Below are 56686 nucleotides of genomic sequence, written 5' to 3'. Positions count from 1 at the left end.
CCGGCGTCCCCCGGCAGGAAGACATCCGGATCGCCCAGCGCCCGCATCCGCAGATAGCCGGCGGTCCACGGGCCGATCCCGGGCAGCGCGAGCAACGCGGCCTCCGTCGCGTCACGGTCGGCGCCGGGGTCGAGGGTCACGGTGCCGTCGGCGAGCGCGGCGCACAGCGTGCGCAGGGTGCGGCGCCTGGCCCCGGGCATGCCCAGCTCGCCGAGCGGGGCACCGGCGAGGGCGTCGGCGGTGGGGAAGACATGGGTGAGAGCACCGTCGGGCGCCGGCAGCGGCTTGCCGTACGCCGCGACCAGGGTGCCGCCCAGGGTCCGGGCACCGGCCACCGTGATCTGCTGGCCGAGGACGGCGCGCACCGCCAGTTCGTGCGGCTGGGCGGCGCCGGGGGACCGCAGCCCGGGGCGGGCGGCGGCGAGCGGCCCCAGATGCGGATCGGCGGCGAAGCGCTCGGCGACCGCGTACGGATCGGCGTCCAGGTCGAACAGCCGGCGCAGCCGCTGCACGGCCGTGGTGAGATCCCGCAGGTCCGTCAGCATGAGCCGGGCGGGCAGCCAGCCCTTCCCGTCGTGCTCGCCCACCTCGGCGATGCCGCTGCCGTGCGGCAGGTCGAGGGAACGGCGGTAGAGACGGGCACCCGGCTCCCCCGTCATCTCCTCGATGCCCGTGATGGCACGGCGGCCGAGGAAGTCGAAGATCTCCCGGGCTGCGTACGGACCCCGGTGGGCCAGCCGCAGCGGGACGCCGGCCCGGTCCTGGGGCGGGGTGGTCCGGCCGCCACGGACCTCGGTGGGGGTGCGGGCGTAGACCTGCCGGATCGTGTCGTTGAACTGCCGGACGCTGGAGAACCCGGCCGCGAAGGCGATCTCGGTGATCGGCAGCGCGGTGCTCTGGAGCAGGATGCGGGCGCTGTGCGCGCGCTGGGCGCGGGCCAGCGCGACGGGTCCCGCGCCGAGTTCGGTGGTGAGCTGGCGCTGCACCTGGCGGGGGCTGTAGCCGAGCCGGGAGGCGAGCCCGGTGACGCCGTCGCGGTCCACGACACCGTCGGCGATCATGCGCATGGCGCGCCCGACCGCGTCGGCGCGGACGTTCCACTCCGCCGATCCGGGGACGGCGTCGGGGCGGCAGCGGCGGCAGGCCCGGTAGCCGGCGGCCTGGGCGGCGGCGGCCGAGGGGTGGAAGGTGACGTGAGCCCGCTTGGGGGTGACGGCCGGGCAGCTGGGCCGGCAGTAGATGCCGGTGGTGCGCACGGCCGTGTAGAAGACCCCGTCGAACCGCTCGTCGCGGCTGCGGACCGCCTCGTACCTGCTGTCGTCGTCCATCACACTGCCCAGTGTGCGCCCGGCGCGAGCTCTCCACTGGCGGAAAACGGACACGGCCGTCGGAGCGTCGCCAGGGCCGCGCGGGCGGCCCGTCGACGGCCCGACGGCAGCCGGGTCAGGCCAGCCGGGCCGGGAAGCCGCCGGTGGCGATCGGGCCCCAGTGGGTGGGGGTGATCCGGATCAGGGACTTGCCCTGCTTGGTCATCGCCGCGCGGTACTCGTCCCAGTCCGGGTGCTCGCCGGCGATGTTGCGGTAGTAGGTGACCAGCGGCTCCAGTGCCTCGGGCAGGTCCAGCACCTCGGCGGTGCCGTCGACCTGGACCCAGGGGCCGTTCCACTCGTCCGACAGGACGATCAGGGAGACCCGCTCGTCACGGCGGGCGTTCCTCGTCTTGGCGCGCTCGGGATACGTGGAGACCACGATCCGTCCGTCGTCGTCCACCCCGCAGGTCAGCGGGGAGCCCTGCGGGGCGCCGTCCGCGCGCCGGGTGAGCAGGATGGCGCGGTGCCGGGGGCGGACGAACTCCAGCAGTCCGGGCAGTTCGACACGGGTGTTGGTGGCGATGGAGGGACTCATGGCGCCCGACCCTAGTCCACCGGTGGCCCCTCCCCCGGCGCGTGGCCGGGGGAGGGCGTGGCATCAGGCGGCCATCGCCACCTCGGTGCCGGCCGGGGTCAGCGCCAGCTCCAGCACCTGGCGGACATCGGTGACCGGGTGCACCTCCAGGTCCGCCAGCACCTCACGGGGCACGTCGTCCAGATCGGGCTCGTTGCGCTGCGGGATGATCACCGTGGTGATGCCGGCCCGGTGCGCGGCGAGCAGCTTCTGCTTGACGCCGCCGATCGGCAGCACCCGGCCGGTCAGCGAGACCTCACCGGTCATCGCCACGTCCGGCCGCACCTGGCGCCCGGACAGCAGCGAGGCCAGCGCGGTGGTCATGGTGATGCCGGCGCTGGGGCCGTCCTTGGGCACCGCCCCGGCGGGGATGTGCAGATGGACGCCGCGTTCCTTGAGGTCGCCGACCGGCAGTTCCAGTTCGGCGCCGCGCGAGCGCAGGTAGGACAGGGCGATCTGGCCGGACTCCTTCATGACGTCGCCCAGCTGGCCCGTGAGGCTCAGCCCGGCGCCGCCGGTCTCCGCGTCCGCCAGCGACGCCTCGATGTAGAGCACGTCGCCCCCGGCGCCGGTGACCGCGAGCCCGGTGGCCACGCCGGGGACCGCCGTGCGCCGCTGCTCGGGCGACTGGGCCGCCTCCGGCGTGTGGTGCGGACGGCCGATGAGGCCGCGCAGATCGTCCTCGGTGACGGTGTGCGGCAGGGTCAGTTCGCCCAGCTCGTTGCGGGCGGCGACCTTGCGCAGCAGCCGGGCCAGGGAGCGTTCCAGGGAACGCACGCCCGCCTCGCGGGTGTACTCGCCGGCCAGCTTGCGCAGCACGCCGTCGGTCACCCCCACCTCGGCGGGGTCCAGGCCCGCCCGCTCCAGCTGGCGGCGCAGCAGGTGCTCCCGGGCGATGGTGACCTTCTCGTCCTCGGTGTAGCCGTCGAGCTGCACCAGTTCCATCCGGTCGAGCAGCGGCTGCGGGATGCCCTCCAGCATGTTGGCGGTGGCCAGGAAGACCACGTCGCTCAGATCGAGTTCGACCTCCAGGTAGTGGTCGCGGAAGGTGTGGTTCTGGGCCGGGTCCAGGACTTCGAGCAGCGCGGCGGAGGGGTCGCCCCGGTAGTCGCTGCCGACCTTGTCGATCTCGTCCAGCAGGATGACGGGGTTCATCGACCCGGCCTCCTTGATGGCGCGCACGACGCGTCCGGGCATGGCGCCCACGTACGTACGGCGGTGGCCGCGGATCTCGGCCTCGTCGCGGACACCGCCCAGCGCGACCCGGACGAAGCTGCGGCCCATGGCGCGGGCCACGGACTCGCCCAGCGAGGTCTTGCCGACGCCGGGCGGACCGACCAGGGCGAGGACGGCGCCGCCGCGCCGTCCGCCGATGACGCCCAGGCCCTTGTCGGAGCGGCGCTTGCGCACGGCCAGGTACTCGGTGATGCGTTCCTTGACGTCGGTGAGCCCGGCGTGGTCGGCGTCCAGGACCGCCTTGGCACCGGTGATGTCGTAGGCGTCCTCGGTGCGGTGGTTCCAGGGCAGTTCGAGAACGGTGTCCAGCCAGGTACGGATCCAGCTGCCCTCGGGGGAGGCGTCGGAGGAGCGCTCCAGCTTGTCGACCTCCTTCAGGGCCGCCTCGCGGACCTTCTCGGGGAGGTCGGCGGACTCCACGCGGGCGCGGTAGTCCTCGCCCTCGTCCGCGGCGTCGCCGTTCAGCTCGGCCAGTTCCTTGCGGACGGCCTCCAGCTGGCGGCGCAGCAGGAATTCGCGCTGCTGCTTGTCGACGCCCTCCTGGACGTCCTTGGCGATGGACTCGGCGACATCCTGTTCGGCCAGGTGGTCGCTGAGCAGGCGCACGGCCAGCCGCAGCCGTTCGACCGGCTCGGTGGTCTCCAGCAGTGTCAGGCGCTGCTCGGTGGTGAGGAACGGGGAGTAGCCGGCGTTGTCGGCCAGGGCTCCGGGGTCCTCGATCTGCTGGAGCCGGTCGACGACCTCCCAGGCGCCGCGCTGGCGCAGCCAGGCGGTGGCCAGGGCCTTGTACTCCTTCATCAGCTCGGTGACGGCGCCGGGCAGCGGGGTGGGCTGCTCCTCGGCGACGGGGGTGCCCTCGACCCACAGGGCGGCGCCGGGTCCTGTGGTGCCGGAGCCGATCCGCACCCGGCGCAGGCCGCGGATGAGGGCGCCGGGGCCGCCCTCGGAGAGCCGGCCGACCTGTTCGACGCGGCCGGCGACGCCGGTCGCGGCGTAGGAGCCCTCGATCCGCGGCACCAGCAGGACGCGGGGCTTCTCACCGGCGGGGGCCGCCGCCTGGGCGGCCTCGACCGCGGCGCGGACCTCGGGGTCGGACAGTTCCAGCGGGACGACCATGCCGGGCAGCACGACCTCGTCGTCCAGGGGCAGCACGGGCAGGGTGAGTGTGTCGGATGACGATGTCGGTGCCATGACCTCTCCCTCAGCAGACAAGTTGAGTTCACTGCACTCAATGCCGGAGGGCGGCGGGATGTTCCCCGGAGGCCGGGCGTTCGCTGTGAGCGATCAGTGCGGGACCGTACGCGTCCCCGCACGGGCGCGCGCCGGGGAACCGCGCGGGTGACCGCGCCCGGACGCGCGGGCCCGTCAGCTCTCCCGCAGCAGCCGCTCCAGGAAGGCGGCGGTGGCGGTCGGCGGCTCGGCCTGGAGCACGACCTGGTTCATCACGTGCCGGTACTGCTCTATCTCGGCGGGCTTGTCCGGGTAGACGCCGCCGTTCAGCTGCTCCAGGTACACCACGTCGGGCAGCTCGGCGCCCGGCGGGCGCAGCACCGTCACCGGGCCGCCCACCGCCGCGTGCCCGCCGGCCGAGAACGGCAGCACCTGGATACTGACGTGCGCCAGCCGGGAGATCTCCAGCAGATGCCCCAGCTGCTCGCGCATCATCGCCGCGCTGCCCATGGAGCGGCGCAGCGCAGCCTCGTCGATCACCGCCCACAGATGGGGCGGGCCCGGCCGGTGCAGAATGCGCTGTCTGGCCATCCGCAGCTCGACCCGGCGTTCCAGCAGCCCGTCCTGCGGCTCGGGGGTGAGCCGGTGCACGGCGCGGCTGTACCCCTCGGTCTGGAGCAGTCCCGGGATGAACTGCTGCTCATACGTACGGATGACCACAGCCGCCTGCTCCAGGCCGAGGAAGACGTTCAGCCAGCTGGGCACCACATCGTGGTACGCGTGCCACCAGCCGGGGGTGTTGGACTGCCGGGCCAGTGCCAGCAGGGTGGCGCGCTCGGCGGAGTCGGTCACCCCGTACAGCGTCAGCAGGTCATCCACGTCGCGCAGCTTGAACCCGGTGCGGCCCATCTCCAGCCGGCTGATCTTGGAGTGCGAGGCACGGATCACCTCGCCCGCTTCCGCGCCGGTGATCCGGCGGGCCTCGCGCAGCTTGCGCAGCCTGGAGCCCAGGATCATGCGGGGGACGGTGGGCCCGGATCTGCGGTCGTCCAGGGGTCCCCCGACGCGCTCACTCACGGCTCTTGTCACGCCCATGTCCGCTCCCATGCCGTAGCCGCGAACGCCTCACTGTACTAGAACCCTTACCCCGCGATCCGGCGCGCACCGTGACGGACTTGGCGCCCCGGCGGTCGGTGCCCCGGATGCGCCGGCGACGGTCGTCGCCCGCCCGGCGCATGCGCTCCAGCTCCTCCCGCAGCTCCCCGCGCTGCCACGCCTTCGCCCAGCGGCGCGCGGTCACCATGGGATCGTCCGGCTCCGGGATGCCCTGCGCCTCGGCCCGCGAACGGCGGGACTTGACGGCCGCCGCCATCGCCGCCGCGGCGGCGGCGCGGGCGCGCTCGCTCTCGGCACGGGCCGCGGCGATGGTGGCGGTGGGCCAGATCCGGTCCACGGCGGCGTTCAGCGCGGCGCCGACCAGCACGGCGAAGGCGGACAGGGCCAGCCACAGCAGGATCGCGACCGGCACCGCCAGCGACCCGTACATGCTGGGCCCCTCGACGGTCGCGCGCAGATACGCCTTGAGGGCGTACGCGCACGCCGCCCAGATGGTCAGCGCCACCAGCGCGCCGGGGATGTCCTCGCGCCAGGGCGACCGCACCGGCACCGACACGTGGTACAGCGTGGTGAGGAAGGAGACGCACAGCAGCAGCAGGAGCGGCCAGTACGTGTAGCGCAGCGCCCCGGACAGCTGCGGCACCCACTCGGCGACCATGCCGGGGCCGATCACCATGGCGGGCACGGCGATCGCGCCGACCACCATGCTGACCACGTACATGGAGAACGCCAGCAGCCGGGTGGTGGCCGGGTTGCGGTGGCCGTCGAGCCCGTACATCACGGTGATGGTGCCGACGAAGACGTTCATCGCCCGCGAGCCCGACCACAGGGCGACGATGAAGCCGAAGGACATCACGTCGGGGCGCGGCCCGGAGACCAGATCGTTGATCAGCGGCGTGATGACCTCGTCCACGCCGCGGTCGGAGAGCATCGCCCCGGACAGCTCCAGGATGTGGCCGCGCACGGTGGGCAGCGCCGTGGTGCCGGCCACCGCGTCCAGGCTGGAGAGCAGCCCGATCAGGCCCAGCAGCAGCGGGGGCAGGGAGAGCAGGGTGAAGAACGCCGCCTCGGCGGCCATGCCCATCACCCGGTGCTCGGAGCAGGAGGTGACGGTGTCCTTCAGCAGCAGCCAGGAGAGCCTGCCCTTGGGGATGTTGCGGTAGACGGCACTGCGCGAGGGGCGGCCGAGGCGTCTGCGCTCCTGTTTCTCCCGCTTCTTCTCCTGCTTTCTGTCGTGTCTGTCGTGCCTCGTGCCGGGCCCGGGGTCCGGCGTCCGGCCCCGCGCCCCGTCCCCGGTCGTCCCCCGTGGTGCTTCCCCCCGCTCCGCCGCGCGCTGTCTGCGCTGTCCTTCCGGTATGGGTGCTGACTGTTCGGCGTTCACGCGCATAACGTAACCGCATGACCTCCACCTCCAGCACGCACCGGGTGACCAACCAAGTTCCGCCCCTGGTGGGCCACGACGTCTTCGGCGCGGACGCCGCGCTGCGGGAGGCGGTGGAGCGCCACAGCGGTGACCCGGGGCAGGCGGCGCGCAGCGCGGCGGAGTTGAGCGAGCTGGGCCGGGCGGCCGGCTCGCGGGAGGCGCAGGAGTGGGGGCGGCTGGCCAACGAGAACCCCCCGGTGCTGCGCACCCACGACCGCTACGGCGAGCGGATCGACGAGGTGGAGTTCCACCCGTCCTGGCACCGGCTGCTGGAGCGCGGGGTGGCCGCCGGCCTGACGGCGGCGTGGCCGCGTACGGACGGCCATCTGCGGCGCGCCGCCGCGTTCGTGGTGTGGTCGCAGGTGGAGGCGGGGCACGGCTGTCCGTTGTCGATGACGCACGCCGCGGTGCCCGCGCTGCGCGCCGAGCCCGCTCTGGCCGCCGCGTGGGAGCCGCTGCTGACCTCCACGGTGTACGAGCCGGGGCTGCGCCCGGCGGCCGGCAAGGCGGGGGTGCTGGCCGGGATGGGGATGACGGAGAAGCAGGGCGGCTCGGACGTCCGGGCCAACACGACCGAGGCCGTACCGCTCCAGGAGGACGGGGCCTACGCGCTGCGCGGTCACAAGTGGTTCTGCTCGGCGCCGATGTCGGACGTGTTCCTGGTGCTGGCGCAGGCGCCCGGCGGGCTCACCTGTTTCCTGCTGCCCCGGGTGCTGCCGGACGGGAGCCGCAACACCTTCCTCGTCCAGCGGCTGAAGGACAAGCTGGGCAACCGCTCCAACGCCTCCGCCGAGGTGGAGTTCGACGGTTCCACGCTGGCGTGGCGGGTCGGCGAGGAGGGTCGCGGGGTGGCCACCATCATCGGGATGGTGGCGGCGACCCGGCTGGACTGTGTGGCCGGGTCCGCGGCGATCATGCGGCAGGCGGTGACCCAGGCGGTGCATCACGCGGAGCACCGTTCGGCGTTCGGCGGCGCGCTGATCGACAAGCCGCTCATGCGCAACGTCCTGGCGGATCTGGCGCTGGAGTCGGAGGCGGCGACCGCGCTGACGATGCGGCTGGCTGCGGCGTACGACCGGGCGGCGGCGGGCAGCGCCTCGGAGCGGCATCTGCTGCGGCTCGCGGTGCCGGCGGCCAAGTACTGGGTGACCAAGCGCTGTACCCCGCTGACGGTGGAGGCGCTGGAGTGCCTGGGCGGCAACGGCTACGTGGAGGAGTCCGGGATGCCGCGGCTGCTGCGCGAGTCGCCGCTGAACTCGATCTGGGAGGGCGCGGGCAATGTGCAGTCCCTCGACGTACTGCGGGCGTTGCAGCGTGAACCGATGGCGCTGAACGCGTTCCTGACCGAGGTGGGGCACTCCTCGGGCGCCGACCACCGGCTGGACGCGGCGATCAAGGACGTGCTGACGGAGCTGTCGGACCTGGAGGGCATCGAGGGGCGGGCGCGGCGGCTGGTGGAGCGGCTGGCGCTGGTGCTGCAGGGGTCGCTGCTGGTCCGGTACGCCCCGGCGGCGGTGGCCGACGCGTTCTGCGCCTCGCGGCTGGGCGGGGAGGGCGGGCTCGCCTTCGGGACGCTGCCGAAGGGGCTGGACCTGGAGGCGGTGGTGGAGCGGGCGCTGCCCCGGTAGGGGTGGGGTGCCTGTGATGGAATGACGGGAATGAGCACCTCGCCGCCCCCGGACCCCGCCCGCGACGCCGACGCCCCCGCCGTCCGTGTCACCGTCACCACCTGGTACCTGGAGCAGACGGAGCCGCGGGAGCCCGGCCCGGCCCGCCGTCCGGCGCCCGGCGCGGAGGTCCGGATCGAGCGGGCTGCGGTGCCCAGCCCCGAGTTCAGCCGCTTTCTGTACACGGCGGTGGGCCAGGATGTCGCCTGGACCGACCGGCTGCCGTGGGACCTGGCCCGCTGGCGGGCGCATCTGGAGCGGCCGGGGGTGGAGACCTGGGTGGTGTACGAGCGCGGCACTCCCGGCGGCTTCGTCGAACTGACCGCCCAGGACGCCGGGGTGGTGGAGATCAGCTACTTCGGGCTGCTGCCCGCCTTCCGGGGCCGTGGCCTGGGCGGACTGCTGCTCGCCGAGGGCACCGCCCGCGCCTGGGATCTGGCCGGGCGGTGGCCGGACCGCGAGCCGACCCGGCGGGTGTGGGTGCACACCTGCTCGCAGGACGGGGAGCACGCCCTGGAGAACTACCGGCGGCGCGGTTTCCGGCTGTACGACACCCGGGTCGGCCAGGAGCCGTACGCGGCGCAGCCCGGCCCCTGGCCGGGCGCATAACGGGGCTCTCACCAGCACGTCTCTGCATATGAGACTCATCCGTCCACATCACGGACGACTCTGGACTGCCCGACAGCGCCCGTGCGACGCTGACCGGCATGTCGCGAGCTGGAACCGCCCTGGTGAGCAGGCGCCACATCGACCTCGGTCGTATGTGCAGCGCCATGTGTCCGCACTGCTGAGCGCCACCGCGCGCCGGCCGCCCTTCCCCGGTGTGTCTGCCTGACAACCGGCTGCCCGACGCCGACTCTGCCCCGTTCCGCCGCTTTTGCGCGGCTCATTGTGGGTCAGAGTCTCTTTGCCGCCTGCCGAAGGACGAAAGAAGCATGTCCGAGCCCGCGAAAAAGCCCGCTGCCCCCAACCGCCGCAAAGCCGGACGCCACCGCGGCGAAGGCCAGTGGGCCGCAGGACATTTCACCCCGCTCAACCCGAACGAGCAGACCAAGAAGGACGACGACGGTCTCAACGTACGGACGCGCATCGAAACCATTTACGCGCAGCGCGGGTTCGACTCCATCGACGGCGCCGACCTGCGCGGCCGGATGCGCTGGTGGGGGCTGTACACGCAGCGCCGCCCCGGCATCGACGGCGGCAAGACCGCCGTCCTGGAGCCGGAGGAACTGGACGACGAGTACTTCATGCTGCGGGTGCGCATCGACGGCGGCCGGCTGACCACCGCCCAGCTGCGCGTGATCGCCGAGGTCTCGCAGGAGTTCGCCCGCGGCACGGCCGACATCACCGACCGGCAGAACATCCAGTACCACTGGATCCGCATCGAGGACATGCCGGAGATCTGGCGCCGCCTGGAGGGCGTGGGCCTGTCCACCACCGAGGCGTGCGGCGACACCCCGCGCGTCATCGTCGGCTCCCCGGTGGCCGGCATCGCCGCCGACGAGATCATCGACGGCACCCCCGCCATCGAGGAGATCCAGCGCCGCGTCATCGGCAACAAGGCGTTCTCCAACCTCCCGCGCAAGTTCAAGGCCGCCATCTCCGGCTCCCCGCAGCAGGACGTGGCCCACGAGGTCAACGACATCGCGTTCGTCGGCGTCCGGCACCCCGAACGCGGCCCAGGCTTCGACCTGTGGGTGGGCGGCGGCCTGTCCACCAACCCCAAGATCGGGGTACGGCTGGGCGCCTGGGTGCCGCTGGAGGAAGTCGCCGACGTGTACGAGGGTGTCGTGGGCCTCTTCCGCGACTACGGCTACCGGCGGCTGCGTACCCGGGCCCGGATCAAGTTCCTGATCGCCGACTGGGGTCCGGAGAAGTTCCGGCAGGTGCTGGAGGACGAGTACCTGCTGCGCCGGATGGCCGACGGCCCCGCCCCGGCTGCCCCGGTGGACCAGTGGCGCGACCACATCGGGGTGCACCCGCAGCGCGACGGCCGGTACTACGTCGGCTTCGCCCCCCGGGTGGGCCGGGTGGACGGGACGACCCTGGCGAAGATCGCCGACCTCGCCGAGTCGCACGGCTCCGGCCGCGTGCGGACCACCGTGCAGCAGAAGATGCTGATCCTCGACGTCCCCGAGGACCGCGTCACCTCGCTGACCGAGGGCCTGGCGACGCTGGACCTGACCGCGCGGCCCTCGCCGTTCCGGCGCGGCACCATGGCCTGCACCGGCATCGAGTTCTGCAAGCTGGCGATCGTGGAGACCAAGGGCCGCGGCGCCTCGCTGATCGACGAACTGGAGCGCCGGCTGCCCGGCTTCACCGAGCCGCTCACCATCAACATCAACGGCTGCCCCAACTCCTGCGCCCGCATCCAGATCGCCGACATCGGCCTCAAGGGCCAGCTGGTGACGGACGCCGAGGGCCGGCAGGTCGAGGGATTCCAGGTGCACCTGGGCGGATCGCTGGGTCTGGAGCCCGGCTTCGGCCGCAAGGTGCGCGGCCTGAAGGTCACCTCCGCCGAACTCCCGGACTACATCGAGCGGGTGCTGCGCGCCTTCGAGGAACAGCGCACCGAGGGCGAGTCCTTCGCTAAGTGGGCGGCGCGGGCCGATGCGGAGGCGCTGTCATGAGCGAGCGGGCCGCCCCGTACTACTGCCCCTACTGCGGCGACGAGGACCTGCGCCCCTCCGAGGAAGGGCACGGCGCCTGGGAGTGCGCGGCCTGCAACCGCGCCTTCCGGCTGTCGTTCCTGGGACTGCTGGCGAGCGGACTGCGGCAGCGACCGCCGGGAGAGGAACCGATATGAGCGCCCCCCGTGCCGCCACCGAACTGCGCGCGCTCGCCGAACGGGCGGGCCGGGAACTGGAGGAGGCCCCGGCACTGGAGATCCTGCGCTGGGCCACCGGCACCTTCGGCCCGCGGTTCTGCGTGGCCTCCTCCATGGAGGACGCCGTCGTCGCCCATCTCGCCTCCCGGGCGCACCCCGGCGTGGACGTGGTCTTCCTCGACACCGGCTACCACTTCCCGGAGACCATCGGCACCCGCGACGCGGTCGAAGCGGTGATGGACGTCCGCCTCATCACCCTCACCCCGCGCCGCACCGTCGCCGAACAGGACGCCGAGTTCGGCCCCGCGCTGCACGACCGCGACCCCGACCGCTGCTGCGCGCTGCGCAAGGTGGCCCCGCTGGAGCGAGGGCTGGCCGGGTACGACGCGTGGGCCACCGGGCTGCGCCGCGACGAGTCCCCCACCCGGGCCGGCACCCCGGTGGTCGGCTGGGACGAACGCCGCGGCAAGGTCAAGGTCTCCCCCATCGCCCGCTGGACCCAGGACGACGTGGACCGTTACGTCGCCGAACACGGGGTGCTCACCAACCCGCTGCTCCAGGACGGCTACGCCTCCATCGGCTGCGCGCCGTGCACCCGCCGGGTGCGGGCCGGCGAGGACGCCCGTGCCGGGCGCTGGGCCGGGCGCGGCAAGACCGAATGCGGACTGCACGGCTGATGGCGCAGTTGAACACAGATGACAGCGGACGTCCGGGAGTGGGAGAAAAGGACTCGATGAGCGAGCAGGGTCAGGGCAGTGGCGGCGCCACCGTGTGGCTGACCGGGTTGCCCAGCGCCGGCAAGACCACCATCGCCCGGGCGCTGGGCGCCCGGCTGGAGCACGAGGGCCATCGGGTGGAGGTGCTGGACGGTGACGAGATCCGCGAATTCCTGTCCGCCGGGCTCGGCTTCGGCCGCACGGACCGGGACACCAATGTGCGGCGCATCGGCTTCGTCGCCGAACTCCTGGCCTCGCACGGGGTGCTGGCCTTGGTCCCGGTGATCGCCCCGTACGCGGACACCCGGGCAGAGGTGCGCCGGCGGCACGAGGAAGGCGGCACGGCGTACCTGGAGGTGCATGTGGCCACGCCGGTCGAGGTCTGCTCGCGGCGTGATGTGAAGGGCCTGTACGCGCGGCAGGCCGCGGGTGAACTCTCCGGGCTGACCGGGGTCGACGACCCCTACGAGGAACCCGCCGCCCCCGATCTGCGGCTGGCCACCCAGGACCGCGCAGTGAGCGAGTCGGCGGACGCCGTGTACGAGCTGCTGACGGAACGGGGGCTGCTGGCATGAGCGTCGGCGAATCGTACGCGCTGACCCACCTGGACGTACTGGAGTCGGAGTCGGTCCACATCTTCCGGGAGGTGGCCGGGGAGTTCGAACGCCCGGTGATCCTGTTCTCGGGCGGCAAGGACTCCATCGTCATGCTGCATCTGGCGCTGAAGGCGTTCGCCCCGGCGCCGGTGCCGTTCACCCTGCTGCACGTGGACACCGGGCACAACTTTCCCGAGGTTCTCGACTACCGCGACCGGATCGTCGCCCAGCACGGACTGCGGCTGCACATCGCCTCCGTACAGGAGTTCATCGACCGCGGCGAACTGCGCGAGCGCGCCGACGGCACCCGCAACCCGCTGCAGACGGTGCCGCTGCTGCACGCCATCCGCGCGCACCGCTTCGACGCCGTGTTCGGCGGTGGCCGGCGCGACGAGGAGAAGGCCCGCGCCAAGGAACGGGTGTTCTCGCTGCGCGACGAGTTCGGCGGCTGGGACCCGCGCCGCCAGCGCCCCGAGCTGTGGCAGCTGTACAACGGACGGCACGCGCCCGGCGAGCACGTGCGGGTCTTCCCGCTGTCCAACTGGACCGAGCTGGACGTGTGGCAGTACATCGGCCGGGAGAAGATCGAGATCCCCGCCATCTACTACGCCCACGAGCGCGAGGTGTTCGCCCGCTCCGGCATGTGGCTGGCGCCGGGCCACTGGGGCGGACCGCGCGACGGCGAGCGCACCGAGCGCCGCCGGGTCCGCTACCGCACCGTCGGCGACATGTCGTGCACCGGCGCCGTCGAGTCGGACGCCGAGACCATCGAGCAGGTCATCGCCGAGATCGCCGCCTCCCGCCTCACCGAGCGCGGCGCCACCCGCGCCGACGACAAGCTGTCCGAGGCCGCCATGGAGGACCGCAAACGCGAGGGGTACTTCTGATGACCGACACCGCCTCCCTGCTGCGCTTCGCCACCGCCGGATCCGTCGACGACGGCAAGTCCACCCTGGTGGGCAGGCTGCTGCACGACTCCAAGTCGGTGCTCTCCGACCAGCTCGCCGCCGTCGAGGCCGCCTCCCGCAACCGGGGGCAGCAGACCCCCGACCTGGCGCTGCTCACCGACGGGCTGCGCGCCGAGCGCGAACAGGGCATCACCATCGATGTCGCCTACCGCTACTTCGCCACACCCCGGCGCCGGTTCATCCTGGCCGACACCCCCGGGCACGTGCAGTACACCCGCAACATGGTGACCGGCGCCTCCACCGCCGATCTCGCCGTCGTCCTGGTCGACGCCCGCAACGGCGTCGTCGAGCAGACCCGAAGGCACGCCGCCGTGGCCGCCCTGCTGCGGGTTCCCCACGTCGTGCTGGCCGTCAACAAGATGGACCTCGTCGGGTACGCCGAGCGGGTCTTCGCGGACATCACCGGTGAGTTCGGCGCGTACGCCGCCTCGCTGCGCATCCCCCACGTGACCGCGATCCCCATCTCGGCGCTCGCCGGGGACAACGTGGTCACCCCCTCGGCGCACATGGACTGGTACGGCGGCCCCACCGTGCTGGAGCACCTGGAGACCGTGCCGGTGGACCACGGGCCGGCCACCGGGCCGGCCCGCTTCCCGGTCCAGTACGTGATCCGGCCGCAGACCGCCGAGCACCCCGACTACCGCGGGTACGCGGGGCGGCTGGCCGCCGGAGTGCTGCGGGTCGGCGAGCCGGTCACCGTCCTGCCCGCCGGTCGCACCAGCACGGTCGCGGGCATCGACGCGCTGGGCACCACGGTGGACGAGGCCAGGGCGCCGCAATCGGTCACCGTCACGCTCGCCGACGACCTGGACATCTCGCGCGGCGACGTCCTGGTGCCGGCCGGCGAAGGGCCGCTGCCCACCCAGGACATCACCGCCACCGTGTGCCATCTGCACGACCGGCCGCTGACCCCGGGGGCGCGGGTGCTGCTCAAGCACACCACCCGCACCGTGAAGGCGATCGTCAAGGAGATCCCCTCGCGGCTCACCCTGAACGACCTCTCCCCGCACCCGGCACCGGGCGAGCTGGCCGCCAACGACATCGGCCGGGTGGTGCTGCGCACCTCGGAGCCGCTGCCGCTGGACCCGTACGCCGTCTCCAGGACCACCGGATCGTTTCTGCTGATCGACCCCGCGGACGGCTCCACCCTCACCGCCGGCATGGCGGGCGACGCCTTCGCGGCCCCGGCGGCGGACGGTGCCGGCGCCCCCGGCACGCCCGCCGACCACGAGGGGTGGGACTTCTGATCATGCTCAAGGATGTCTTCTCGACCTTCGCGAAGGAGGGCGGCCGGGTCGGCAGCGGCGCGCTGGGCGCCGGCCACGGCGGGATCGCGCGATGTGCGGACCACTGAGCTCCCACGCCGCCCGTCCCGTACGACCCTCCCGCTGCCTCCGGCCGGGAGGCGACCCCAACCGGCCGGTGCCGCCCCGGCACGCCGTCCGGTCTCGCGAGAGGACTCCCCCTTGACCACCGCGCGCCGCTCCCTGCTGACCGCCGCCGTCCTCGCCCCGCTGCTCATCGGCGCGACCGCCTGCGGCTACGGCTCCAACTCCTCCGACGAGGGCAGGAAGACCTCGCAGGAGAGAACCGGTGAGAAGCTGTCCACCGACAACGTCAACATCGGCTACTTCGCCAACATCACCCACGCCACCGCCGTCATCGGCCTCCAGGACGGCGGGCTGATCGCCCAGGAGCTGGGCGGTACCGGCTTCACCCCGTCCGTCTTCAACGCCGGCCCCTCCGCCATCGAGGCGCTCAACGGCGACTCCATCGACGTGACCTTCATCGGCCCCAACCCGGCCATCAACGGCTGGGCCCAGTCCGGCGGCCGCAACCTGCGGATCGTCTCCGGGGCGGCCTCCGGCGGCGCCTCCCTGGTCGTCAACCCCGACCGGGTCTCCGGGCTGGATGACCTGGCCGGCAAGACCCTGGCCACCCCGCAGCTGGGCAACACCCAGGATGTCGCGCTGCTGAGCTACCTGGCGGACCAGGGCTTCGAGGTCGACGCGGGCACCGGCGCCGGCGACGTGGACGTCGTCCGCGTCCCCAACGCCGAGATCCCGGCCGCCTTCGAGGGCGGTGACATCGACGGCGCGTGGGTGCCCGAGCCGACCGCCGCCCGGCTGGTCGCCCAGGGCGCGGTGGAGATCCTGGACGAGGGCGAGCTGTGGGAGAACGGCCAGTACGTCGTCACCCATGTCATCGCCTCGCAGAGCTTCCTGGAGGAGCACCCGGACGTCGTGGAGGCCATCATCCGCGGGGTGGTGCGGACCAACGCCTGGATCAACGAGCACCCCGAGGAGGCCAGGGAGCAGTTCAACACCGCCATCGCCGCCCTGCCCGGCGGCAGTGAGCTGCCCCCGGAGGTCCTCGACCCGGCCTTCGACCACGTGGAGTTCCTGAACGACCCGCTGGCCGACTCGCTGCGCGTCAGCGCCGAGAGCACGGTCAACGCCGGGCTGCTGGACGAGGTCGACCTGAACGGGATCTACGACCTCTCGCTGCTGAACAAGGTGCTGGCCGAAGAGGGCCAGGACCCGGTCAGCGACGGCGGCCTCGGTGTCGAGTGATGACCCCTCCCACAGATTCGACGACCACGAGGTGACAGCGATGGCCACCGCACTCAACACATCGGACGCACCGGCCCCCACGGGCCGGGAGGGGGCCGCGGACACCCCGGCCGTACGGCTGGACCAGGTGTCGAAGTCGTTCGGCCGGGCGGGACGGGCGCAGCTCGTCCTGGACACCATCTCGCTCGATGTCGCACCCGGCGAGTTCGTGACCCTGCTCGGGGCGTCCGGCTGCGGCAAGTCGACGCTGCTGAACCTGGTCGCCGGGCTCGACGCGCCGACTTCCGGGACCATCTCGGTCCCGGGGGGCCGGCCGGCCCTCATGTTCCAGGAACACGCGCTGTTCCCGTGGCTGACGGCCGGCAAGAACATCGAGCTGGCGCTGCGGCTGCGCGGTCTGCCCAAGGCGGAGCGGCGTCCGGAGGCCGAACGGCTGCTGGAACTGGTGCGGCTGACCGGCTCCTACGGCAAGCGGGTGCACGAACTGTCCGGCGGCATGCGGCAGCGGGTGGCGCTGGCGCGGGCACTGGCCCAGGACAGCAGCCTGCTGCTGATGGACGAGCCGTTCGCGGCGCTGGACGCCATCACCCGCGACGTGCTGCACGAGGAGCTGACCCGGATCTGGTCCGAGACCGGCGTCTCGGTGCTGTTCGTGACGCACAACGTACGGGAGGCGGTGCGGCTGGCGCAGCGCGTCGTGCTGCTGTCCTCCCGGCCCGGGCGGATCGCCCGTACCTGGCGGGTGGACATCCCGCAGCCGCGGCGGATCGAGGACGCCGCGGTGTCGGCGCTGTCCGTGGACATCACCGACCAGCTCAGGGGGGAGATCCGGCGCCATGGTCAGCACTGAGAAGACGGACGGGGCCGGGAAGGCCGCGAAGACCTCCGACCCGGCGGAGCCGGCCGGGGGCCACCACGGGGACCTGGCGGGCCTCGAAGCGGGCCTGGACGCCCTGGACACCAGGGCGGCGGACGAACGGCCCCCGCTGGGGCGGCTGCTGCTGAGCAAGCTGGTGCCCCCGCTGGTGGCGGTGGCGCTCGTACTGGCGGTGTGGCAGCTGGTGTACGTGGCGGAGATCAAGCCGGACTACATCCTGCCGGGCCCGCTGGACGTGTGGGCCGCCATCGAGAAGATGTGGCTGGACGGGGTCCTGCTGGGATACATCTGGACCAGCGTCTCGCGCGGGGTGCTGGGCTTCGCCATCGCCATCGCGGTCGGCACCCCGCTGGGGCTGCTGGTGGCGCGGGTGAAGGTGGTGCGGGCGGCGATCGGGCCGATCCTCACCGGGCTCCAGTCGCTGCCGTCCATCGCCTGGGTGCCGGCCGCGCTGATCTGGTTCGGGTTCACCGACGCCACGATCTACACGGTGGTGCTGCTGGGCGCGGTGCCCTCGATCGCGAACGGCATCGTGGCGGGCGTGGACCAGATCCCGCCGCTGTATCTGCGGGCCGGGCGGATGCTGGGCGCGCGCGGGCTGACCAGTGTGCGGCACATCCTGCTGCCGGCCGCGCTGCCCGGCTATCTGGCCGGCCTCAAGCAGGGCTGGGCGTTCTCCTGGCGCTCGCTGATGGCGGCGGAGCTGATCGTGAACTCGGCGAAGCTGGGCACCGGGCTCGGTCAGCTGATGGACGGCTTCCGGCAGATGCAGAACATGTCCGGGGTGCTGGCCACCATCATCCTGATCCTGCTGGTGGGGATCGCGATCGATCTGCTGTTCTTCTCCCCGCTGGAGCGGCGCGTGCTGCGCAGCCGCGGTCTGCTGGGGAGGAACAACTGACCGGCGCGGCCCCGCTGCTGCTGATCGCCCACGGCAGCCGGGACCCGGGGCACGCGGCGACCGTGCACGCGCTGGCGGCGCGGATCCGGTCGCTGCGCCCCGGGCTCCGGGTGACGGTGGGCTTCCTGGAGTTCAACGGCCCCCGGGTGCGGGAGGCGCTGGCGGGTCTGTACGGGGACGGCGAGCGGGAGGTGACCGCGGTGCCGCTGCTGCTGACCCGGGCCTACCACGCGAAGACGGACATCCCGGCCGCCCTGGCCGCCTGCGCCGGGGCGCTGCCGGGCATGACGGTCCGCCGGGCGGAGGTGCTGGGGCGCGATCCCCTGCTGCTCGCGGCGCTGGAACGCCGGCTGGCCCGGGCCGAGGTGCTGGACCACGGCGCGCGGGTGCCGGACGTCACCGGCGCCGGGATCCCCGGTGCGCGGCGACCCGGGCCGGTGTCAGCCACGGCCACCGCGCGGTGCCCCTCGCCCGGTCACCGCGCGCGGTCCCGCACGGGCGTCGTGCTGGCCGCCGCCGGGTCCTCCGATCCGGCGGCAATCGAGGCGGTGGGATCCCTGGCGTGCCAGTGGGCGCGTGCCGGAGGCTGGGGCGCCGTGCGGCCCGCGTTCGCGGCCGGTGCGCCGCCCGGCACGGCCGATGCCGTCCGCGCGCTGCGCGCGGACGGCATCGAACGGGTGCTGGTCGCACCGCTGGTGATCGCGCCGGGCCGGCTGCCGGCCCGGATCGCCGCCGGGGCCCGGGAGGCCGGCGCGGACGCCCTGGCGCCGGTGCTGGGCGCCGCCCCGGAGCTGGCGGCCCTGCTGCTGCGGCGGTACGACGAGGCGAACGCGATCGCCTACCGCGCGGCGGGCACGTACTTGTAGCCCACCCGCCGGACCGTCACGATCCGCTCCCGGTACGCCGCGCCGAGCTTGCGGCGCAGCCGCGCGACGTGCACGTCCACGGTCCGCTGGTCGCCGACCGGGCCGTAGCCCCAGATGGTGGATACCAACTGCTCGCGGCTGTACACGCGGTGCGGGTGCCGCATCAGATGGGACAGCAGCTCGAACTCCAGGTAGGTGAGTTCCAGCGGTGTCCCGTCCACGCGGGCGGTGCGCTCGTCCTCGTCGATGGTGATACCCGGGCCGCGCTCGGCCCGGCCGGCGGGCGCGGCGGCGTGGGCGGCGGCGTGGGCGGTGGCGTGGGCGGCGGCGTGGGCGGTGGCGTGGGCGGTGGCGGGCAGCGAGATCAGCTCGGACAGCTGGGTGCCCGCGGGAGCGAGGACCAGGTAGCCGACCAGCGGTACGGAGCTGTCCACGCCTTCGGGGACAACGGTGATGGTCATGTCGGACAGGTCTGACAGGGGTGTGGTCAGCTGCGGCATGATCGGCTCCTGCACGGATATGGGGCGGTCGAAGCCTTGAACGGTCATGCGGTCTGTGCCTTTCCAGAGGTCACTGAGGTCACTGCGGCAGGGGCGCGGAACCGGCGGCGGTGGACGCGGGGAGCGCTTCGATGAAGTCGTCGATCGCGTCGAACAGGCGCAGTTCGGCCTCCGGACGGATCTGCGCGGATCCGTCGGGGCGGCGAGCTATGTCGTCCTCCAGCTGGTAACAGCCGCCGACCACGTGCCGGGCGCGCAGTGCGGTGAGCACCGGGCGCAGCGCGTAGTCGATGGCCAGGACGTGGGCACAGCCGCCCCCGGTGGCCAGCGGCAGTACCGTCTTGCCCGCGAGACCCGACTGCGGCAGCAGATCGAGGAAGGTCTTCAGCAGGCCGGTGTAGGCCGCCTTGTACACGGGGGTGGCGACGATCAGCCCGTCCGCGACGGCGACATCCCCCAGCGCGCTCCGCAGCACGGCGCCCGGCCGGCGGATGCCCAGCAGTTCCTCGGCCGGCAGTTCCCTCAGTACCAGGTGCCCCGCGTCGAATCCGGTGAGCGAGAGCCGGTCGATGGCGTGCTGCACCAGTGCGGCGGTGCGCGATTCCCTGGTCGGACTGGCCGATACCGCGAGAATGTGCGTCATGAATCACTCCGGGTTCATCGAAAACCAGAATAGGGCCGGGGAATTCGGGCATGGCGGGGCAGGGCCGGGTGGCACGGTGGCGCGATTTCCGGATGGAGCCGCGGGAATGACGGGATACCGCCCGCCGATGGGGATTCAAAGACACGGCTGGTGCCGGAGATTCACGGCCGCTGCGGGCCGGAGAAGGTCAGCTGTGCTGTGTTCAGTGGCCGTTGGCACAGATAGCGCTGGCCTGCCGTCGCAGATCGACGTGCAGGCGCGTCACGAGAACGTCAGCTTGACTCACAGTACGTGAGCTTGCCAGCAACCTCCGGTCGCCGTCAAGGTATTGCCGCTCCGTCTCAATTGCTGGAACAACGGCAAACGGGAGTGGGTCATATTTCGCCGGATGACGTCCGTGAAAAGTCGGGGGCCGCTTGACCGGGGCACGGGTGGGCTGCCAATGTGACCCCCATGTCGACCGGCAAGCGCTTCTTTACCAGGCAGCACGTGGACTTTGTCCGCGTGGCCAGCGCGCTGTGTCGCCGCGGCCGTCCCTGACGGTCGCGCCCGGTGTCAGCCGTGGGCGCGGCGTCCCGCATTCCGCCCACCGCATCCGGCACCGCGCAAGAGGTCATCCATGTCTGTTTTCTCCGCCCCGCCCCGTTCGTCCGCGGCCACCGAGGTCCCCTTCTCTCCTGCCCGGCTGGCCGAGACCGTGCGCCGGGTCGCCGCCCGGCCCGAGTCGTGGCGGGCGCTGGCCCGCTTCACCTCGCCCGAGCGCTGGTACCACCGGCTGCACCGCGCCGAAGGGTACGAGGTGTGGCTGCTGACGTGGCTGCCGGGGCAGGGCACCGAGATCCACGACCACGGCGGCTCGGCCGGGGCGTTCACGGTGGTGGAGGGGACGCTGAGCGAGGAGACCTTTCCGGGGGCCCGACGGCTTCCGGTGGGCGGGCTGCGGTCGTTCGGCCCGCGCCATGTGCACCGGGTGAGCAACCGCGGCACCGAACCGGCGCTCAGCGTCCACGCGTACGGGCCGGCGCTGGCCTCGCAGAACTACTACCGGCTGGGGGCGGACGGCGCGCTGCTGCTGGACCGCACCGACACGATCGACGACTGAGACCGGGAACGCACGGGGAGTTGAGGCTGAGCCATGACGACGATCGATGAGCATCTGACCGCGGTGCGCGCGGGCCTGGACCGGCTCGACCCGCACGCGGCGCAGGCGGCGCGGCGGGCGGGCGCGGTCCTGGTGGACACCCGGCCCGCCTTCCAGCGGGAGGCGGACGGCACGATCCCGGGCGCGCTGATCATCGAGCGCAATCATCTGGAGTGGCGTTGCGACCCGGCCAGTGGCGCGTCGGTGCCCGAGGCCACGGGGCGTGATGTGCACTGGATCGTGCTGTGCGACGAGGGGTACGCCTCCTCGCTGGCGGCGGTCTCGCTGCGGGCGATCGGGCTGCGCAGGGCCACCGATCTGGTCGGCGGTTTCCAGGCGTGGCGGCGGGCCGGGCTGCCCGTGACCGTCCCAGACCCGACCGGCGATTCCCCCCTACGCGGCGACACGCAGCTCAACCACCGGCCGGGTCCCTCTCCCACCCCGGCGGGTCCGTCATCGTAAATGGTACAGACCGATTACCGCCAGTGGGCGCCCTGATACAGACGGAACGGGCAGGATGAGCGGCATGCCCGCGCGAGCCGAACCCCTGCCCTTCTTCGTCTACGGCACCCTGCGCGCCGGGCAGCGCCACTACGCGTGGACGCTGCGCGGCCGCACCACCCGGGAGGAGCCCGCCGTCCTGGCGGGCGCGATGCTGTACGAGGGGCCCGGCTTCCCGTACGCGGTGGCCGTCCCGGACGGCGGGCACGAGGCCTCCCCCGCCCGAGGGGAGCGGGCCACGATCACCGGGGAGCTGATGTACGTCCCGGAGCCGGCCTTCGACGAGGTGCTGGCCACTCTGGACCGGCTGGAGGGCCCGGACTACGACCGGCTGGTGGTGCGCGTCCTGGACGGCACCCGCGCCTGGACGTATCTGGCGGCGGACCCCCTGGCCACCCGGCTGCGCACGACGGGCACCCCGATCCCGAGCGGCGACTGGCTCGCCCGCTGACGCCGGGCGGGGGTCAGTCCGGCTCCTCCGCCGCCAGCTCCAGCAGCTTCTGGACGGTGCGCCAGTTCCGTCCGGTGGCCAGGTGGCCCTTCAGCGCGCCGACGAGGGCGTCGCCGAGCTTGCTGCGCCCCATGCCGTCCGGGAAGTACGCGAAGACCTCCCGCTCACCGGCCCGGAAGGTGTCGGGTGCGTAGCGCCCGGGGTCGAGGCGGTCCAGGGCGGCGGGGTCGGGGGTGCGGTCGAGGAAGAGCACCAGCAGCTTGGCCGGGTCGAGCCCGTCGGTGTCGTACGGGCAGCGCCGTACGGTGGCGCGCAGTTGTTCCGCGCTGAGCACGAGGGTGTCCACGGCGAACCCGAACCGCCGCTCCAGCGCCGCCGCCAACTCCTGGCCCAGCGCCCGGGGGTCGGCGCCAGGCGCCGCCGTGAAAACCGCGTTGCCGCTCTGCAGATGTGTGCGCGGTGCCCCGTACCCCAGCTCGGTGAGCACCGCCCGCAGGTCGGCCATCGGGACCTTGCGGTGTCCGCCGACATTGATCCCGCGCAGCAGCGCCACGAACCGGGCGGGCCCGGCTTCGGTACCTTCCGTCATGCCCGCAGCTTAGGAGCCGCCACCGACAGTGCCCCGCAGCCGGACGAGCGCCCTGCCGTACCCGGCCGGCCGGACCACCCACAGCAGCCGGCCGATGAGGCCGTGCAGGCCCGGCGGACCGTCACCGCCCGCCCGGGCGGATCGAGGAGTGGTGGGGCGCGGCCCTGGTCAGGGAGTAACCGGCAGCTCCGCCTCGATGAGGTCGGCGGCGTGCGGGGCGCCGCCCTCGGCGGCCATCCCCCGCCGGATCTCCCGCAGCCGGGCCGCGACCTCCGGATCACCGGCGAGGCCGAGCACGGCCGCACGCAGGGCCTCGGCGCTCGCCTCGGCCTTGGGGAGGTGCCGGGCCACGCCGAGTCCGGCCAGCAGTTCGGCGTTGCCGAACTGGTCGGCGCCCTGGGGCACCGCGACCATCGGGACGGCGTTGGCCAGTCCTTCCTGACTGCCGCCCATGCCCGCGTGGGTGATGAACGCGTCGGCCTGCCGCAGGATGGACAGCTGCGGCACCCAGGAGTGGGTCTCGATGTTCCCCGGGAGTTGCTCCCCCTCGTCCACCAACTGTTCCGCGCTCACCCTGGAGCCGATCTGGAGCACCACGTACCAGCCGGGCAGATCACCGAACGCCCGCACACAGGCGCGGTAGAAACCCGGCTCGTCGGTGTAGGAGGAGCCGAGGGAGATCAGCAGCAGCCGCTTGCCCGCGGCCTCCGCCGGGCGCACCCACTCCTGCTGATGGGCGCGGGTTCCCTGGCAGGCGCCGACGAAGGTGGCGACATCCGTGTCCACGAGGTCGGCGTTCGGCTGCATGGCCCGGGGGATGAGCGCGAGCGTGCGGCCGGGGCGCGCCATGAACTCCAGCGGCGTGAAGCCGGCGAAGCCGTTCGCGTCCAGCCAGCCCTGGAAGCGGTCCAGGTAGGCGCGACCGCGCTCACTGCCTCTCAGGTCCTTCTCCTGCTGGGCCACGACCTCCTCCAGGCCCTTCCAGCCGACCATGCACGGGGAGAGCTGGAGGGCCGGCACCTGCCAGCGGCGGGCGAGTATCCGGGCGCAGAACGGGGCGATGTCGAACAGCACCAGATCGGGCTCGTCACCCGCGTACGCCTCGGCCAGCTGGGGCAGCATCCGGATGTTGTCCTCCAGGAAGGGCTCCACCTGGTCCAGGTACTCCTCGCCCCACTCCTGTTCGACACTGAGGAGCGAGGAGTACGTCTTCGGCTCGGCCCCCGTTTCCGCGACGGTGTCGGCGAAGGACTCGGGGATGGCGTAGGTGACACGGTGGCCCCGGGCGACGAGTTCACGGATGACCTCAAGGCTCGGGAAGATGTGGCCCGGGGCCGGGATGCTGAACATGGCGATGTGGGCGCGGCGGGCCGGCGCGGCTGCGGTCATGCCGTCAGCGTAACGAGACGATACGTCTCGTGCAACTGGAAGGGGGCGTGGTCGCTCAGCCGGCCACCGGTGCGCCGGACTCCGCGGCTTCCTCCTCCTGGGCGCGCCGCCGGCTCTCGGCCGCGTCGAAGGAGTCCAGGGTGCGGGCGAAGTCCCGGGTGGACAGCAGCAGCTTGTAGATGATCGCCAGCTCGAAGACGAGCAGCAGCACGCCCGCGCCGATGGTCACCGGGACCACGGCGTTCAGCGCCGGGGCGACGATGAACACCGCCATCTGGAACTCGATGCCGCTCACCAGGTGGGTACGGATCCGGTGCCGCAGGAGGAAGGCACGCAGGCGCAGATAGCCGGGGAACCGGGAACGGAACTCGCGGTGCAGATCGACGATGGCGGTCACCGGACGGCCGGGGCGGGTGTCCCCCTGCGGGGCGGGAACGGTGACCGGGACGACGGCGGAGGCGGAGGGGGAGGCGGAGGCGCGCTGGGCGGGCACCGCGCGCTCCTCGGCGGCCTCGGCCGCCGTGTCCGTTTCGCCTCCGTGGTGGGCGGCGACGGCGTCGGCGTCCGCCTCCGGATTCTCTCGCAGGAGATCTTCCATGAAGGCCAGTTCGGTGGCGTTCTCGGCTTCCCTGGCGCGGCGGGCCCGGGCCTTGATCTGCTTGCGCATCCCGTGCCGGATCTTGAAGATCTGGAGCGCGTCGATATACCGCAGCATGTCGAGGAAGACCACCGCGAGCGCCAGCCAGAGATAGATCACATCATCGGTGCGGGAGAATTGGCCACCCATCAGGGCGACCGCGCACACCAATACCCTGATCCGGTCAAACACATAATCGAGCCAGGCGCCGAATACTGAGCCGGTCCCGGTCAGCCGGGCGAGTTTCCCGTCCATGCAGTCCAGGACGAAACTCACGTGATAGAGCAGGGCGCCGACCAGCAGCCAGTTCCAGGTGCCGAAGGCAAAACAGCCGGCGGCGCCGAGACCGAAGAACAGGGCCAGCCAGGTGATCTGATTCGGCGTGATCCTGGTCCACAGCGCGGTCCAGCGCACCAGGGGGGTGGCGAGCGGGTCCACCAGCAGGACGGTCCACCACGCGTCCCGTTTCTTCTGCGTGGTCCGGCGCACCTCTGTCAGGGGGGGAATGTCGTGACGCATGGTCTGCTTCCAGGCGGAAATAGGACCCGAAAGACGCTACCACTTTCACACGGAGCGCGATGTCACGAAACCGGCCGGGAATTCCCCCAGGCCCATTCGAACTCTTCACGGTAGGTTTCGAAAAGCGTGATTTCGCCATCCGCGGCCGCGTCCGTTCGGTGCGGTATCTCCCGGCCCGTGCGCCGGAGAACGAGAACCGGGGTTTCCATTCCCCGTATTCTCCTTAGATATGACTGAACCACGGCCACCCCGTCCGGGCTGTCACCGTCCACGAAATAAGCACTGAAACGGGGGATCTCATCGAACACATGAATGTCGAAAGCCTCGGGATCGCGCACCTTGCTGCGCACCCGGCGCACCTGGAGGATGTTGGTCTCCACCGAGCGCCCCAACTCCCCGCGCTTGAGCCCCAGCTCGCGCTCCCGGCGCCGCATCGCCCCGCTCGCCGGGTTCAGGAACAGCAGCCGCACCCGGCACCCCGAGGCCGCCAGATGCGCCAGCCGCCGCCCCGGATAGTTCTGCACCAGCAGCCCCAGCGCCGTCCCCATCGCGTCCAGCCGCCTGGCACCCCCGAACAGTTCCTCCGGCGGCAGCTGCCGCTGCAACCGCACCCGGTCCGGATGCACCCCCGCCACATCCGTGAACCGGTCCCCCACCAGCCGCTCCACCGCGTCCGCCGGCAACCGTCCGGCGTCCGCGGGCGCCCCGGAGTCCAGCAACCGCAGCAACCGGGCGCAGCCGCGCTCGGCCTGCTCCAGCACGGCCCGGCTCATCCCCCGGTTGCGGCTGACCGCGCTGCGCGCCACCTCCAGCTCGTCCAGCGTCAGTTCCAGCTCGCGACGATTGTCCAAATACGGGGCGAAACAGGGCCAGTGCTGCACCATGAGTTCACGCAACTGAGGCAGCGTCAGGAAGGCGAGCACCGTGTCATCGGCCGGATCAAGCACCAGCCCCTTGCGGCGGCTCACCTCCCGCAGCGCCGCCGCCCGCTGCACCCACTCCTGTCCGGCGGGACCCGCCGCCGCGATCTCCCACTCCTCGCCGTGCACCGGCTCGTACACCGGGCGCAGCACCGCGGCCACCACCGAGCGCAGGCGCTGTTCGACCAGATTGAGCCAGACATATGCCCGCCCGGCACGCTCCACCCGGGTGCGCACCTCGGACCAGTCAGCCTCGCTCCAGCCCAGATCGGCCCCGATCTCCACGGGACGCGGCACGGGCACCGCCTGGGTGGGCGCCTCCGCGGTCTCACCCCCGTTCCCCGAGGGCAGCTCAAGCCCGGACGAGCTCACCGCCTGCACCGCCTTCCACCCCGCCGTTGGATCAAGGAAGCCTACTGCGCGCGCGGTCGGCCGCGCAGCACGGTACGGACTCAACCACGCCGTGGGGCACGGCAGTCGGAGTGGGCGGCGGTCATGACACAGGTGCCCAGGACCCCCACCGCGACCTATCGCCTCCAGCTGGAGCCCGGCGCCGGATTCGACGCCGCGGCCCGGCTCCTGCCCTACGTCGCCTCGCTCGGCGTCTCCCATCTGCACCTGTCGCCGGTCCTTGAGGCCGTGCCCGGCTCCCGGCACGGCTACGACGTGACCGACCACACCCGGGTGCGCGCCGAACTCGGCGGCGAGGCCGGCCTGCGCGACCTGGCCGAAAAGGCCCGGGCCCGCGGGCTGGGAATCATCGCCGACATCGTGCCCAACCACATGGCCTTCCCCGCCGACACCCGGCTCAACGCCCCGCTGTGGCAGCTCCTGCGGGACGGCCCCGGTTCCCCCGCCGCCGCCTGGTTCGACATCGACTGGGCGGCGGGCGGCGGACGGCTGCCCCTGCCGGTGCTGGGCGCGCCCCTGCGGGAGCAGTGGGACGCGCTGCGGGTGGAGGGCGGCACACTGCGCCACGGCGACCACCACCGTTTCCCGCTGCGCCCCGGCACCGAGTCCCTGCCGCTGCCGGCGCTGCTGGACGCGCAGCACTACCGGCTGGGCTGGTGGCGCACCGGCCTCGCACAGCTGACATACCGCCGGTTCTTCACCGTCAGCGACCTGATCGCGGTACGCGTGGAGGACCCCGCCGTCTTCGAGGCCACCCACGCGACGGTGCTGCGGCTGGTCGCGGAGGGCGTGATCGGCGGACTGCGCGTCGACCACCCCGACGGGCTGGCCGACCCCGAGGGCTACCTGCGCCGGCTGCGGCAGCGGGCCGGCCCGGACGTGTGGGTGGTGGCCGAGAAGATCCTGGCCACCGGCGAACACCTCCCCACCGGCTGGCCGGTGGCCGGCACCACCGGCTACGACGCGCTGCGCCACGTGGACGCCGTCCTCACCGACCCGGTGGGCGCGGACCGGCTCACGGCCGACCACCGCCGGTTCACCGCCGCCCCGGCCGATCTCGGCGGCGCCTGGGAACCGACCGTACGGCGCGCCGCACGCGAGATCCTCGCCGAGGAGCTGTGCGCCGAACGCGACCGCCTCCTGCGCACCGCGCACCGCCTGTGCGGTGACCTGCACACGCCGGAGGCGCTGCGCACCGCCCTGACCGAACTCCTGGTGCATCTACCGGTCTACCGGCCCTACCTCGCGGCGGACCGCCCGCCCTCGCGGCAGGACACGACCCTGCTCGCGCGCACGGCCGACCTCGCCCGGTGCGCGGTCACCACGGCGGCGCAGGCCCGGGCGGTGGACGCGCTCCACGCGCTGCTCCGGGGCCCCGACACCGCTCCGGCCGAACCGGCCCGGTCCCCGGGACGGACCGCACCCGGCGCCCCGTACGACCCGGTGGGCCCCGCGGACCCGGCCGGCCGCTCCGCCGAAGGGCCGGCACCGACGGCCGGAACCACCGGGGACCCGGCGCTCCGTGACCGGGACGACGCCGGACTCCGTACGGCGGATGCGACAGACGGCGGGACCCCCGCGGGGGAAGGGGCCGGGTCGCCTCCGGAGCCGGACGCGACCGCACAGACGCGGACCACCCACCGGGCGGCCCCGTGCGACGGCAGGTCAGGCGCCGACCCGGCCGTGCGGGCCAGGACGGCCGCGCCCGACGCCACGTCACCCGCCACCGCGGACACCGGCTTCCACCTCCTCGCCGAGAGCACCGCGGACACCGGCCCCAGCGCCTGCGCCGCGAGCGACGCGCAGGACTTCCGGGCGCGGTTCGGCCAGGTGGGTTCCGCCTTGCGGGCCAAGGCCGTCGAGGACTGTGCCGGATACCGCTTCACCCCGCTGCTGTCCGCCGCCGAGGTCGGCGGCGACCCGGGCGAACCCGCCCTGCCGGTGTCCGCCTTCCACGCGCACTGCGCCCGTATCCAGCACGCGTGGCCGCTCACCGGCACCGTGTACGCCACCCACGACACCAAGCGCAGCGGTGACGTCCGCGCCGCCCTCGCCACACTCACCGAACATCCGCTCGGGTGGGCGGAACTGCTCACCGAGGTGACGGAACGCGCCGCGCACGCCGGGGTGTCCGCCCCCGACCCGCACCTGGCGTGGAGTTGCTGGCAGACGGCGTTCGCGCTCGCGCCGGACCCCGACCCGTCCCGGCTGCTGGACGCCACCCTCAAGGCCGCACGCGAGGCAGCCCTGCGCACCACCTGGACGGACCCCGACGCCGATTACGAGGCGGCGGCGGACCGCTTCGTACGGGGCGGCCCCTGCGGCGCGCCCGGATACGCGGTGGCCCGGTTCGCCGAGGAACTGGCACCGCAGATCCGGGCCAACGTCCTGGGGGCCGCGCTGCTGCATCTGACGATGCCCGGGGTCCCCGACCTCTACCGGGGCGGTGAGAGTGTCTACCGGGCCCTCGTGGACCCCGACAACCGCCGCCCGCCGCGGCTCCCGGAGCGCCCGCTGCCGGGCGCGGCCGACCCCGGCTCCGCCACCGCCCCGGGAGCCGACGCCGGCCTGCCCGCCGAGAAGCTGTGGCTGACCGCGGTGGCGCTGCGGTTGCGCCGCGCACACCCCGAGTGGTTCGGCGCGCACTCCGGCTACGAGCCGCTGACCGCAGAGGGGCCCACCGGGGACCACGCGCTGGCGTTCGCCCGGTCCGGTCAGGTGCTCACCGCCGTCAGCCGGCTCACCCGGACGCTGGAGGCCGCCGGCGGCTGGGACAGCACCGTGCTGCCGCTGCCGCCCGGCCGCTGGGACGACGCGCTGGCCGGCCGGGACACGGGCCGGACGGCGCGGCGGCCGGCGTTCCAGGGCAAGGCCCGGCTCGCCGAGATGTTCGCCGACCGCCCGGTCGCCCTGCTGGTGCGCCGGGACGGGTTCTGACGCGCCGTCTTTACAAGCCGATCCTCTGCCCCCACACTGGGAGCGCTCCCACGGGCACGATCACCCACGGAACTCCGGTCTGCCGACCCACACCACCAGCCCCCGCTCGGGCGGCAGACCGGCTTCCGCGGCGGGGCCGGGCCCCGGCGCCACCGGCCTGCCGGGCGCGGGCTCAGTACCCGCTCACCGCAGGCTCAAGCGGTACGAGACGGCGCCGAAGCGCACCTCGTCCCCCGGCCGCACCGGCAGCGTGTCGGTCACCCGCCGGCCGTTCACCCAGGTCCCGTTCGCCGAGCCCAGATCCCGTATCAGCCACCCGCCCCCGTCGGCCGTCAGCTGGGCGTGGAAACGCGAGACGCTCCCGTCGTTGAGCCGCAGCGCCGAGCCCGGGGCCCGGCCGATCGACAGCGGGTGCGGCCCCGGGGTGGGCAGCACCAGTTGCGGCAGCCGCTCGGCACGCCACGCCGCGGACATCCGGTGCTGGAAGGAGGCGATCCGGCCCACCGTCTGCACCAGCCAGCCGGTGCGTTCGGCCGCCCCCTCGCAGGCGGGCAGATCCCGCAGCGCCAGGGCGAGCTCCTCCGGACGCCGGGCCCCCATGACCTGTTCCATCCGCCGCTCGAAGGTGTCGTGGGACAACCTTCCGTCCACCATGCCCTCGCGCAGCGCGCCGAGGGCACGCTCACGATCCGCGTCGGATATCCGCGGAGAGGGCACACCGGACTCGATCGAGGTCATGAAACAAAGTTTCCGGGACGGGAGTTGGTTCTGTCCAGACAACTCGTTGGCCCTCCCCCGGTGCACCGGGGTACGGTTCCGGCACGCCCACGGACCGGGAAGGAGGCGTTTGCCATGTGTGTCACCGCATCGCGCGTGTCCCGCTTCCGCCTCCTCGTTCCCGGGCGTGTTCTCTGACCGGACGGAAGCCGCGCGCACTCCGTATCCGGAAGGACCCCTCTCCTCATGACCGATCTGGTCTTCCGCTGCCTCGCCGAGGGCGAGAGCAGCACCCTTTTCACCTCGCTCCCCGACCCCGGCCTGGTCGGCCGCGCGCTGCTCGACCCGCCGCACAACGTGGTCCGTACGCTCGCCGAGGGCGGCGAGTACCGGCCCGAGTGGCTCTGGATGGCGCTGCGCGACGGGGAGGTCGTGGCCCGCGCCGGCTACTGGGGCGGGCCGGACGACACCAAGCCGGTCGCCCTGGACTGGTTCGACTTCACCGACCCCGAGGCGGGCACCGCCCTGCTGCGGGCCAGCGGTCTGCGCCCCGAGTACGAGCTGATCCTGCCGCCCGGCTGGCGCTCCGACCCGCTCGCCCGGGCGGCCGGCGGGGCACGGATCTCGGCGGCGGTCGAGGCTGGCTACGAGCCGCTGGTGGAACGTTTCCGCTACACGTGGACCCCCGAGTGCGGGATCCCCGACGCGCCGGGGCGGCTGGTCTTCCGGCCCGAGCCCGACGACGACGTGGTCCTGGACATCTTGCGCCGCATCCACAGCACCACGCTGGACGCGCACGCGCTGCGGGCGATCGCGCAGGACGGCCCCGACGCGGCCGCCCGGCAGGAGCTGGAGTTCCTGAACTGGTGTCCCTCGCCGCGTGAGTGGTGGCGTATGGCGTACACCCCTGCGGGTGAGCTGGTCGGCTTCCAGGCGCCGGCCCACAATCCGAGCAGCCCGGTGGTCGGCCTCATCGGCGTGGTCCCCGAGCAGCGCGGTCACGGTTACGCGTACGACCTGCTGGTGGAGTGCACCCGGCAACTGGCCGCCGAGGGCGCGGAGCGCATACACGCCGCCACCGACACCGGCAATGTGCCGATGGCCAAGGCGTTCGCCCGGGCGGGCTATCCGGTGACACAGCACCGCTACTGCCTGGCGTGAGGCCGGGGCGGGCCCGAGCATGGTGTCCATGCGCTTCGAGGTGTGGGCACCACGGGCCCGCCGGGTCTGGCTGTGGCTGGAGGGTGCGCGGCTGCCGCTGCGTGAGGACGCGGGCGGCTGGTGGCGTACGGACGCGGCGGCCGGGCCCGGCTCCCGCTACGGCTTCGTGCTGGACGACCCCCAGGGCCCCGTGCTGCCCGACCCCCGGGCCCGCCGGCTGCCGGAGGGCCCCGAGGGCCCGGCGGCGGTGACGGACCCGGGGGCGTACCCCTGGCGGCATCCGTGGGCGGGGCGCGGGCTGCCGGGGGCGGTGCTGTACGAGCTGCACATCGGTACGTTCACGGCCGAGGGCACGTTCGACGCGGCGGCGGAGCGGCTGGAACGCCTGGCGGAGCTGGGCATCACCCATGTGCAGCTGATGCCGGTGAACCCGTTCCCTGGGCGGCACGGCTGGGGGTACGACGGGGTGGCGCCGTGGGCGGTGCACGAGCCGTACGGGGGCCCGGAGGGGCTGGCGCGGCTGGTGGACGCGGCGCACGGGGCGGGTCTTGGCGTGGTCCTCGACGTGGTGCACAACCATCTGGGGCCCTCGGGCAACCGGCTGCCGGAGTTCGGCCCGTACTTCACCGACCGGCACCACACGCCGTGGGGTTCGGCGGTGAACCTGGACGGGCGCGGTTCGGACGAGGTGCGGGCGTACTTCGCGGGCAGCGCGCTGGCGTTCCTGCGGGACTTCCGGCTGGACGGGCTGCGGCTGGACGCGGTGCACGAACTGGCGGACGACCGGGCGCTGCCGTTCCTGGCGGAGCTCTCGGCGGCGGTGGACGCGCTGGCCCTGGAGGTGGGCCGGCCGCTGTTCCTGATCGCCGAGTCGGACCGCAACGACCCGCGGACGGTCGCGCCGCGCGAGCGCAACGGTCTGGGCCTGCACGCGCAGTGGACCGACGACTTCCACCACGCACTGCACGTGGCGCTGACGGGTGAGGCGCAGGGCTACTACGCGGACTTCGCACGGGCCCCGATGGCCGCGCTGGCCAAGACCCTGACCGGGGGTTTCTTCCACGACGGCGGCTACTCGGCGTTCCGGGGCCGGGGGCACGGGCGGGCGCTGGAGCGGGCGGCGACGCCGGCGTACCGGCTGGTGGGGTACGCGCAGACGCACGATCAGATCGGCAACCGGGCGCTGGGCGATCGGCTGACGGCCCAGGCCGGGCCGGCGCGGGCGGCGCTGGGAGCGGCGCTGGTGCTGTGCGGGCCGCTGACGCCGATGCTGTTCATGGGCGAGGAGTGGGGGGCCGGCTCACCGTGGCAGTTCTTCACCGACCATCAGGACCCGGCGCTGGCGGAGGCGGTGCGGCAGGGCCGGCGCGCGGAGTTCGCGGCGCACGGCTGGGCGGCCGGGGACATCCCTGACCCGCAGGACCCGGCGACCCGCGACCGTTCCGTGCTGCGGCATCCTGCGGCGGAGGACCACCGGGAGCTCACGCGGTGGCACCGGCGGCTGATCAGGATCCGCCGCGCGCTGCTGACACCTGGGCAGCCGCTGTCGGCGGTAGCGGTCCGGTACGACGAGGACGAACGGTGGCTGACGGTGTGCCACGGTCCGCTGGTGGTGGCGGTGAACTTCTCGCCCGACCGCCCGGCGACCGTGGCCGTTCCCCCGAACCTGCTCACGCTCCTGGCGGCCACCCACCCCGTACCCCCGACGGCCCCGGAGGCGGGCCTGCGGCTGCCGCCGGAGTCGGCGGCGGTCCTGACCCCGGCCGACGGCCGGGAGGTGTCCGGCCCGTGGTGAGCACGCCCGGAGATGGGCCGGCGACCCAGCGAAGGTCCTGAACGCCGTGACCCGCCGCCTCGTTCACGGGAACGCTGTTCGGCACCGTGACCTGGCCGTCATGGCTGCCGAGCAATATTCCGGACCTCCGGCCCGCGTCGCAGGAGAGGGGAGATCTCCACGGCCGCACCCCGGCCGCCGCTCCCCCGGTCGAGCCGTTTCGCTGGCATCATCGGTGACATGGGCAACACGAACGAACCGCCGTACGACGTCCTGGTGGTGGGCGCCGCCGGGGTGGACACGATCGTGCGGGTGCCGCGTCTGGAGGTGCCGGACGCCGACCTGCTGCACGTCCCGCCGATCCGCGACTACGTGGCGCACACCGGGACCGGCGCCGCGCTGGGTTTCCACGCGCTGGGGCTGCGCACCCACTTCCTGGACTTCCTCGGCGAGGATCTCCAGGGCGACCTGATCCGGCGCCGCTTCACCTCCGCCGGGCTCGGCTTCGATGTGCTGCCCGCGCCCAACGGCACCCCACGCAGCGTCAACCTGGTGGACGAGGCGGGGCGCAGGTTCTCCTTCTACGACGGCCGGCATCCGGCGGATCTGCTGCTGCCCCCGGAGTTCGTGGGGCCGCATCTGGACCGGGCGCGCCATGTGCACGTGTGCCGTTCCGGGTTCAACCGGGAGCTGTTCGGTGAGCTGGAGCGCCGCGGTCTGCCGTCCTCGACCGATCTGCACGCCTGGGACGGGGTCAATCCGGACAGCCATCCCTGGGCGTTCCGCACCGACTACGTGTTCCTGAGCGCGGCCGGGCTGCGGGGCCGGATCGAGGAGACGCTGCGGCTGATCCTGGAGCGGGGGAAGGCGCGGCTGGCGGTGGCCACGGACGGGGAGCGCGGCTGCCATCTGCTGAGCCGGGAGGGGGACGGGGCCGTACAGCACTTTCCGGCGGTGACCCCGGCGGCGCCGGTGGTGGACAGCAACGGGGCGGGCGACGCGTTCGTGACGGCGTTCCTGTACACGCTGTTCGCGGGCGGGGGTCTCGGTGAGTGTGCGCGGGCGGGCACCGTCTCGGGGGCCTTCGCGTGTACCCAGGTGGGCACCCACGAGCGGCAGATGACCGCCGCCGAGCTTGCGGCGGAGCTGGCCGGTGCGGGTGGCGGGGACGGCGCGGCGGCCGTCAGTCCAGCGTGAACACCCGGCCGCGCGCGCTGCCCTCCACGGCCTCCAGGTAGCACACGGCCACCTCGTCCAGCGGGGTGCCGGGGGCCGGGTCCATGTCCAGGGAGATCAGGGTCTCGCGGATCCAGCCGGGGCTGACGGTGTTGAGCCGTACGCCGCGCGGCAGTTCCCTGGCGGCGGCGGGGACGAAGGCCTCGATACCGGCGTTGATGAGGCGGCCGAGCGCCGCGTCGCGCAGCGTGTCCGGGATGGTGCCGCTGGTGAGGGTGATCGAGCCACCGTCGCGCAGATGGGGCAGGGCCCTGCGGACCAGCTCGACCTGCCCGGTGAGCTTGCCGTCCAGGCCGCTGAAGAACGCGGCGTCGGTGGAGCCGGCCACCGGGGCCGTGCCGCCGCTGGCCGCGCAGCACACCACGGCGTCCACCGGCCCGTGCGCGGCGAGCAGCGCGTCGACGGTGGCGGGCTCGGTGAGGTCGACGCGCGCCGGGCCGCGCCGGGAGGCACGGACCACCCGGTGCCCGTGTGCCTCCAGCGCGCCGGCGACGGCGGCACCCACGGTGCCGCCCGCGCCGATCACGATGACGTCGAGCGTCACCCGGCCTCCGTCCCCGGCTCCGCCTCCACGTGCCGGATGGCGATGGAGTTGATGCAGTACCGCAGGTCGGTGGGGGTGCCGTAGCCCTCGCCCTCGAAGACGTGACCCAGGTGCGAGCCGCAGGTGGCGCACAGCACCTCGGTGCGCGGGCGGCCCGGCAGGGAGGTGTCGACCCTGGTCTCCACGGCGTCGCTGTCGGCCGGGTCGTAGAACGAGGGCCAGCCGCAGTGCGACTCGAACTTGGTTCCGGAGCGGAACAGCTCGGCGCCGCAGGCGCGGCAGTTGTAGACGCCGACGGTCTTGGTGTCGGTGTACTCGCCGGTGAAGGCCCGCTCGGTGCCCGCCTCGCGCAGGACCCGGTACTCCTCGTCGGTCAGTTCCTCGCGCCACTGCGCGTCGGTCTTCTCGACCTCGTAACCCATGGTTCCGCTCTCCTCAGTCACAACGATTACCGCGCCAGCCGGTCCAGGATTTTCGGTCCCAGGTCGGTGACGTCCCCGGCTCCCATGGTGAGAACGAGATCGCCGGGCCCGGCCATTCCCGCGATGACCTCGGGGACGGCGTCCTTGCCGCCCTCCGGTTCGGGGTGTACCCGAGCGCCGTGCCGGGTGGCGGCGTCGGTGATCAGCGCGCTGGTGACGCCGGGGATGGGGTCCTCGCGGGCGGGATAGATCTCCAGCACCACGGAGGCGTCGGCCAGGGCGAGGGCCTGGCCCATCTCGGTGCCCAGTTCCCGGGTGCGGCTGAACAGGTGCGGCTGGAAGACGACCAGCACCCGGCCCTCGCCCGCCGCGCCGCGTACCGCTTCCAGGTCGGCGGTCATCTCGGTGGGGTGGTGGGCGTAGGAGTCGATGACCTGCACCCCGGCCGCCTCGCCCTTGAGCTGGAGGCGGCGTCCGACGCCGGTGTAGGAGCCGAGCGCCGTGGCCAGTGCGGCGGCCGGGACCCCGGCCGCGACGCCGGCGGCGAGCGCGGCCACCGCGTTGTGGGCGTAGTGGCGGCCGGGTACGGAGACGCCGAAGGCCAGCTCGGAGCCGTCGGCCAGTCGTACGGTGACGGTGCTGGTCAGGCCGTGCGGGACGACATCCAGGACGCGGACGTCCGCCTCGGCCGACTCGCCGTAGGTGACGATCCGCAGGTCGGCGCGGCCGCGCAACCGGGCGGTGAGGACGCGGGCGCCGTCCTGGTCGGCGTTGATGATCAGGGTGCCGCCGGGGCGCACGGCGGCGGTGAACGTCTCGAAGGACTCGTAGATCTCGTCCATCGAGGCGTAGTTGGCGTGGTGGTCCAGCTCGACGTTGAGGATCACCGCGACCTCGGGGGTGTAGCGGTGGAAGCTGCGGTCGCTCTCGTCCGCCTCGGCGACGAACAGCTCGCCCTTGCCGTGGTGCGCGTTGCTGCCCGGGCCGTCCAGGTCGCCGCCGATGGCGTAGGAGGGGTGCAGGTCCAGGGTGCCGAGCGCGACGGCGAGCATGGAGGTGGTGGTGGTCTTGCCGTGGGTGCCGGCCACCGCGATGGCGCGGCTGTCGGTCATCAGGGCGGCGAGCGCCTCGGAGCGGTGCACCACGGGGATGCCCTGGGAGCGGGCGGCGGCCAGCTCGGGGTTGTCGTCGCGGATGGCGCTGGAGATGATCACGCAGCTGGTGCCGTCGGCCAGGTGCGCGGCGTCGTGGCCGATGCGGACGGTGGCGCCGAGCTCGCGCAGGGCGGCGGCGGTGGCCGATTCACGGAAGTCGCTGCCGGCCACGAGGGCGCCGCGCTGGGTGAGGATCTTCGCGATGCCCGACATGCCCGCGCCGCCGATGCCGATGAAGTGGGGCCGTTCCATGGCGGGCGGGATCGCCGGTGTCATGCGTGTGTCTCCCTTGTCCCTGGTCATCCCTGGTCTGCGCCGATCATCCCTGGTCTGCGCTGCCGCTCGATTGTCGCACTCCGGTCCGGGGGCGGGCGCACCGCGCGGGTCACTCCGCGTGGGCGAAGAGTTTGAGGACCGGCACGTCGACCTTGTGCCGGGCGCGGGAGGCCCAGTCGCGGTGGAAGAACTCCTCGACCAGGTGCGGTGCGGTCAGGACGATGACCTCGTCGGCCGAGGTCTCGGCGACGACGGCGGTGAGCAGTTGCAGCGGGTGGCTGTCGACGAGTTGCCCGACCGCGTGGGCGCCGGCCTCGCGCAGGGCGGCGACGGAGTGGGTCAGCGCCCGTTCGGCCGGTTCACGGGCGGCCTCGTCCTCGGGTTCGTCGGCCTCGCGTCCGGCGTCGCCGAATTCGCCGAGGGCCACGTCGTCGAGGGCGCGCAGCAGCCGGTCCTGGTCGCCGCGTGGCTGCATGAGGACGATGAAGGACATCTCCTCGTCCCCGTGCAGCGTGGTGACGAGCTCGACGTCGGTGGGCACCAGTGGCTTTTCGATCATGAGGATGCTCGTGAACATGGTCAGCGCCCTTCTTCGCGGCCGGGTCCCGCCCGGTGCGGCAGAAACCATCCTTCCCCGTGGACGCACGGGGTGTCGCGCCATCAGTCTGCCCACATCAGGATAAGCGGAACGTTCCATTCCGCAGATTGTCAGACCCTCCGGTATCGCCCGAACAGAAAGCCGGACTCCTCCAGCAGCGAGGTCAGCTCCAGCTCGCGCGGCACCTCGATCCCCGGGCCGCTCATCACCCGCCCGGCGGTACCCACCGCGTACCGCGGCGAGGTGGTCAGACACAGCTCGTCCAGCGCCCCGGCCTCGGCGAAGGCCCCCAGCAGCCGCGGGCCGCCCTCGGTCAGCAGCCGGGTGTAGCCCCGCCTGACCAGCTCGGCCTTCACCCGCAGCGGATCCACCTCGGCCCCCTCCCCCACCGTGATCACCTCGGCGCCGGCCGCCCGGGCGGCGTCCAGGCCGTGCCGCGGGGCGGCGGGACCGGTGATCAGCATCGTGGGCACCACCGGCTCCGTGAACAGCGGCAGCGAGAAATCCAGATGCAGGCTCGCCGAGACCACCGCGATCGCCGCCACCGGCGTCTGCCCCGCCTCCGCCCGGCGCGCGGCGAACTCCGCACGCTCCCGCGCGGGCCGGTAGCGCTCCTGCCGTACGGTCTCGGCGCCCACGATCACCACATCGGCCAGCGCCCGCAGTACCCCGAAGATCCGCATGTCCGCCGGGTGGGACAGCGGCTGGGAGCGCCCGCCGTGATGGGCCGCGCCGTCCACCGAGGTGACCATGTTGGCGCGCAGCCAGCCCTGCCCGTGCAGATGCTCCTGCGGGTAGGCGTAGACCCCGGCCAGCTCGGCCGGCTCCCAGGGACGGTCGAGGGCGTCATCCGGAACATCGAGGGCGGGAGGCAGCAGGCGTCGCATGGGGCGCAGTGTGACATACGGTCCCACCACGGCAGGCGCGCACGCCCCGTAAAATGGAGGATTGTGTCCAGCACCGCCATACCCGAGTCCAGCAGCGGAACGACCGCCCCCGCCGCGCTTGCCGACCGCGCGCCCCAGGTGCCCGCCGACCGGCTGGTGGCCGAGCTCGTCCCGCCGCCGCGCTTCGACGCGGTGCGCTTCGCCACCTACGTACCGGACCCCGGACAGCCCTCCCAGGCCGCCGCGGTGGAGGCGCTGAGCGGCTTCGCCGCCGGGCTCGGCGCACCGGCCGCCCAGGCCGGCGGGCGGCGCGGCCTGTGGCGGCGCGCCCCGCGTACCCCCGCGCGCTCCGGAGCCCGCGGCATGTACCTGGACGGCGGCTACGGCGTCGGCAAGACCCATCTGCTCGCCTCCCTGTGGCACGCCACCGACGCCCCCACCGAGCTGAAGGCGTTCGGCACCTTCGTGGAGCTGACCAACCTGGTGGGCGCGCTCGGCTTCCAGCAGACGGTGAAGACCCTGTCCGGGCACCGGCTGCTGTGCATCGACGAGTTCGAGCTGGACGACCCGGGCGACACCGTGCTGGTGTCCTCGCTGCTGGGCAAGCTGGTCGCCGAGGGCGTGGCGCTGGCCGCCACCTCCAACACGCTGCCCGGCAAGCTGGGCGAGGGCCGGTTCGCCGCGGCGGACTTCCTGCGCGAGATCCAGGGCCTGTCCGCGCACTTCACGCCGCTGCGCATCGACGGCGAGGACTACCGGCACCGCGGGCTCCCCAAGGCCCCGGAGCCACGCACCGACGACGAGGTGACGCGGGCCGCGTACGCCACCCCCGGCGCCTCGCTGGACGACTTCGGCGATCTGCTGGACCACCTGGCCCGGGTGCACCCCAGCCGGTACGGGGCGATGTGCGAGGAGCTGACGGCGGTGGCGCTGACCGGCGTACGGCCGGTGGCCGACCAGTCCACCGCGCTGCGCCTGGTGGTGCTCGCCGACCGGCTGTACGACCGGGAGGTCCCGGTGCTGGCGTCCGGGGTGCCGTTCGACGAGTTGTTCGGCGAGGAGATGCTGCGCGGCGGGTACCGCAAGAAGTACTTCCGGGCCATCTCCCGGCTGACCGCCCTGGCCCGCGACGCCGGGCGGCTGGTGCCCGCCCCCTGACCGCCGGCGACTGATCCCCACCGCGCGACCCCGGTGGCGGGCCCGCGCGGGCGGGCCCATCATCGGGACATGGCGACCGAGCTGCGTGACCTGCTGCGGGTGACGCCGGGCGGCAAGGCGGAGCTGGCCGGCCGTGACCCGGACGACACCCCCGGATTCAAGGGCAAGAAGGCCAAGGCGCGCACCGAGCTGGACGCGATGGCGCCGGTCCTGGCCGATCTCCAGGAACGGCTGTTCGCGGCGAGCACCGGCGGCGACCGGCACCGGGTACTGCTGGTGCTCCAGGGCATGGACACCGCGGGCAAGGGCGGCACCGTCAAGCATGTGATCGGGCACCTCAACCCGGCCGGCTGCCGGATCAGGGCGTTCAAGACACCCACCCCGCAGGAGCTGGGGCACCACTTCCTGTGGCGGATCAGCAACGGTCTGCCGGGCGCCGGGGAGGTCGGCATCTTCGACCGCTCGCACTACGAGGACGTGCTGGCGGTGCGGGTGCACCACCTGGTCGACAAGGAGGTCTGGTCGCGGCGGTACGCGGAGATCAACGCCTGGGAGGAGGCGCTGACCCGCGACGGCCTGGTGCTGGTGAAGGTCTTCCTGCACATCGGACGGGACGAGCAGCGCGACCGGCTGCTGCGCCGTCTGGACCGCACCGACAAGCACTGGAAGTTCAGCCGCAACGACATCACCGAGCGCGCCCTGTGGCCGCACTACCGCAAGGCGTACGAGGCGGCGCTGGAACGCTGCTCGACCCGGGCCGCGCCCTGGTACGTGGTGCCCGCCAACCACCGCTGGTACCGCAACTGGGCGGTCAGCCGACTGCTGCTGGAACATCTGCGGGAGATCGACCCGCGCTTCCCGCCCGGCGACTTCGACGTGGAGGAGGCCCGGCGCCGGCTGCTCGCCGAGTGAGGCCGGGCGGGCACGGGATCGTCCAGCGGTGGCGGACGGCCACCCGCCCCGTACCGGTGGCCGTCCCCCTGACGTACGCAGCTCAGGCGAGCGAGGCCACCAGTTCGGAGACCGACTTGCGGCGCCCGGTGTAGAACGGGATCTCCTCCCGCACGTACAGCCGCGCCTTCGAGCCGCGCAGGTGGCGCATCAGGTCGACGATGCGGTGCAGTTCGTCCGCCTCGAAGGCCAGGATCCACTCGTAGTCGCCCAGCGAGAACGAGGCGACGGTGTTCGCCCGGACGTCGGGGTAGCCGCGCGCCATCTTGCCGTGCTCGGCCAGCAGCGTGCGCCGCTCCTCGTCCGGCAGCAGGTACCAGTCGTAGGAGCGCACGAACGGGTAGACGCTCACGTAGTCGCGGGCCTGCTCGTCGGCGAGGAACGCCGGGATGTGCGACTTGTTGAACTCGGCGGGGCGGTGCAGCGCCATGTTCGACCACACCGGCTCCAGCGCGCGGCCCAGGCGGGTGCGGCGGAAGAGGTTGTACGCGTCCTGGAGGGCGTCCGAGGTCTCCGCGTGCCACCAGATCATCACATCGGCGTCGGCGCGCAGCCCGGAGACGTCGTACGTGCCGCGTACGGTGATGTCCTTGTCGGCCAGCTGCTCGAACAGCTCCGTGACCTCCTCCGCGATGCCGCCGCGGTCCTCGGGCAGCACGTCGCGCAGCCGGAACACCGACCACAGCGTGTAGCGGATGACCTCGTTCAGGTCCTTGGCCCGCTTGCCGGCGTTGGGGGTCTTGTCGGATGCAGTCGTCATGTCCGTCATCTCCTACTCTCCTGTGTCCTCGCGCGGGCCCGGAGCCACGGTGCGCAGCAGTTCCTCGGCGGCCCGGGTCCCGCCCGCCACGCATGCCGGGATGCCGATCCCGTCGTAGGAGGCGCCGCACAGCCGCACTCCGGGCAGTGCCGCCAGATATCCGCGCACCCGGGCCGCCCAGGCCGGGTGGCCGACCTGGTACTGCGGCAGCCCGTCGTACCAGCGGGTGACCACCGAGTCGACGGGTTCGGCCGCCAGGCCGGTCGCCTCGCCGAGGTCGGCGAGGGCGGCGCGGACCAGGTCGGCGTCCTCCCACTGGAGCGGGGCGCTCTCCCCGTAGCGGCCGATGGAGGCGCGCAGGACGAACAGTCCGGGGTCCGCCGCGGCGGCCCAGCCCCACTTGGCGCTGGTGAAGGTGGCGGCCTTGATGGTGCGGCCTTCGACGGCGGGCACCAGGAAGCCGCTGCCGCGCGGCAGCCGGGCCAGGTCGGCGCGCCGGAAGGCGAGGGTGACCAAGGCCATCGACGCGTAGTCCAGGGCGGCGAGTTCACGGCCCGCCGCGGGTGCCTCGGCCGCCAGCAGCCGGGCGGCGGCGCTCGCGGGCACGGCCAGGATCACGCCGTCCGCCGTCAGCGAGCGGCCGTCGGCCAGCTGGGCGGCCCAGCCGCGCGCGGTACGGCGCAGGCCGGTCACCGCGACGCCGCTCTCCAGGGTGGCGCCGGCCGCCCGGCAGGCGGCGGCGACGGCTTCGGGGAGCCGGCCGACGCCGCCCTCGATGCCGTTGAAGACCGGGCCTGCGGGCTTGCCCTCGCGGGCCTCCTCCTGCTGCCGCTGCACGGCGCGCACGGCGGCCAGCAGCGAGTCGTGGGTGCGGGCGGCCTCGTAGAGGTGGGGGACGGCGGCGCGCAGGGAGATGCGGTAGGCGTCGCCCGCGTAGACGCCGCCGAGCAGCGGCTCGACCAGCCGGTCCACGACCTCGTGGCCCATCCGTTCGGCGACCAGGGCGCCGATGCCGATGTCCTCGCCGACCCGCAGCGGCGGCAGTTCGCTGTCCCGGGCGATGCGGGCCACACCGGTGTCGGAGAGCACCCCGGTGAGGGCGGCGGCGGTGCCGGGCACGCCCATCACGTGGCCCTTGGGCATGGGGCGCAGCGCGCCGCCGGTCCAGATCGCGGCGCCGACGGGGGCCGGCGGGTGCAGCGCGCCGCCCAGGCCGGCCGCCTCGGCGAGGTCGATGGCCTCGGGGCGGCGGGCGAGGATGGATTCGGCGCCCAGGTCGACGCGCAGGCCCGCCACCTCGCCGGTGCGCAGTTTGCCGCCGAAGCGGCGCTCCGCCTCCAGGACGGTGACGCGGACGCCGGATCCGGTGAGCCGGTGCGCGGCGGCGAGTCCGGCGATGCCGCCGCCGATGACGATCACCTGCATGGTCAGCGGGCGGTGCGCTCGTGGACGTACTCGGTCAGCCGGGTCAGGGCGTCCGGGTCGGTGTCCGGCAGGACGCCGTGGCCGAGGTTGAAGATGTGTCCGGGCAGTGCGGTGGCGGCGTCCAGCACCTGCTGCGCCTGGGCCTCGACGGCGGCGCGCGGGGCGAACAGCACGGCGGGGTCGAGGTTGCCCTGGACGGCCTTGCCGCCGCCGATGCGGCGGGACGCCTCGTCCAGCGGGATGCGCCAGTCGGCGCCGACGACATCGGCGCCCGCCTCGCTCATCAGCCCGAGCAGTTCGCCGGTGCCGACGCCGAAGTGGATGCGGGGCACGCCGTGGTGCTCGACGGACCGGAAGACCCTGGCGGAGTGCGGCAGCACGTGGGCGCGGTAGTCGGCGGGGGCCAGCGCGCCCACCCAGGAGTCGAAGAGCTGGACGGCGGAGGCGCCGGCCGTGATCTGCACGTCCAGGAAGGCGGAGGCGATACCGGCGAGCCGGTCCAGCAGCGCGTGGAACAGCTGCGGGTCGCCGTACATCATGGCCTTGGTGTGCTCGTGGTTGCGGGAGGGCCCGCCCTCGATGAGGTAGCTGGCGAGGGTGAACGGCGCTCCGGCGAAGCCGATCAGCGGGGTGGCGCCGAGCTCGGCGGTGGTGAGCCCGATGGCCTCGGTGATGTACGGGACGTCGTCGGGCTCCAGGGGCCGCAGCTGCTCCAGGTCGGAACGGTCACGGATGGGGCGGGCCACCACGGGGCCCACGCCCGGCTTGATGTCGAGGTCGACGCCGATGGCCTTCAGCGGGACGACGATGTCGCTGAAGAAGACGGCGGCGTCCACGCCGTGCCGGCGCACCGGCTGGAGGGTGATCTCGGTGACCATGTCGGGCCGTGCGCAGGAGTCGAGCATCGTGGTGCCGGCCCGCAGCTTGCGGTACTCGGGCAGCGAGCGCCCGGCCTGGCGCATGAACCACACCGGGGTGTGCGGCACCGGTTCCCGGCGGCAGGCCCGCAGAAACGGGGAATCGGTCAGGGCGCGGTCCTGCGACTGGCTGCTGTGGGTCACACGGGAAAGTTTCGCACGACGCGCGGATTGACCCGCACCCCCGGGGTGTGCTTCGCGGTACGGGGGCCGGGCGGCGTGGCCTCGCGGTGATCGGCGCGGCGAGGACCTAGGGTTACCGGCCATGGCAGCGTCACGAATTGAGCCGACGGAGGATTCCGGAGACATGAACGGCCCCGGCGCTGAGGCTCCTTACGCGTTCCGGCGGGCGGTGGCGGCGCTCGGCGCCGCACGGCCGCGGCCCGAGGTGCGGCTGGCACCGATGCCGGCCCCGCGCCGGCTGGCCCCGTACGCGCACGCCCTGGAGGCGGAGGTGACGGTCGACGGCGCGGAGCTGGCGGACGGCCGGTTCATCCTGCTGCACAGCCCGCAGGGCGACGAGACCTGGCGCGGGGACTTCCGGGTGGTGACCCTGGCCCGTGCCGATCTGGACCCGGAGCTGGGCGCTGATCCGCTGTTGCCCGAGGTGGCCTGGTCATGGCTGATGGAGGCGCTGGAGGGGCGGGGTCTGGCCCCGCTGGAGGAGAGCGGCACGGTGACCCGGGCCGGCTCGTACTTCTTCGGCGGGCTCGGTGACCGGCCACCGCGTACCGAGGTGGAGCTGCGGGCGTCGTGGACCCCGCGCGACCCGGAGGAGGCGGGCGGCCATCTCCTGGCCTGGTGCGCGCTGTTGGCGCAGTGCGCGGGGCTGCCGCCGGAGACGGCGGGGGGTACGGTGGCGGCTTTTCCCCGCCGGCGGGGGCCCCGCCCGGTGTAGGGAGGCAGGAAAGCGCACAACGGGCCGTATGACAAGGAGAACCGAAGGAGAAACCTACGAATCACCGGTTCGTGATCATTCTCTAAAGGCCCAAGGAGTTCATGCCGAAGGAGTCAATGACCCTTCCATCCGGATCGCCCCGGCTTCACCAGATAAGTCGGCTCCGTCCCCATCCAGCCCGGAGGCCCGGTGTCAGTTCTCCTCGAGCACCCCACAAGCCTGGTGGCGTACCGCCCCAACAAGCCCACCGCGATGGTCGTCGTCGCCGACCCGCGTGTGCGTTCCACCGTGACCCGCCATCTGTGGGCGCTGGGGGTGCGCGACGTGATCGAGGCGTCGTCCATCGCGGAGGCGCGCCCGCGGGTGGCCAACCCCCGTGACATCTGCGTCGCCGATGTCCACCTGCCCGACGGTTCGGGGCTGACCCTGCTGTCGGAGACCCGGGCGGCGGGCTGGCCCAACGGGCTCGCGCTGTCCGCCGCCGACGACATCGGCGCCGTCCGCAACGCGCTGGCCGGCGGCGTCAAGGGGTACGTCGTCACCGGTACCCGCAACAACCTGGGCCCGCCGGCCCGGCACGGCGCGGCACAGATCGGCGCCGCCGCCCGGATGCACCACCACCGCCGCCCGCCGGGCGCGCCCGCCCACCAGGGCGGCTACCGCGAGCTGTCCGGGCGGGAGGTGGAGGTGCTGCGACTGGTGGCGGAGGGCCAGTCCAACAAGGCCATCGGGGTCTCGATGGGCCTGTCGGCGCTGACGGTCAAGAGCCACCTGGCGCGGATCGCCCGCAAGCTCGGCACGGGTGACCGGGCCGGGATGGTGGCGGTGGCGCTGCGCACCGGCATCATTCACTGAACGTCCGGCGGCCCGGCCGCCGGCCTTCGCCCCGCTGCCCGCGGTGTCCCGGTCGGGACGCCGGCGGGCAGCGGGGCGTTTGCGGTCGGATACGGTCCGACACCGCGCACCGTACGCACACCGTTACCCTTGACAGGTGACCGACGCTCAGCAAACCGCCGATGACGCCGCCCCACCGACCACCGAGGAGACCGGTCCGGCGGCGGTACCGTTGCTGGCCCCCCGGGAGGGCGTTCCCGAGGTCACGGCCGACGACGCGGCACTGGAGTCGGTGGTGGCCGCCTTCGCGGCCGGGAGCGGGCCGGTGGCGGTGGACGCGGAGCGGGCGTCCGGCTACCGGTACGGGCAGCGCGCGTATCTGGTGCAGTTGCGGCGCGAGGGCGCGGGTACGGTCCTGATCGACCCGGTGGCCTGCCCCGATCTGAGCGCGCTGGGCGCGGCGCTGTCCGGTACGGAGTGGGTGCTGCACGCCGCGACGCAGGACCTGCCGTGCCTGCGTGACATAGGAATGGTTCCCGAGCAGCTGTTCGACACCGAGCTGGCGGGCCGGCTGGCCGGGTTCGCCCGGGTGGGCCTGGGCGTCATGGTGGAGAACGTGCTCGGCTACAGCCTGGAGAAGGGGCACTCGGCGGTGGACTGGTCCTCCCGTCCGCTGCCCGAGCCGTGGCTGCGGTACGCGGCGCTGGACGTGGAGTTGCTGGTCGATCTCCGCGACGCGCTGGAGGAGGAGCTGACCAAGCAGGGGAAGCTGGAGTGGGCGCACCAGGAGTTCGCGGCGATCGTCGCCGCTCCCCCGGCGCCGCCGCGCAAGGACCCCTGGCGGCGCACCTCGGGGGTGCACAAGGTGCGGCGCCGCAGACAGCTGGCGGTGGTGCGGGAGCTGTGGACCACCCGCGACCACGTGGCGCAGCGGCGTGATCTGTCCCCGGGCAAGGTGCTGGCGGACGCGGCGATCGTGGCGGCGGCGCTGGCGGTGCCGGCCGATGTGACGGCGCTGGCGGCGCTGCCCGGTTTCGGGCACCGGATGGGGCGGCGGCAGTTGCAGCAGTGGCAGGCGGCGGTCGACCGGGCGAAGCGGCTGCCGGAGTCGCAGCTTCCGCAGCCGGGGCAGCCGGTGACGGGTCCCCCGCCGCCCCGGTCGTGGGCGGACAAGGATCCGGCGGCGGCGGCGCGGCTGGCGGCGGCGCGGGCGGCGGTGACGGCGCACGCGGAGGAGCTGCGGCTGCCGCAGGAGAATCTGCTGGCGCCCGACACGGTGCGCCGGCTGTGCTGGGAGCCGCCGGCGGGTGCCGAGCCGGAGCTGGTGGCGCAGTCGCTGCGCTCGCTGGGCGCGCGGGAGTGGCAGATCGAGCAGACGGTGCCGTTGCTGACCCAGGCGCTGGCGGCCGACGCCTGACCGGCGTGTGCGCCCGGCGCGCGCGGCCCTGACAGCGCCCGAACGTGCTCCCGCACCCCGGGAGGTGTCGCCGACCCCGCGCTTCCCGGGGATCGCGGATTCCGTGGGCATTGAGGTGCGGATCGCCCTTGCCAGGCAGTTACCCACGAGTAGCATGGATGGTGGACCGCACACTCCCGCCGGGGCACGTCGCCGAGCCCCGTACTGGCTGACCCCGGCCGGGATCCCACGCGTGGAGGAGAGCCAACGTGCCCCGTACCGTCAGGGATGTCGTCTTCGTCGACGGCGTCCGCACCCCGTTCGGCAAGGCGGGCCCGAAAGGGATCTACCACGAGACCCGCGCCGATGACCTGGTGATCAAGTGCATCAGGGAACTGCTGCGGCGCAACCCAGGACTGCCGCCCGAGCGGGTGGAGGAGGTGGCGATCGCCGCCACCACGCAGATCGGCGACCAGGGGCTGACGCTGGGCCGCAGCGCCGCGATCCTGGCCGGGCTTCCCTCGTCCGTACCCGGCTACTCGATCGACCGCATGTGCGCGGGCGCGATGACGGCGGTGACCACGGCGGCCGGGGCGATCGCGTTCGGCTCCGCCGACGTGGCGGTGGCCGGCGGCGTGGAGCACATGGGCCGGCACCCGATGGGTGAGGGCGTGGACCCCAACCCGCGGTTCGTCTCCGAGCGGCTGGTCGACGAGTCGGCGCTGTTCATGGGCATGACGGCGGAGAACCTGCACGACCGCTTCCCGCACCTCACCAGGGCGCGGGCGGACGAGTACGCGGTGCGCAGCCAGGAGAAGGCGGCCAAGGCGTACGCGGACGGAAAGATCCAGGACTCCCTGGTGCCGGTCTCGGTACGCCGCACCAGCCCGGAGGGCGGCGAGCTGGGCTGGGGCCTGGCCACCGAGGACGAGCCGATGCGCCCGGGCACCACGCTGGAGGGGCTGGCCGGGCTCAAGACGCCGTTCCGCCCGCACGGCCGGGTCACCGCGGGCAACTCGGCGGGCCTGAACGACGGGGCGACCGCCTCGCTGCTGGCCGACGAGGACACCGCGCGGGAGCTGGGGCTGACCACGCGGATGCGGCTGGTGTCGTACGCCTTCGCCGGGGTGGAGCCCGAGGTGATGGGCGTGGGCCCGGTCCCGGCGACCGAGAAGGCGCTGGCCGGGGCGGGCCTGTCCATCGATGACATCGGGCTGTTCGAGGTCAACGAGGCGTTCGCGGTGCAGGTGCTGGCGCTGCTGGACCACTTCGGGATCGCGGACGACGACCCGCGGGTCAATCAGTACGGCGGGGCGATCGCCTACGGTCATCCGCTGGCGTCCTCGGGCGTCCGGCTGATGAACCAGCTCGCCCGGCAGTTCGAGGACCAGCCGCAGGTCCGGTACGGGCTGACCACCATGTGTGTGGGGCTCGGCATGGGCGGCACCGTGATCTGGGAGAACCCGCTGTGGGGGGTTGAGTGAGCGCCGCACGCCGGGCCGACCGGAGTCGGACGACAGACATGCCGTACCTCCGCCCGGCGGGCGGAGCAGCGAACAGGGAGATGCAGTGAGCACCACCGTCGGCACGTCCGAACTGCTGCAGGGCGCCGCGGAGCGGTTCCCGGGTGAAGTGGTCACCCAGGCGCAGGTACGTCATCTGGATCTGCCGTCGAACGGCGGCAGGTTCGCGCTGATCACGCTCGACAACGGCTTCGACCACAAGAAGCCCACCACCTTCGGGCCGCGTTCGCTGGCGAACATCGACGCGGCCATCGACCAGGTCGCGGCGGAGGCCGCCGACGGCTCGATCGTGGGGGTCGGTATCACCGGCAAGCCGTTCGTGTTCGCGGTGGGCGCCGACCTCAAGGGCGTGAGCGAGCTGCGCACCCACGAGGAGGCGCTGGCGATCGGACGCGGCGGACACGAAGTGTTCAAGCGGCTGTCCGCGCTGCCGGTGCCGACCTTCACCTACTACAACGGCGCCGCGATGGGCGGCGGGGTCGAGATCGGGCTGCACTGCACCTACCGCACGGTCTCCCGCTCGATCGGCGCGTTCGCGCTGCCCGAGGTGTTCCTCGGTCTGGTGCCCGGCTGGGGCGGCTGCACGCTGCTGCCGCAGCTGATCGGCGCCGAGCGGGCCGTCTCGGTGATCATCGGCAACGCCCTCAACCAGAACCGGCAGCTGAAGGGCCCCCAGGTCCACGAGCTGGGGATCGCGGACGCCCTGTTCGACGCGGCGGACTTCCTGGAGCAGTCGCTGGTGTGGACCTCGGCGGTGCTGCGCGGCGAGCTGGTGGTGGCGCGCCAGGAGCCGGACCGCGGCGAGGCCTGGGACGAGGCGGTGGCGGGGGGCCGGGCGCTGGCCGACTCCAAGGTGCACGGGGCGGCACCCGCCGCCTACCGGGCGCTGGACATCATCGACCAGGTGCGCGACGGCGACATCGCCGCCGGGTTCGACGCCGAGGACCGGGCGCTGGCCGACCTCATCCAGGGCGACGAGCTGCGCAGCGGGATCTACGCCTTCAACCTGGTGCAGGGCCGCGCCAAGCGCCCGGCCGGGGCACCGGACAAGTCGCTCGCCCGGCCGGTCACCAAGGTCGGCGTGGTGGGTGCGGGGCTGATGGCCTCGCAGCTCGCGCTGCTGTTCGCCCGCCGTCTCGAGGTGCCGGTGGTGCTCACCGACATTGACCAGGAGCGGGTGGACAAGGGTGTCGGCTGGGTGCACGAGCAGATCGACATGCTGCTGCTCAAGGGCCGGATCAAGCAGGATCGGGCGAACCGGCTGAAGGCCTCGGTCACCGGATCGCTGGACAAGGCCGCCGCCTTCGCGGACGCGGACTTCGTCATCGAGGCGGTCTTCGAGGAGATGGGCCTCAAGCAGCGGGTGTTCGCGGAGCTGGAGGCGGTGGTGCCGCCGCACGCGATCCTGGCCACCAACACCTCCTCGCTGTCGGTCACCGAGATGGCCGCCAAGCTGGAGCACCCCGAGCGGGTGGTGGGCTTCCACTTCTTCAACCCGGTCGCCATCCTGCCGCTGCTGGAGATCGTGCGGGCGGAGCGTACCGATGACGCGGCGCTGGCGACGGCGTTCGCGGTCAGCCGGAAGCTGAAGAAGACCTCGGTGCTGGTGAAGGACGCGCCGGCGTTCGTGGTGAACCGCATCCTGACCCGGTTCATGGGTGAGGTGCTGCGGGCGATCGACGAGGGCACCGAGGTGACGGTGGCCGACCGGGCGCTGGCGCCGCTGGGGCTGCCGATGTCGCCCATCGAGCTGCTGGAGCTGGTGGGCCCCGCGGTGGCGCACCATGTGGCGGGCACCCTGGAGCGGGCGTATCCGGACCGGTTCACGGTCTCGGCGAACCTGGGCCGGGTGGTGGAGGCCGGGAAGAAGACCTTCTACCGCCACGAGTCGGGCAGCCCCGAGCTGGACCCGGAGGTGCTGGCCCTGTTCGAGGTGGCCGACACGGCGCTGACGGAGGAGCAGGTACGGGACCGGGCGCTGGACGCCATCGCCGAGGAGATCGGGCTGATGCTCGACGAGGGCGTGGTGGCCGAGCCGCAGGACATCGATCTGTGCCTGATCACGGGTGCGGGCTGGCCGTTCCACCTGGGCGGCATCACCCCCTACCTGGACCGGGCCGGGGTGTCCGAGCGGGTGCTGGGGCGGCGGCTGCTGCCCCGGGGCGTGGCCTCGGTACCGCAGTAGCGGGAACGTGGGGGCGCCCGGCGGTCTGCGGACCGGCCGGGCGCCTTCGCGCGTGGGGCCTGGCAATCCGGCGAGCCGGACATATCATCGGTTGACATGCCATATCTCACGTTCCGTCTGTCGCGCAGGCTGCGTCACATCCTCGGCTGGTCCCTGGCCGGGCTGCTGGTGGTCGCCGCAGGCACGGGGTTCTGGCTCTACCGCCAGATCAACGGCAATCTGCGCAGTGTCGACATCAACGCCGAGCTCGGCGAACAGGACCGGCCGCAGCCCGACCCGGAACAGCCCGCCCAGGACGTCCTCGTGCTCAGCACGGACTCCGAGGCCGGCCAGCAGTCCGCCATGGTGGTGCACCTGCCCGACGACGGCGGCGCGGTCACCGTCGTCGCCCTGCCGGGCGACGCCCGGGTCCCCCAGCCGCACTGCGCCGGAACGGACGGAGAGGCGGCCGGCGGGGAACTGGCGTTCGGGGACATCTACGCACGCGGCGGCCCCAGCTGCGTGGTCCGCAGCGTCGAGAAAATGAGCGACATCCGGATGGACCACTACCTGGAAGTCGATTTCGCGCGCTTCGGCCAGCTCGCCGACGCGGTCGGCGGAGTGACGCTCACCCTCCCCGAGCCGGTGTACGCGGCGGACGGCGGCCTCGTCCTCGACAGCGGCACCCACACCCTCAGCGGCGCGCAGGCGCTGGAGGCGGCGCGCGCCGCGCAGCCGGCCGAGGGCGATCCGGAGCTGCGCGAACGGATGCTGCTCGCGCTGCTCACCGAGGTCGACTCCGAGGGCATGCTCTCCAGCCCCGCCAAGCTCTACCGGCTGGCGGACGCCGCCACCAAATCGCTGACCACCGACGCGGAGCTGGGCTCGCTCACCGACCTGCTGGACTTCGCCCAGCGGCTGAGCGGGGCGAACACCGGCGAGCTGCGGACCGTCGCCCTGCCCGCCCCAGGCGCGGCGGCCGACAGCGTGTGGGAGGCGCTGCGCACGGGGGCCCCGGTGGAGGAGGACCCCGCCGGACAGGCGCCGTAACACCGGCGCCCCGTGTCGGAGAATCCGTCCCGGCGAACGTCGGCGGCGGGTGACGCGGGGTCGAACGGGGCCGAACGCTGATTGCGGGACCGGCTGCGGGGTACCCGCCGCCGGCGACCGGGGTGCTGGCCCTCCCAGGCGACCGCCCGCACCGTGGCCCCGGGTCGGACCGGCGCGGGGTCCCGGCCGGTCCCGGGAGGGCGGCCAGAATTCCCCCGCCGCGCGGCGATGAGTTCCGCGCTCCGCTCGGGTCTGTACTCACGAGGGGGCCGCACCGCGGCACCGACCGTACGATTCAGGAGGCAACGGCCATGGCCAACACGAACATCTTCGTCAATCTCCCGGTCCAGGATCTCGACCGCTCCAAGGAGTTCTACAGCCGGCTCGGCTTCACCCAGAACGAGCAGTTCTCGGACGAGAACGCCGCCTGCTTCGTGATCGAGGAGAACAGCATCTACGTGATGCTGCTGGTCAAGCCGTTCTTCGCGAAGTTCACCGACAAGGAGCTCGCGGACACCGAGCGGACCGCGGCGGTGATCACCGCGCTGTCGGCCGACACCCGGCAGGGGGTGGACGACCTGGCCGACCGGGCGCTGGCGGCCGGCGGGAAGCACTCGAAGGACCCGATGGAGGAGGGCCCGATGTACGGGCGCAGCTTCCAGGACCCCGACGGTCACCTGTGGGAGGTCATGTGGATGGACCCGGCGGCCCTGCAGAACGGCTGACCGGTTCACCCGCGACGGGGGGCGGGAGGCTCGCGGTGGGCAGTCCGGCCAGGGACGACCGCGAGCCTCCCGAACAGCTCAGGCCCCGGCCCCGGCCGGGTCGTAACGGCCGTCCACGCGCGCCACCAGGCCGGTGACCTGCCGGGCGATGTCCGGGCCGGTCAGCCCGATCTCGGCCAGGATCTCCTTGCGGGAGGCGTGGTCCAGGAAACGCTCGGGGATGCCGAAGTCGCGCAGCGGGATGTCCACGTCGGCGTCGCGCAGCGCCTGCGCGATCGCCGAACCGACACCCGCCGAGCGGCTGTTGTCCTCGACCGTGACGACCACCCGGTGCTCGGCCGCCAGGCCGGGCAGCGCCGCGTCCACCGGCTTCACCCAGCGCGGGTCGACCACGGTGGAGGTGATGCCCTGCTGCTCCAGCAGCGCCGCCGCCTCCAGGGCGACGGGGGCCAGCGCGCCGATGGACACCAGCAGCACATCGGGGCGGTCGGTGCCCGCGTGCCGCAGCACGTCCATGCCGCCGACGGTGCCCACGGCGGGCACGTTCTTGCCGACCGAGCCCTTGGAGTAACGGACCACGGTGGGCGCGTCGGAGACCTGCACCGCCTCGCGCAGCTGGCGGCGCACCTCCTCGGCGTCGCGCGGGGCGGCGATCCGCAGCCCGGGCACCACCTGGAGGATCGACATGTCCCACATGCCGTTGTGCGAACCGCCGTCGGTGCCGGTGACCCCGGCGCGGTCCAGCACGAAGGTGACCCCGAGCTTGTGCAGCGCCACGTCCATCAGCAGCTGGTCGAAGGCGCGGTTCAGGAAGGTCGCGTACACGGCAAACACCGGGTGCAGTCCGCCGGTGGCCAGGCCGGCGGCGGAGACCGCGGCGTGCTGCTCGGCGATGCCGACGTCGAAGACCCGGTCCGGGAACTCCTCGGCGAACGCCTGGAGGCCGACGGGGCGCAGCATCGCGGCGGTGATGGCCACGATGTCCTCGCGCTCGCGGCCGAGCTTGACGATCTCCTCGCCGAAGACGGAGGTCCAGTCGGCGCCGGGGGCGGCCACCGGCAGGCCGGTGTCGGGGTGGATGACGCCCACCGCGTGGAACTGGTCGGCCTCGTCGTCACGGGCGGGCTGGTAGCCGCGGCCCTTCTCGGTGATGCAGTGCACGATCACCGGGCCGCCGAACCGCTTGGCGCTCTTGAGGGCCGATTCCAGCGCGGCGATGTCGTGGCCGTCGATGGGGCCGACGTACTTCAGGCCGAGGTCCTCGAACATGCCCTGCGGGGCGATGACGTCCTTGAGGCCCTTCTTGGCGCCGTGCAGCGTGTCGTACAGCGGCTTGCCGACCACCGGGGTGCGGTTGAGCATCTCCTTGCCACGGGCCAGGAAGCGCTCGTAGCCCTCGGTGGTGCGCAGCGTGGCGAGGTGGTTGGCGAGGCCGCCGATGGTCGGGGAGTACGAGCGTTCGTTGTCGTTGACGACGATGACCAGCGGGCGGTCCTGGGCGGAGGCGATGTTGTTCAGCGCCTCCCAGGCCATGCCGCCGGTGAGCGCCCCGTCGCCGGTGACGGCCACCACGTGCTGGTCGCGGCCGCGCAGCTCGTTGGCCTTGGCCAGGCCGTCCGCCCAGCCCAGCACCGTGGAGGCGTGGCTGTTCTCGATGATGTCGTGCGGGGACTCCTCGCGCGAGGGGTAGCCCGACAGACCGCCCTTGGCGCGCAGCCGGGAGAAGTCCTGGCGGCCGGTGAGCAGTTTGTGCACGTAGGACTGGTGCCCCGTGTCGAACAGGATCGAGTCCGCCGGCGAGTCGAAGACCCGGTGCAGCGCGATGGTGAGTTCCACGACGCCCAGGTTGGGGCCGAGGTGACCGCCGGTTCTGGCGACGGACTCGATGAGGAAGGTGCGGATCTCCTGGGCCAGCTGGTCCAGCTGCTCGGGAGTGAGCCCGTCCAGATCGCGCGGTCCCGTCAGACGGGTCAGCAGCGCCACCGTTCCTCCTAGCTGTCGAGCGTTCGACGGTCCGGCCTGATGCCGGTACGTCAAGCAGTTTATGGCCCCCTGCCCGCAGGCAGGGGTCTCAGTATGCGAGATACGTCACCGGGCCCCGGGGGTGATCGTCCAGGGGGCGTACCGACCGCGCAGAGCCCGGTGATGATCCGCTCACCTTACGGCGTCAGGTGCGCCCCGCGGTGCGCTGGGTGCGCCGGGACACCGAGTCGAGCACCACCGCCAGCAGCAGCACCGCGCCGGTGATCATGTACTGGATCTCCGCGGCCATGCCCAGCAGGTTCAGTCCGGTGGTGATGGACTGGATCACCAGGGTGCCCAGCAGGGCCGACCACACCCAGCCGCGACCGCCGAAGAGGCTGGTGCCGCCGATGACGGCGGCGGCGATGACGTTCATCAGGAGATTGCCCGAGCCCAGGGACTTGGAAGCGCCGCCGGCCTGCGCCGCCCAGAACAAACCGCCGAGAGCGGCCAGTGAGCTGGCGATGGTGAAGACGGTCATCCGGACCCGGACGACGTTGATGCCGGCCCGGCGGGCGGCCTCGGCGTTGCCGCCGACCGCGTAGATCTGCCGGCCGTAGGTGGTGTGCCGCAGCACGAAGTGGCCGGCGAACAGGATGCCCAGGAAGATCACCAGGGCCAGCGGCAGGCCGCGGTGCTGGTTGAGGGTGTACGCGACGGTGAAGGAGGCCAGTGCCACCAGCCCCCCGCGCAGCACGATCTCGGCGACCGGGCGGGTGGCCAGGGCGGCGCGCTCGCGGCGGCGTTCGGTGCGCAGCAGGGCCAGGACGTAGCCGGCGGTGATCAGCGCGGCGAGCCCGTACGCGAAGGCGATGTCCGAGAAGTAGTGGGTGGTGAAGTCGCGCACCAGGGAGTCGCGCGGGATGTTGATGGTGCCCTCGTTGCCCATCACCCAGATCTGCAGGCCGCTCCAGCCGAGGAAGCCGGCGAGGGTGACGACGAACGCGGGGACGCCGATCTTGGCGAAGAAGAAGCCGTGGAGGGTGCCGACAGCGGCACCGGCCGCGATGGCCAGGGCGATGGCGAGCAGGTCGTTCACGCCGTGGGTGACGGACAGGACCGCCCACAGGGCGGCGGACAGGCCGGCCATGGAGCCGATGGACAGATCGATCTCACCCAGCAGCAGCACCAGCACGATGCCGACCGCCATGATGCCGGGGCCCGCGATGTAGACGGAGATGTTGCTGAGGTTGCCGGGGGTGAGGAAGGTGCCGGTCTGGATCTCGAAGACGACGGCGATGATGACGAGGCCGACGACGACGGGCAGTGAGCCGAGTTCGCCGCCGCTGATCCGGCGGCGGAACTCGGTGAGGTAGCCGGCCAGGCCGCGTTCGCGCACCAGCAGCCGGGGGTCGGGGGCGGGCTCGGTCATGACTGTTCCTCCTGCGGCCGCTCGTCCGGCTCGGGCGTGGCGAGGCGGTCGCGGCGGCGGCTGACCGCGTTGTCGGCGGCGCCGGTGATGGCGGCGATGATCGTCTCGTGCGAGGTGCCGGACACCGGGAAGACCCCGTTGTTGCGGCCCAGGCGCAGCACCGCCACCCGGTCGGCGACGGCCTGGACATCGGCCATGTTGTGGCTGATGAGGATGACGGCGAGGCCGCGTTCGCGCAGCCGCTCCACCAGATCCAGGACCTGGGCGGTCTGTTCGACGCCGAGGGCGGCGGTGGGCTCGTCCAGGATGACCACCTCGGGCGAACCGATCAGAGCCCGGGCGATGGCGACCACCTGGCGCTGGCCACCCGACAGGGAGGCGACCGGGATCCGTACCGAGGGGATGCGGATGGAGAGGGTGTCCAGCAGTTCGCGGGAGCGCTGCTCCATGGTGACGTGGTCGAGCGTCCCGTGGCGGCGGATCTCGCGGCCCAGGAAGAGGTTGGCGACCACATCGAGGTTGTCGCACAGCGCCAGGTCCTGGTAGACGGTGGCGATGCCGAGTTCCTGGGCGTCGTGCGGCCGGGCGATCCGCACCGGCTCGCCGCGGAAGTGGATGGCACCGGAGTCGATGGGGTGCACCCCGGCGATGGTCTTGACGAGCGTGGACTTTCCGGCACCGTTGTCGCCCACCAGGGCGGTCACCTCGCCGGGGCGTATCTCCAGATCGACGTCGGTGAGCGCCTGTACGGCGCCGAACCGCTTGGAGACACCGCGCAACTCCAGTACGGGGGCGGCGGTCATGTGAGGGTCGTTCTCCTTGGTGATGGGGCCGGGCGCGGGTGCGGCCCGGCCCCGGGGGTGGGGGTGAGGCGGGAACGGTCAGCCGATGCCGGCGGCGGCGCAGGCGTCGGCGTAGTCCCCGGTGCAGATGGCCTCGGGGGTGTAGAACCCGTCCGCGATGACCGTGTCGTTGATGTTCTCGACCGTGACGGTGACCGGGGTCAGCAGCGCGCTGGGAACGCCCTCGGTGGTGGGCGAGTCGATGGCGTCCGGAGTGAGGTCGGAGAAGTCCTCGCCGCGCAGCACCCGGACCGCGATCTCGGCGGTCAGCTCGCCCTGCGGGACGAGCGCCTTGTAGATGGTGAAGGTCTGCTCACCGGCGATGATCCGCTGGAGGCCCGCGAGTTCGGCGTCCTGGCCGC

The 56686-nt window shown here is 73.0% G+C and carries 52 protein-coding genes and 1 pseudogene (2 of these 53 cut by a window edge); 28 read left to right on the top strand and 25 right to left on the bottom strand.

Annotated elements, in window-relative coordinates; translation table 11 throughout:
* The 5 genes from SXIM_RS23220 to SXIM_RS23200 form a co-directional block, all read right to left on the bottom strand.
* Window positions 1-1328: the 5' portion of an AlkA N-terminal domain-containing protein gene (locus SXIM_RS23220; protein ID WP_030730567.1), read on the bottom strand. Its footprint begins 130 nt before the window's first position; the window shows 1328 of its 1458 coding nt (coding positions 1-1328); the start codon lies at window positions 1326-1328; its stop codon lies beyond the left edge, outside the window.
* 115 nt (window positions 1329-1443) lie between these two features.
* Window positions 1444-1905 (bottom strand): PPOX class F420-dependent oxidoreductase, encoded by a 462-nt coding sequence (locus SXIM_RS23215; protein ID WP_030730563.1) that lies wholly within the window; start codon window positions 1903-1905, stop codon window positions 1444-1446.
* Window positions 1906-1968: 63 nt separating this feature from the next.
* Window positions 1969-4371, bottom strand: a complete 2403-nt coding sequence (gene lon / locus SXIM_RS23210; RefSeq protein WP_046725035.1) for an endopeptidase La — start codon at window positions 4369-4371, stop codon at window positions 1969-1971.
* A gap of 174 nt (window positions 4372-4545) precedes the next feature.
* The gene (locus SXIM_RS23205) at window positions 4546-5367 is read right to left on the bottom strand and encodes a helix-turn-helix domain-containing protein (protein ID WP_234306828.1); all 822 of its coding nucleotides are present in this window, start codon (window positions 5365-5367) and stop codon (window positions 4546-4548) included.
* Window positions 5368-5419: 52 nt separating this feature from the next.
* A complete protein-coding gene (locus tag SXIM_RS23200) occupies window positions 5420-6847 on the bottom strand; it encodes a YihY/virulence factor BrkB family protein (protein ID WP_234306827.1) in 1428 nt (475 codons plus the stop codon).
* A gap of 17 nt (window positions 6848-6864) precedes the next feature.
* On the opposite strand from SXIM_RS23200, the gene SXIM_RS23195 reads away from it, so the two are divergent.
* From SXIM_RS23195 to SXIM_RS23140, 12 genes are all read left to right on the top strand, one after another.
* On the top strand, window positions 6865-8517 hold the full coding sequence (locus tag SXIM_RS23195) for an acyl-CoA dehydrogenase family protein (RefSeq protein ID WP_030730550.1): 1653 nt from the start codon (window positions 6865-6867) through the stop codon (window positions 8515-8517).
* A 30-nt stretch (window positions 8518-8547) separates the two neighbouring features.
* Window positions 8548-9165: a GNAT family N-acetyltransferase gene (locus SXIM_RS23190; RefSeq protein WP_046725034.1), complete on the top strand. Its 618-nt coding sequence runs from the start codon at window positions 8548-8550 to the stop codon at window positions 9163-9165.
* 326 nt (window positions 9166-9491) lie between these two features.
* On the top strand, window positions 9492-11186 hold the full coding sequence (locus SXIM_RS23185; protein WP_046725033.1) for a nitrite/sulfite reductase: 1695 nt from the start codon (window positions 9492-9494) through the stop codon (window positions 11184-11186).
* Window positions 11183-11362 carry a hypothetical protein gene (locus tag SXIM_RS23180; RefSeq protein WP_030730543.1) on the top strand — a complete coding sequence of 60 codons (180 nt, stop codon included), beginning with the start codon at window positions 11183-11185 and terminating at the stop codon, window positions 11360-11362. The genes SXIM_RS23185 and SXIM_RS23180 overlap by 4 nt, the downstream gene beginning before the upstream one ends.
* A complete protein-coding gene (locus SXIM_RS23175; RefSeq protein WP_030730539.1) occupies window positions 11359-12060 on the top strand; it encodes a phosphoadenylyl-sulfate reductase in 702 nt (233 codons plus the stop codon). The genes SXIM_RS23180 and SXIM_RS23175 overlap by 4 nt, the downstream gene beginning before the upstream one ends.
* 56 nt (window positions 12061-12116) lie before the next feature.
* The gene (cysC, locus tag SXIM_RS23170) at window positions 12117-12674 is read left to right on the top strand and encodes an adenylyl-sulfate kinase (protein ID WP_030730535.1); all 558 of its coding nucleotides are present in this window, start codon (window positions 12117-12119) and stop codon (window positions 12672-12674) included.
* Window positions 12671-13582, top strand: a complete 912-nt coding sequence (gene cysD, locus SXIM_RS23165; protein ID WP_030730533.1) for a sulfate adenylyltransferase subunit CysD — start codon at window positions 12671-12673, stop codon at window positions 13580-13582. Before cysC ends, cysD begins: the two co-directional genes overlap by 4 nt.
* A complete protein-coding gene (locus SXIM_RS23160) occupies window positions 13582-14910 on the top strand; it encodes a sulfate adenylyltransferase subunit 1 (RefSeq protein ID WP_030730531.1) in 1329 nt (442 codons plus the stop codon). Before cysD ends, SXIM_RS23160 begins: the two co-directional genes overlap by 1 nt.
* A 219-nt stretch (window positions 14911-15129) precedes the next feature.
* Complete coding sequence (locus SXIM_RS23155) at window positions 15130-16236, top strand: ABC transporter substrate-binding protein (protein ID WP_030730527.1); 1107 nt, start codon at window positions 15130-15132, stop codon at window positions 16234-16236.
* A gap of 40 nt (window positions 16237-16276) precedes the next feature.
* Entirely contained in the window at window positions 16277-17086 is an 810-nt protein-coding gene (locus SXIM_RS23150; protein ID WP_030730525.1) for an ABC transporter ATP-binding protein, read from the top strand.
* Window positions 17073-18014 (top strand): ABC transporter permease, encoded by a 942-nt coding sequence (locus SXIM_RS23145; protein WP_046725032.1) that lies wholly within the window; start codon window positions 17073-17075, stop codon window positions 18012-18014. Before SXIM_RS23150 ends, SXIM_RS23145 begins: the two co-directional genes overlap by 14 nt.
* The gene (locus SXIM_RS23140) at window positions 18011-18880 is read left to right on the top strand and encodes a sirohydrochlorin chelatase (RefSeq protein ID WP_046725861.1); all 870 of its coding nucleotides are present in this window, start codon (window positions 18011-18013) and stop codon (window positions 18878-18880) included. Before SXIM_RS23145 ends, SXIM_RS23140 begins: the two co-directional genes overlap by 4 nt.
* Here SXIM_RS23140 and SXIM_RS23135 read toward each other — a convergent pair.
* The 3 genes from SXIM_RS23135 to SXIM_RS28840 all read right to left on the bottom strand — a co-directional run bounded on the left by SXIM_RS23135 (window position 18853) and on the right by SXIM_RS28840 (window position 20309).
* Window positions 18853-19341, bottom strand: coding sequence for a winged helix-turn-helix domain-containing protein (locus SXIM_RS23135; protein WP_425473489.1), 489 nt, complete (start codon window positions 19339-19341; stop codon window positions 18853-18855). The genes SXIM_RS23140 and SXIM_RS23135 overlap by 28 nt on opposite strands.
* Before the next feature lie 118 nt (window positions 19342-19459).
* Window positions 19460-20023 carry an NADPH-dependent FMN reductase gene (gene ssuE, locus SXIM_RS23130; RefSeq protein ID WP_030730517.1) on the bottom strand — a complete coding sequence of 188 codons (564 nt, stop codon included), beginning with the start codon at window positions 20021-20023 and terminating at the stop codon, window positions 19460-19462.
* 202 nt (window positions 20024-20225) lie between these two features.
* On the bottom strand, window positions 20226-20309 hold the full coding sequence (locus SXIM_RS28840; protein WP_354341493.1) for a putative leader peptide: 84 nt from the start codon (window positions 20307-20309) through the stop codon (window positions 20226-20228).
* A 333-nt stretch (window positions 20310-20642) separates the two neighbouring features.
* Here SXIM_RS28840 and SXIM_RS23125 point away from each other — a divergent pair, with 333 nt between their 5' ends.
* The 3 genes from SXIM_RS23125 to SXIM_RS23115 all read left to right on the top strand — a co-directional run bounded on the left by SXIM_RS23125 (window position 20643) and on the right by SXIM_RS23115 (window position 22116).
* Entirely contained in the window at window positions 20643-21125 is a 483-nt protein-coding gene (locus SXIM_RS23125; RefSeq protein ID WP_030730515.1) for a cysteine dioxygenase, read from the top strand.
* A 33-nt stretch (window positions 21126-21158) separates the two neighbouring features.
* A complete protein-coding gene (locus tag SXIM_RS23120; protein ID WP_052385177.1) occupies window positions 21159-21626 on the top strand; it encodes a rhodanese-like domain-containing protein in 468 nt (155 codons plus the stop codon).
* Window positions 21627-21690: 64 nt separating this feature from the next.
* Window positions 21691-22116, top strand: coding sequence for a gamma-glutamylcyclotransferase family protein (locus tag SXIM_RS23115; RefSeq protein ID WP_030730511.1), 426 nt, complete (start codon window positions 21691-21693; stop codon window positions 22114-22116).
* A gap of 13 nt (window positions 22117-22129) precedes the next feature.
* Here SXIM_RS23115 and SXIM_RS23110 read toward each other — a convergent pair whose 3' ends face one another.
* From SXIM_RS23110 to SXIM_RS23095, 4 genes and pseudogenes are all read right to left on the bottom strand, one after another.
* A complete protein-coding gene (locus SXIM_RS23110; RefSeq protein ID WP_030730508.1) occupies window positions 22130-22705 on the bottom strand; it encodes a DUF1697 domain-containing protein in 576 nt (191 codons plus the stop codon).
* Between the two features lie 168 nt (window positions 22706-22873).
* A pseudogene (locus SXIM_RS23105) lies at window positions 22874-24153 on the bottom strand (macrolide family glycosyltransferase).
* Window positions 24150-25250, bottom strand: a complete 1101-nt coding sequence (locus SXIM_RS23100) for a CDP-alcohol phosphatidyltransferase family protein (RefSeq protein WP_053116282.1) — start codon at window positions 25248-25250, stop codon at window positions 24150-24152. Before SXIM_RS23100 ends, SXIM_RS23105 begins: the two are co-directional and overlap by 4 nt.
* Window positions 25251-25312: 62 nt before the next feature.
* On the bottom strand, window positions 25313-26542 hold the full coding sequence (locus SXIM_RS23095) for an SAV2148 family HEPN domain-containing protein (protein ID WP_030730500.1): 1230 nt from the start codon (window positions 26540-26542) through the stop codon (window positions 25313-25315).
* A 123-nt stretch (window positions 26543-26665) separates the two neighbouring features.
* Between SXIM_RS23095 and SXIM_RS28300 the strand changes: the two genes are divergently transcribed.
* Entirely contained in the window at window positions 26666-29518 is a 2853-nt protein-coding gene (locus SXIM_RS28300; protein WP_046725029.1) for an alpha-amylase family glycosyl hydrolase, read from the top strand.
* A gap of 183 nt (window positions 29519-29701) precedes the next feature.
* On the opposite strand, the gene SXIM_RS23080 is transcribed toward SXIM_RS28300, so the two are convergent.
* Window positions 29702-30256, bottom strand: a complete 555-nt coding sequence (locus tag SXIM_RS23080; protein ID WP_046725028.1) for an FHA domain-containing protein — start codon at window positions 30254-30256, stop codon at window positions 29702-29704.
* Between the two features lie 225 nt (window positions 30257-30481).
* Between SXIM_RS23080 and SXIM_RS23075 the strand changes: the two genes are divergently transcribed.
* The 3 genes from SXIM_RS23075 to SXIM_RS23065 all read left to right on the top strand — a co-directional run bounded on the left by SXIM_RS23075 (window position 30482) and on the right by SXIM_RS23065 (window position 34367).
* The gene (locus SXIM_RS23075; RefSeq protein WP_046725027.1) at window positions 30482-31396 is read left to right on the top strand and encodes a GNAT family N-acetyltransferase; all 915 of its coding nucleotides are present in this window, start codon (window positions 30482-30484) and stop codon (window positions 31394-31396) included.
* Window positions 31397-31424: 28 nt separating this feature from the next.
* Window positions 31425-33191 (top strand): malto-oligosyltrehalose trehalohydrolase, encoded by a 1767-nt coding sequence (gene treZ, locus SXIM_RS23070; RefSeq protein ID WP_046725858.1) that lies wholly within the window; start codon window positions 31425-31427, stop codon window positions 33189-33191.
* Between the two features lie 219 nt (window positions 33192-33410).
* On the top strand, window positions 33411-34367 hold the full coding sequence (locus SXIM_RS23065; protein WP_030730489.1) for a carbohydrate kinase family protein: 957 nt from the start codon (window positions 33411-33413) through the stop codon (window positions 34365-34367).
* Here SXIM_RS23065 and SXIM_RS23060 read toward each other — a convergent pair.
* The 5 genes from SXIM_RS23060 to SXIM_RS23040 all read right to left on the bottom strand — a co-directional run bounded on the left by SXIM_RS23060 (window position 34354) and on the right by SXIM_RS23040 (window position 38287).
* Entirely contained in the window at window positions 34354-34950 is a 597-nt protein-coding gene (locus SXIM_RS23060) for a short chain dehydrogenase (RefSeq protein WP_046725026.1), read from the bottom strand. The genes SXIM_RS23065 and SXIM_RS23060 overlap by 14 nt on opposite strands.
* Complete coding sequence (gene msrB, locus SXIM_RS23055; protein ID WP_030730486.1) at window positions 34947-35372, bottom strand: peptide-methionine (R)-S-oxide reductase MsrB; 426 nt, start codon at window positions 35370-35372, stop codon at window positions 34947-34949. Before msrB ends, SXIM_RS23060 begins: the two co-directional genes overlap by 4 nt.
* Window positions 35373-35398: 26 nt before the next feature.
* Window positions 35399-36802 (bottom strand): UDP-N-acetylmuramate--L-alanine ligase, encoded by a 1404-nt coding sequence (murC, locus tag SXIM_RS23050; protein ID WP_030730484.1) that lies wholly within the window; start codon window positions 36800-36802, stop codon window positions 35399-35401.
* A 109-nt stretch (window positions 36803-36911) separates the two neighbouring features.
* Entirely contained in the window at window positions 36912-37379 is a 468-nt protein-coding gene (locus tag SXIM_RS23045; protein WP_030730482.1) for a hypothetical protein, read from the bottom strand.
* 131 nt (window positions 37380-37510) lie between these two features.
* Complete coding sequence (locus tag SXIM_RS23040) at window positions 37511-38287, bottom strand: pyrimidine reductase family protein (protein WP_046725857.1); 777 nt, start codon at window positions 38285-38287, stop codon at window positions 37511-37513.
* 60 nt (window positions 38288-38347) lie between these two features.
* Between SXIM_RS23040 and zapE the strand changes: the two genes are divergently transcribed.
* Both zapE and SXIM_RS23030 read left to right on the top strand, forming a co-directional pair.
* On the top strand, window positions 38348-39445 hold the full coding sequence (gene zapE / locus SXIM_RS23035; RefSeq protein WP_030730480.1) for a cell division protein ZapE: 1098 nt from the start codon (window positions 38348-38350) through the stop codon (window positions 39443-39445).
* 69 nt (window positions 39446-39514) lie between these two features.
* Window positions 39515-40357 carry a PPK2 family polyphosphate kinase gene (locus tag SXIM_RS23030; protein WP_030730478.1) on the top strand — a complete coding sequence of 281 codons (843 nt, stop codon included), beginning with the start codon at window positions 39515-39517 and terminating at the stop codon, window positions 40355-40357.
* Between the two features lie 82 nt (window positions 40358-40439).
* Here SXIM_RS23030 and hemQ read toward each other — a convergent pair whose 3' ends face one another.
* The 3 genes from hemQ to hemE are packed head-to-tail and all read right to left on the bottom strand — an operon-like array spanning window position 40440 to window position 43609.
* The gene (hemQ, locus tag SXIM_RS23025; RefSeq protein WP_030730475.1) at window positions 40440-41156 is read right to left on the bottom strand and encodes a hydrogen peroxide-dependent heme synthase; all 717 of its coding nucleotides are present in this window, start codon (window positions 41154-41156) and stop codon (window positions 40440-40442) included.
* Between the two features lie 12 nt (window positions 41157-41168).
* Window positions 41169-42581 (bottom strand): protoporphyrinogen oxidase, encoded by a 1413-nt coding sequence (hemG, locus tag SXIM_RS23020; protein WP_030730473.1) that lies wholly within the window; start codon window positions 42579-42581, stop codon window positions 41169-41171.
* Between the two features lie 2 nt (window positions 42582-42583).
* Window positions 42584-43609 carry a uroporphyrinogen decarboxylase gene (gene hemE / locus SXIM_RS23015; protein ID WP_425473488.1) on the bottom strand — a complete coding sequence of 342 codons (1026 nt, stop codon included), beginning with the start codon at window positions 43607-43609 and terminating at the stop codon, window positions 42584-42586.
* 196 nt (window positions 43610-43805) lie between these two features.
* Between hemE and SXIM_RS23010 the strand changes: the two genes are divergently transcribed.
* The 7 genes from SXIM_RS23010 to SXIM_RS22980 all read left to right on the top strand — a co-directional run bounded on the left by SXIM_RS23010 (window position 43806) and on the right by SXIM_RS22980 (window position 52088).
* On the top strand, window positions 43806-44396 hold the full coding sequence (locus tag SXIM_RS23010) for a DUF3000 domain-containing protein (RefSeq protein WP_174864337.1): 591 nt from the start codon (window positions 43806-43808) through the stop codon (window positions 44394-44396).
* 189 nt (window positions 44397-44585) lie between these two features.
* Entirely contained in the window at window positions 44586-45251 is a 666-nt protein-coding gene (locus SXIM_RS23005) for a response regulator transcription factor (RefSeq protein WP_026047480.1), read from the top strand.
* A 136-nt stretch (window positions 45252-45387) separates the two neighbouring features.
* Window positions 45388-46647, top strand: a complete 1260-nt coding sequence (locus SXIM_RS23000; protein WP_046725024.1) for an HRDC domain-containing protein — start codon at window positions 45388-45390, stop codon at window positions 46645-46647.
* A gap of 248 nt (window positions 46648-46895) precedes the next feature.
* Complete coding sequence (locus SXIM_RS22995) at window positions 46896-48110, top strand: thiolase family protein (protein WP_046725023.1); 1215 nt, start codon at window positions 46896-46898, stop codon at window positions 48108-48110.
* Window positions 48111-48195: 85 nt separating this feature from the next.
* Window positions 48196-50334, top strand: a complete 2139-nt coding sequence (locus SXIM_RS22990; protein ID WP_046725022.1) for a 3-hydroxyacyl-CoA dehydrogenase NAD-binding domain-containing protein — start codon at window positions 48196-48198, stop codon at window positions 50332-50334.
* A gap of 96 nt (window positions 50335-50430) precedes the next feature.
* Window positions 50431-51363, top strand: coding sequence for an LCP family protein (locus SXIM_RS22985; RefSeq protein WP_053116280.1), 933 nt, complete (start codon window positions 50431-50433; stop codon window positions 51361-51363).
* A 311-nt stretch (window positions 51364-51674) separates the two neighbouring features.
* Window positions 51675-52088, top strand: coding sequence for a VOC family protein (locus tag SXIM_RS22980; RefSeq protein WP_030730460.1), 414 nt, complete (start codon window positions 51675-51677; stop codon window positions 52086-52088).
* 78 nt (window positions 52089-52166) lie between these two features.
* Here SXIM_RS22980 and dxs read toward each other — a convergent pair whose 3' ends face one another.
* The 4 genes from dxs to SXIM_RS22960 form a co-directional block, all read right to left on the bottom strand.
* Complete coding sequence (dxs, locus tag SXIM_RS22975) at window positions 52167-54071, bottom strand: 1-deoxy-D-xylulose-5-phosphate synthase (RefSeq protein ID WP_030730458.1); 1905 nt, start codon at window positions 54069-54071, stop codon at window positions 52167-52169.
* Between the two features lie 184 nt (window positions 54072-54255).
* Entirely contained in the window at window positions 54256-55482 is a 1227-nt protein-coding gene (locus tag SXIM_RS22970) for a sugar ABC transporter permease (protein ID WP_030730457.1), read from the bottom strand.
* A complete protein-coding gene (locus tag SXIM_RS22965; RefSeq protein WP_030730454.1) occupies window positions 55479-56285 on the bottom strand; it encodes an ATP-binding cassette domain-containing protein in 807 nt (268 codons plus the stop codon). The genes SXIM_RS22970 and SXIM_RS22965 overlap by 4 nt, the downstream gene beginning before the upstream one ends.
* Before the next feature lie 78 nt (window positions 56286-56363).
* Window positions 56364-56686, bottom strand: partial view of a substrate-binding domain-containing protein gene (locus SXIM_RS22960; protein WP_046725021.1) — the final stretch only. Its footprint extends 793 nt past the window's final position; the window shows 323 of its 1116 coding nt (coding positions 794-1116); the start codon falls outside the window, past its right edge — the gene reads right to left on this strand; the stop codon is at window positions 56364-56366.

It is taken from the genome of Streptomyces xiamenensis (assembly GCF_000993785.3).
GTDB lineage: Bacteria > Actinomycetota > Actinomycetes > Streptomycetales > Streptomycetaceae > Streptomyces > Streptomyces xiamenensis.
This window is presented reverse-complemented; position numbering and strand designations above follow the sequence as displayed.

Excerpts from the sequence above, each read along its gene's own strand:
- SXIM_RS23010 (WP_174864337.1), top strand. The coding sequence starts at position 43,806 with ATGAACGGCCCCGGCGCTGAGGCTCCTTACGCGTTCCGGCGGGCGGTG.
- SXIM_RS23040 (WP_046725857.1), bottom strand. The coding sequence starts at position 38,287 with ATGCGACGCCTGCTGCCTCCCGCCCTCGATGTTCCGGATGACGCCCTC.
- SXIM_RS23115 (WP_030730511.1), top strand. The coding sequence starts at position 21,691 with ATGCCCGCGCGAGCCGAACCCCTGCCCTTCTTCGTCTACGGCACCCTG.
- SXIM_RS23080 (WP_046725028.1), bottom strand. The coding sequence starts at position 30,256 with ATGACCTCGATCGAGTCCGGTGTGCCCTCTCCGCGGATATCCGACGCG.
- SXIM_RS23120 (WP_052385177.1), top strand. The coding sequence starts at position 21,159 with ATGACGACGATCGATGAGCATCTGACCGCGGTGCGCGCGGGCCTGGAC.
- SXIM_RS23205 (WP_234306828.1), bottom strand. The coding sequence starts at position 5,367 with ATGATCCTGGGCTCCAGGCTGCGCAAGCTGCGCGAGGCCCGCCGGATC.
- SXIM_RS23100 (WP_053116282.1), bottom strand. The coding sequence starts at position 25,250 with ATGCGTCACGACATTCCCCCCCTGACAGAGGTGCGCCGGACCACGCAG.
- SXIM_RS23045 (WP_030730482.1), bottom strand. The coding sequence starts at position 37,379 with ATGTTCACGAGCATCCTCATGATCGAAAAGCCACTGGTGCCCACCGAC.
- SXIM_RS23150 (WP_030730525.1), top strand. The coding sequence starts at position 16,277 with ATGGCCACCGCACTCAACACATCGGACGCACCGGCCCCCACGGGCCGG.
- hemG (WP_030730473.1), bottom strand. The coding sequence starts at position 42,581 with ATGCAGGTGATCGTCATCGGCGGCGGCATCGCCGGACTCGCCGCCGCG.
- SXIM_RS23135 (WP_425473489.1), bottom strand. The coding sequence starts at position 19,341 with ATGACCATCACCGTTGTCCCCGAAGGCGTGGACAGCTCCGTACCGCTG.
- SXIM_RS23175 (WP_030730539.1), top strand. The coding sequence starts at position 11,359 with ATGAGCGCCCCCCGTGCCGCCACCGAACTGCGCGCGCTCGCCGAACGG.
- hemQ (WP_030730475.1), bottom strand. The coding sequence starts at position 41,156 with ATGACGACTGCATCCGACAAGACCCCCAACGCCGGCAAGCGGGCCAAG.
- SXIM_RS23030 (WP_030730478.1), top strand. The coding sequence starts at position 39,515 with ATGGCGACCGAGCTGCGTGACCTGCTGCGGGTGACGCCGGGCGGCAAG.
- SXIM_RS23180 (WP_030730543.1), top strand. The coding sequence starts at position 11,183 with ATGAGCGAGCGGGCCGCCCCGTACTACTGCCCCTACTGCGGCGACGAG.
- cysC (WP_030730535.1), top strand. The coding sequence starts at position 12,117 with ATGAGCGAGCAGGGTCAGGGCAGTGGCGGCGCCACCGTGTGGCTGACC.
- SXIM_RS22980 (WP_030730460.1), top strand. The coding sequence starts at position 51,675 with ATGGCCAACACGAACATCTTCGTCAATCTCCCGGTCCAGGATCTCGAC.
- SXIM_RS23185 (WP_046725033.1), top strand. The coding sequence starts at position 9,492 with ATGTCCGAGCCCGCGAAAAAGCCCGCTGCCCCCAACCGCCGCAAAGCC.
- lon (WP_046725035.1), bottom strand. The coding sequence starts at position 4,371 with ATGGCACCGACATCGTCATCCGACACACTCACCCTGCCCGTGCTGCCC.
- cysD (WP_030730533.1), top strand. The coding sequence starts at position 12,671 with ATGAGCGTCGGCGAATCGTACGCGCTGACCCACCTGGACGTACTGGAG.
- SXIM_RS23190 (WP_046725034.1), top strand. The coding sequence starts at position 8,548 with ATGAGCACCTCGCCGCCCCCGGACCCCGCCCGCGACGCCGACGCCCCC.
- SXIM_RS23215 (WP_030730563.1), bottom strand. The coding sequence starts at position 1,905 with ATGAGTCCCTCCATCGCCACCAACACCCGTGTCGAACTGCCCGGACTG.
- SXIM_RS23195 (WP_030730550.1), top strand. The coding sequence starts at position 6,865 with ATGACCTCCACCTCCAGCACGCACCGGGTGACCAACCAAGTTCCGCCC.
- msrB (WP_030730486.1), bottom strand. The coding sequence starts at position 35,372 with ATGGGTTACGAGGTCGAGAAGACCGACGCGCAGTGGCGCGAGGAACTG.
- SXIM_RS23145 (WP_046725032.1), top strand. The coding sequence starts at position 17,073 with ATGGTCAGCACTGAGAAGACGGACGGGGCCGGGAAGGCCGCGAAGACC.
- SXIM_RS22970 (WP_030730457.1), bottom strand. The coding sequence starts at position 55,482 with ATGACCGAGCCCGCCCCCGACCCCCGGCTGCTGGTGCGCGAACGCGGC.
- SXIM_RS23110 (WP_030730508.1), bottom strand. The coding sequence starts at position 22,705 with ATGACGGAAGGTACCGAAGCCGGGCCCGCCCGGTTCGTGGCGCTGCTG.
- SXIM_RS23075 (WP_046725027.1), top strand. The coding sequence starts at position 30,482 with ATGACCGATCTGGTCTTCCGCTGCCTCGCCGAGGGCGAGAGCAGCACC.
- murC (WP_030730484.1), bottom strand. The coding sequence starts at position 36,802 with ATGACACCGGCGATCCCGCCCGCCATGGAACGGCCCCACTTCATCGGC.
- ssuE (WP_030730517.1), bottom strand. The coding sequence starts at position 20,023 with ATGACGCACATTCTCGCGGTATCGGCCAGTCCGACCAGGGAATCGCGC.
- SXIM_RS23125 (WP_030730515.1), top strand. The coding sequence starts at position 20,643 with ATGTCTGTTTTCTCCGCCCCGCCCCGTTCGTCCGCGGCCACCGAGGTC.
- SXIM_RS28300 (WP_046725029.1), top strand. The coding sequence starts at position 26,666 with ATGACACAGGTGCCCAGGACCCCCACCGCGACCTATCGCCTCCAGCTG.
- SXIM_RS23160 (WP_030730531.1), top strand. The coding sequence starts at position 13,582 with ATGACCGACACCGCCTCCCTGCTGCGCTTCGCCACCGCCGGATCCGTC.
- treZ (WP_046725858.1), top strand. The coding sequence starts at position 31,425 with ATGCGCTTCGAGGTGTGGGCACCACGGGCCCGCCGGGTCTGGCTGTGG.
- SXIM_RS22985 (WP_053116280.1), top strand. The coding sequence starts at position 50,431 with ATGCCATATCTCACGTTCCGTCTGTCGCGCAGGCTGCGTCACATCCTC.
- SXIM_RS23065 (WP_030730489.1), top strand. The coding sequence starts at position 33,411 with ATGGGCAACACGAACGAACCGCCGTACGACGTCCTGGTGGTGGGCGCC.
- SXIM_RS22965 (WP_030730454.1), bottom strand. The coding sequence starts at position 56,285 with ATGACCGCCGCCCCCGTACTGGAGTTGCGCGGTGTCTCCAAGCGGTTC.